General features: G+C 46.4%; 71 protein-coding genes and 3 tRNA genes (1 of these 74 only partly in view). 53 read left to right on the forward strand and 21 right to left on the reverse strand.

Annotation, left to right across the window (positions count from 1 at the left end):
• The 4 genes in view from cofG to GACE_RS10105 are tightly spaced (at most 35 nt apart) and all read left to right on the forward strand, a layout consistent with a single transcriptional unit that may run on beyond the window.
• Window positions 1-749: the 3' portion of a 7,8-didemethyl-8-hydroxy-5-deazariboflavin synthase subunit CofG gene (gene cofG / locus GACE_RS10090; protein WP_048093174.1), read on the forward strand. It extends 235 nt beyond the left edge of the window; 749 of the gene's 984 nt are visible here — the last part of the coding sequence; its start codon lies off the left edge, out of view; the stop codon is at window positions 747-749.
• Window positions 737-1,765: a 5-amino-6-(D-ribitylamino)uracil--L-tyrosine 4-hydroxyphenyl transferase CofH gene (gene cofH / locus GACE_RS10095; protein WP_048093176.1), complete on the forward strand. Its 1,029-nt coding sequence runs from the start codon at window positions 737-739 to the stop codon at window positions 1,763-1,765. Before cofG ends, cofH begins: the two co-directional genes overlap by 13 nt.
• A complete protein-coding gene (locus tag GACE_RS10100) occupies window positions 1,749-2,585 on the forward strand; it encodes a shikimate kinase (RefSeq protein ID WP_048093178.1) in 837 nt (278 codons plus the stop codon). The genes cofH and GACE_RS10100 overlap by 17 nt, the downstream gene beginning before the upstream one ends.
• Before the next feature lie 35 nt (window positions 2,586-2,620).
• Window positions 2,621-3,019, forward strand: coding sequence for a PspC domain-containing protein (locus tag GACE_RS10105; RefSeq protein ID WP_048093179.1), 399 nt, complete (start codon window positions 2,621-2,623; stop codon window positions 3,017-3,019).
• Here GACE_RS10105 and GACE_RS10110 read toward each other — a convergent pair whose 3' ends face one another.
• The 4 genes from GACE_RS10110 to GACE_RS10125 form a co-directional block, all read right to left on the reverse strand.
• Entirely contained in the window at window positions 3,020-4,135 is a 1,116-nt protein-coding gene (locus GACE_RS10110; protein WP_048093180.1) for an ABC transporter permease, read from the reverse strand.
• Window positions 4,113-4,799, reverse strand: coding sequence for an ATP-binding cassette domain-containing protein (locus GACE_RS10115; protein WP_048093181.1), 687 nt, complete (start codon window positions 4,797-4,799; stop codon window positions 4,113-4,115). Before GACE_RS10115 ends, GACE_RS10110 begins: the two co-directional genes overlap by 23 nt.
• Entirely contained in the window at window positions 4,796-6,049 is a 1,254-nt protein-coding gene (locus GACE_RS10120; RefSeq protein ID WP_048093183.1) for a COG1361 family protein, read from the reverse strand. The genes GACE_RS10115 and GACE_RS10120 overlap by 4 nt, the downstream gene beginning before the upstream one ends.
• Before the next feature lie 68 nt (window positions 6,050-6,117).
• A complete protein-coding gene (locus tag GACE_RS10125; RefSeq protein WP_048093185.1) occupies window positions 6,118-7,401 on the reverse strand; it encodes a bifunctional L-myo-inositol-1-phosphate cytidylyltransferase/CDP-L-myo-inositol myo-inositolphosphotransferase in 1,284 nt (427 codons plus the stop codon).
• Between the two features lie 104 nt (window positions 7,402-7,505).
• Here GACE_RS10125 and GACE_RS10130 point away from each other — a divergent pair, with 104 nt between their 5' ends.
• Window positions 7,506-7,859: a BlaI/MecI/CopY family transcriptional regulator gene (locus tag GACE_RS10130; RefSeq protein WP_048093187.1), complete on the forward strand. Its 354-nt coding sequence runs from the start codon at window positions 7,506-7,508 to the stop codon at window positions 7,857-7,859.
• Window positions 7,856-8,503 carry a M48 family metalloprotease gene (locus GACE_RS10135; protein ID WP_048093189.1) on the forward strand — a complete coding sequence of 216 codons (648 nt, stop codon included), beginning with the start codon at window positions 7,856-7,858 and terminating at the stop codon, window positions 8,501-8,503. The genes GACE_RS10130 and GACE_RS10135 overlap by 4 nt, the downstream gene beginning before the upstream one ends.
• On the opposite strand, the gene GACE_RS11290 is transcribed toward GACE_RS10135, so the two are convergent.
• From GACE_RS11290 to GACE_RS10155, 4 genes are read right to left on the reverse strand one after another with little or no spacing between them, the layout of a single operon-like run.
• Window positions 8,500-8,919 carry a cytochrome c-type biogenesis protein gene (locus GACE_RS11290; RefSeq protein WP_052400291.1) on the reverse strand — a complete coding sequence of 140 codons (420 nt, stop codon included), beginning with the start codon at window positions 8,917-8,919 and terminating at the stop codon, window positions 8,500-8,502. The two genes, GACE_RS10135 and GACE_RS11290, sit on opposite strands and share 4 nt — an antisense overlap.
• Complete coding sequence (locus tag GACE_RS10145) at window positions 8,916-10,871, reverse strand: heme lyase CcmF/NrfE family subunit (RefSeq protein WP_052400292.1); 1,956 nt, start codon at window positions 10,869-10,871, stop codon at window positions 8,916-8,918. Before GACE_RS10145 ends, GACE_RS11290 begins: the two co-directional genes overlap by 4 nt.
• Window positions 10,872-10,883: 12 nt before the next feature.
• Window positions 10,884-11,315 carry a cytochrome c-type biogenesis protein gene (locus tag GACE_RS10150; RefSeq protein ID WP_048093193.1) on the reverse strand — a complete coding sequence of 144 codons (432 nt, stop codon included), beginning with the start codon at window positions 11,313-11,315 and terminating at the stop codon, window positions 10,884-10,886.
• A 36-nt stretch (window positions 11,316-11,351) separates the two neighbouring features.
• The gene (locus tag GACE_RS10155; RefSeq protein ID WP_048093195.1) at window positions 11,352-11,741 is read right to left on the reverse strand and encodes a thrombospondin type 3 repeat-containing protein; all 390 of its coding nucleotides are present in this window, start codon (window positions 11,739-11,741) and stop codon (window positions 11,352-11,354) included.
• 136 nt (window positions 11,742-11,877) lie between these two features.
• On the opposite strand from GACE_RS10155, the gene GACE_RS10160 reads away from it, so the two are divergent.
• A complete protein-coding gene (locus GACE_RS10160; protein WP_048093197.1) occupies window positions 11,878-12,381 on the forward strand; it encodes a helix-turn-helix transcriptional regulator in 504 nt (167 codons plus the stop codon).
• Window positions 12,382-12,409: 28 nt separating this feature from the next.
• On the forward strand, window positions 12,410-12,922 hold the full coding sequence (locus tag GACE_RS10165) for a c-type cytochrome (protein ID WP_048093199.1): 513 nt from the start codon (window positions 12,410-12,412) through the stop codon (window positions 12,920-12,922).
• Window position 12,923: 1 nt separating this feature from the next.
• Here GACE_RS10165 and GACE_RS10170 read toward each other — a convergent pair whose 3' ends face one another.
• Entirely contained in the window at window positions 12,924-13,529 is a 606-nt protein-coding gene (locus tag GACE_RS10170) for a class I SAM-dependent methyltransferase (protein ID WP_048093202.1), read from the reverse strand.
• Window positions 13,530-13,581: 52 nt separating this feature from the next.
• On the opposite strand from GACE_RS10170, the gene GACE_RS10175 reads away from it, so the two are divergent.
• Window positions 13,582-14,055, forward strand: a complete 474-nt coding sequence (locus GACE_RS10175) for a DUF411 domain-containing protein (RefSeq protein WP_048093203.1) — start codon at window positions 13,582-13,584, stop codon at window positions 14,053-14,055.
• Between the two features lie 68 nt (window positions 14,056-14,123).
• Here GACE_RS10175 and GACE_RS10180 read toward each other — a convergent pair whose 3' ends face one another.
• A complete protein-coding gene (locus GACE_RS10180) occupies window positions 14,124-14,519 on the reverse strand; it encodes a rhodanese-like domain-containing protein (protein ID WP_052400293.1) in 396 nt (131 codons plus the stop codon).
• A gap of 251 nt (window positions 14,520-14,770) precedes the next feature.
• Between GACE_RS10180 and GACE_RS10185 the strand changes: the two genes are divergently transcribed.
• The 7 genes from GACE_RS10185 (at window position 14,771) to GACE_RS10215 (ending at window position 23,461) form a co-directional block, all read left to right on the forward strand.
• Window positions 14,771-15,094 (forward strand): SHOCT domain-containing protein, encoded by a 324-nt coding sequence (locus GACE_RS10185; RefSeq protein ID WP_048093204.1) that lies wholly within the window; start codon window positions 14,771-14,773, stop codon window positions 15,092-15,094.
• Window positions 15,095-15,111: 17 nt separating this feature from the next.
• Window positions 15,112-17,157: a heavy metal translocating P-type ATPase gene (locus GACE_RS10190; RefSeq protein WP_048093205.1), complete on the forward strand. Its 2,046-nt coding sequence runs from the start codon at window positions 15,112-15,114 to the stop codon at window positions 17,155-17,157.
• 80 nt (window positions 17,158-17,237) lie between these two features.
• A complete protein-coding gene (locus tag GACE_RS10195) occupies window positions 17,238-19,664 on the forward strand; it encodes a heavy metal translocating P-type ATPase (RefSeq protein ID WP_084063723.1) in 2,427 nt (808 codons plus the stop codon).
• Between the two features lie 77 nt (window positions 19,665-19,741).
• Complete coding sequence (locus GACE_RS10200; RefSeq protein ID WP_048093206.1) at window positions 19,742-21,181, forward strand: COG1361 S-layer family protein; 1,440 nt, start codon at window positions 19,742-19,744, stop codon at window positions 21,179-21,181.
• A 12-nt stretch (window positions 21,182-21,193) separates the two neighbouring features.
• Window positions 21,194-22,324: an ABC transporter permease gene (locus tag GACE_RS10205; protein WP_148305968.1), complete on the forward strand. Its 1,131-nt coding sequence runs from the start codon at window positions 21,194-21,196 to the stop codon at window positions 22,322-22,324.
• Window positions 22,325-22,335: 11 nt separating this feature from the next.
• Window positions 22,336-23,028 carry an ABC transporter ATP-binding protein gene (locus tag GACE_RS10210; protein WP_048093890.1) on the forward strand — a complete coding sequence of 231 codons (693 nt, stop codon included), beginning with the start codon at window positions 22,336-22,338 and terminating at the stop codon, window positions 23,026-23,028.
• Window positions 23,009-23,461: a hypothetical protein gene (locus tag GACE_RS10215; RefSeq protein WP_048093209.1), complete on the forward strand. Its 453-nt coding sequence runs from the start codon at window positions 23,009-23,011 to the stop codon at window positions 23,459-23,461. Before GACE_RS10210 ends, GACE_RS10215 begins: the two co-directional genes overlap by 20 nt.
• Window positions 23,462-23,546: 85 nt before the next feature.
• Here GACE_RS10215 and GACE_RS11295 read toward each other — a convergent pair whose 3' ends face one another.
• The 3 genes from GACE_RS11295 to GACE_RS11965 all read right to left on the reverse strand — a co-directional run bounded on the left by GACE_RS11295 (window position 23,547) and on the right by GACE_RS11965 (window position 24,271).
• On the reverse strand, window positions 23,547-23,687 hold the full coding sequence (locus GACE_RS11295) for a hypothetical protein (protein ID WP_318249213.1): 141 nt from the start codon (window positions 23,685-23,687) through the stop codon (window positions 23,547-23,549).
• 269 nt (window positions 23,688-23,956) lie between these two features.
• Window positions 23,957-24,039 (reverse strand) — tRNA-Leu (locus tag GACE_RS10220).
• Window positions 24,040-24,133: 94 nt separating this feature from the next.
• Window positions 24,134-24,271: a hypothetical protein gene (locus GACE_RS11965; protein ID WP_158413838.1), complete on the reverse strand. Its 138-nt coding sequence runs from the start codon at window positions 24,269-24,271 to the stop codon at window positions 24,134-24,136.
• A gap of 301 nt (window positions 24,272-24,572) precedes the next feature.
• Here GACE_RS11965 and GACE_RS10225 point away from each other — a divergent pair, with 301 nt between their 5' ends.
• Entirely contained in the window at window positions 24,573-25,574 is a 1,002-nt protein-coding gene (locus GACE_RS10225; protein ID WP_052400295.1) for a radical SAM protein, read from the forward strand.
• On the opposite strand, the gene GACE_RS10230 is transcribed toward GACE_RS10225, so the two are convergent.
• The gene (locus GACE_RS10230) at window positions 25,548-26,735 is read right to left on the reverse strand and encodes an MFS transporter (protein WP_158413839.1); all 1,188 of its coding nucleotides are present in this window, start codon (window positions 26,733-26,735) and stop codon (window positions 25,548-25,550) included. The genes GACE_RS10225 and GACE_RS10230 overlap by 27 nt on opposite strands.
• Before the next feature lie 82 nt (window positions 26,736-26,817).
• On the opposite strand from GACE_RS10230, the gene dnaG reads away from it, so the two are divergent.
• On the forward strand, window positions 26,818-28,056 hold the full coding sequence (dnaG, locus tag GACE_RS10235; RefSeq protein ID WP_084063769.1) for a DNA primase DnaG: 1,239 nt from the start codon (window positions 26,818-26,820) through the stop codon (window positions 28,054-28,056).
• 285 nt (window positions 28,057-28,341) lie between these two features.
• Here dnaG and GACE_RS10240 read toward each other — a convergent pair whose 3' ends face one another.
• Window positions 28,342-29,394, reverse strand: coding sequence for an SLC13 family permease (locus GACE_RS10240; protein WP_048093214.1), 1,053 nt, complete (start codon window positions 29,392-29,394; stop codon window positions 28,342-28,344).
• Between the two features lie 28 nt (window positions 29,395-29,422).
• Between GACE_RS10240 and GACE_RS10245 the strand changes: the two genes are divergently transcribed.
• The 13 genes from GACE_RS10245 (at window position 29,423) to GACE_RS10295 (ending at window position 36,744) form a co-directional block, all read left to right on the forward strand.
• Window positions 29,423-30,322, forward strand: coding sequence for an integrase (locus GACE_RS10245; RefSeq protein ID WP_048093216.1), 900 nt, complete (start codon window positions 29,423-29,425; stop codon window positions 30,320-30,322).
• Window positions 30,312-30,536, forward strand: a complete 225-nt coding sequence (locus tag GACE_RS10250) for a hypothetical protein (RefSeq protein ID WP_048093217.1) — start codon at window positions 30,312-30,314, stop codon at window positions 30,534-30,536. The genes GACE_RS10245 and GACE_RS10250 overlap by 11 nt, the downstream gene beginning before the upstream one ends.
• Window positions 30,537-30,706: 170 nt before the next feature.
• Window positions 30,707-31,006, forward strand: coding sequence for a hypothetical protein (locus tag GACE_RS10255; protein WP_048093218.1), 300 nt, complete (start codon window positions 30,707-30,709; stop codon window positions 31,004-31,006).
• Window positions 31,007-31,021: 15 nt separating this feature from the next.
• The gene (locus GACE_RS10260) at window positions 31,022-31,390 is read left to right on the forward strand and encodes a hypothetical protein (protein WP_048093219.1); all 369 of its coding nucleotides are present in this window, start codon (window positions 31,022-31,024) and stop codon (window positions 31,388-31,390) included.
• 4 nt (window positions 31,391-31,394) lie between these two features.
• On the forward strand, window positions 31,395-31,562 hold the full coding sequence (locus GACE_RS11745; RefSeq protein WP_158413840.1) for a hypothetical protein: 168 nt from the start codon (window positions 31,395-31,397) through the stop codon (window positions 31,560-31,562).
• Window positions 31,559-33,421 carry a DUF5658 family protein gene (locus GACE_RS10265; RefSeq protein WP_148305969.1) on the forward strand — a complete coding sequence of 621 codons (1,863 nt, stop codon included), beginning with the start codon at window positions 31,559-31,561 and terminating at the stop codon, window positions 33,419-33,421. The genes GACE_RS11745 and GACE_RS10265 overlap by 4 nt, the downstream gene beginning before the upstream one ends.
• A gap of 2 nt (window positions 33,422-33,423) precedes the next feature.
• A complete protein-coding gene (locus GACE_RS10270; RefSeq protein WP_048093225.1) occupies window positions 33,424-34,347 on the forward strand; it encodes a hypothetical protein in 924 nt (307 codons plus the stop codon).
• 113 nt (window positions 34,348-34,460) lie between these two features.
• A complete protein-coding gene (locus GACE_RS11970) occupies window positions 34,461-34,583 on the forward strand; it encodes a hypothetical protein (RefSeq protein WP_318249214.1) in 123 nt (40 codons plus the stop codon).
• Between the two features lies 1 nt (window position 34,584).
• Window positions 34,585-34,956 carry a hypothetical protein gene (locus tag GACE_RS10275; protein ID WP_148305970.1) on the forward strand — a complete coding sequence of 124 codons (372 nt, stop codon included), beginning with the start codon at window positions 34,585-34,587 and terminating at the stop codon, window positions 34,954-34,956.
• Between the two features lies 1 nt (window position 34,957).
• Window positions 34,958-35,356, forward strand: a complete 399-nt coding sequence (locus GACE_RS10280) for a hypothetical protein (protein ID WP_048093229.1) — start codon at window positions 34,958-34,960, stop codon at window positions 35,354-35,356.
• Entirely contained in the window at window positions 35,353-35,718 is a 366-nt protein-coding gene (locus GACE_RS10285; protein ID WP_048093230.1) for a hypothetical protein, read from the forward strand. The genes GACE_RS10280 and GACE_RS10285 overlap by 4 nt, the downstream gene beginning before the upstream one ends.
• Complete coding sequence (locus tag GACE_RS10290) at window positions 35,715-35,912, forward strand: hypothetical protein (protein ID WP_048093232.1); 198 nt, start codon at window positions 35,715-35,717, stop codon at window positions 35,910-35,912. The genes GACE_RS10285 and GACE_RS10290 overlap by 4 nt, the downstream gene beginning before the upstream one ends.
• A 19-nt stretch (window positions 35,913-35,931) precedes the next feature.
• The gene (locus GACE_RS10295; protein ID WP_048093234.1) at window positions 35,932-36,744 is read left to right on the forward strand and encodes a type IV secretory system conjugative DNA transfer family protein; all 813 of its coding nucleotides are present in this window, start codon (window positions 35,932-35,934) and stop codon (window positions 36,742-36,744) included.
• Window positions 36,745-36,763: 19 nt separating this feature from the next.
• Here GACE_RS10295 and GACE_RS10300 read toward each other — a convergent pair whose 3' ends face one another.
• The 3 genes from GACE_RS10300 to GACE_RS10310 are packed head-to-tail and all read right to left on the reverse strand — an operon-like array spanning window position 36,764 to window position 37,639.
• A complete protein-coding gene (locus GACE_RS10300; RefSeq protein WP_148305972.1) occupies window positions 36,764-37,126 on the reverse strand; it encodes a hypothetical protein in 363 nt (120 codons plus the stop codon).
• A 9-nt stretch (window positions 37,127-37,135) separates the two neighbouring features.
• Complete coding sequence (locus GACE_RS10305; RefSeq protein WP_048093238.1) at window positions 37,136-37,447, reverse strand: hypothetical protein; 312 nt, start codon at window positions 37,445-37,447, stop codon at window positions 37,136-37,138.
• A gap of 12 nt (window positions 37,448-37,459) precedes the next feature.
• Window positions 37,460-37,639, reverse strand: a complete 180-nt coding sequence (locus tag GACE_RS10310; protein WP_048093240.1) for a hypothetical protein — start codon at window positions 37,637-37,639, stop codon at window positions 37,460-37,462.
• A 113-nt stretch (window positions 37,640-37,752) separates the two neighbouring features.
• On the opposite strand from GACE_RS10310, the gene GACE_RS10315 reads away from it, so the two are divergent.
• From GACE_RS10315 to GACE_RS10355, 9 genes are all read left to right on the forward strand, one after another.
• On the forward strand, window positions 37,753-37,956 hold the full coding sequence (locus GACE_RS10315; protein ID WP_048093242.1) for a hypothetical protein: 204 nt from the start codon (window positions 37,753-37,755) through the stop codon (window positions 37,954-37,956).
• Window positions 37,956-38,261: a hypothetical protein gene (locus GACE_RS10320; protein ID WP_048093244.1), complete on the forward strand. Its 306-nt coding sequence runs from the start codon at window positions 37,956-37,958 to the stop codon at window positions 38,259-38,261. Before GACE_RS10315 ends, GACE_RS10320 begins: the two co-directional genes overlap by 1 nt.
• Window positions 38,261-38,461, forward strand: coding sequence for a hypothetical protein (locus GACE_RS10325; protein ID WP_048093246.1), 201 nt, complete (start codon window positions 38,261-38,263; stop codon window positions 38,459-38,461). The genes GACE_RS10320 and GACE_RS10325 overlap by 1 nt, the downstream gene beginning before the upstream one ends.
• Before the next feature lie 7 nt (window positions 38,462-38,468).
• Window positions 38,469-38,678 carry a hypothetical protein gene (locus tag GACE_RS10330; RefSeq protein ID WP_048093249.1) on the forward strand — a complete coding sequence of 70 codons (210 nt, stop codon included), beginning with the start codon at window positions 38,469-38,471 and terminating at the stop codon, window positions 38,676-38,678.
• Window positions 38,656-39,126, forward strand: coding sequence for a hypothetical protein (locus GACE_RS10335; protein WP_048093251.1), 471 nt, complete (start codon window positions 38,656-38,658; stop codon window positions 39,124-39,126). Before GACE_RS10330 ends, GACE_RS10335 begins: the two co-directional genes overlap by 23 nt.
• Window positions 39,127-39,130: 4 nt before the next feature.
• The gene (locus GACE_RS10340; protein WP_048093253.1) at window positions 39,131-39,310 is read left to right on the forward strand and encodes a hypothetical protein; all 180 of its coding nucleotides are present in this window, start codon (window positions 39,131-39,133) and stop codon (window positions 39,308-39,310) included.
• A complete protein-coding gene (locus tag GACE_RS10345; protein ID WP_048093255.1) occupies window positions 39,310-39,510 on the forward strand; it encodes a hypothetical protein in 201 nt (66 codons plus the stop codon). Before GACE_RS10340 ends, GACE_RS10345 begins: the two co-directional genes overlap by 1 nt.
• Window positions 39,511-39,717: 207 nt before the next feature.
• Entirely contained in the window at window positions 39,718-40,218 is a 501-nt protein-coding gene (locus tag GACE_RS10350) for a hypothetical protein (RefSeq protein WP_048093257.1), read from the forward strand.
• Window positions 40,215-40,502: a hypothetical protein gene (locus GACE_RS10355; protein ID WP_048093258.1), complete on the forward strand. Its 288-nt coding sequence runs from the start codon at window positions 40,215-40,217 to the stop codon at window positions 40,500-40,502. Before GACE_RS10350 ends, GACE_RS10355 begins: the two co-directional genes overlap by 4 nt.
• A gap of 228 nt (window positions 40,503-40,730) precedes the next feature.
• Here the strand turns inward: GACE_RS10355 and GACE_RS10360 are convergent.
• A tRNA-Glu gene (locus tag GACE_RS10360) sits at window positions 40,731-40,805 on the reverse strand.
• Window positions 40,806-40,937: 132 nt separating this feature from the next.
• Between GACE_RS10360 and GACE_RS10365 the strand changes: the two genes are divergently transcribed.
• The 13 genes from GACE_RS10365 (at window position 40,938) to GACE_RS11465 (ending at window position 52,045) form a co-directional block, all read left to right on the forward strand.
• Window positions 40,938-41,282 carry an SCP2 sterol-binding domain-containing protein gene (locus GACE_RS10365; protein WP_048093260.1) on the forward strand — a complete coding sequence of 115 codons (345 nt, stop codon included), beginning with the start codon at window positions 40,938-40,940 and terminating at the stop codon, window positions 41,280-41,282.
• Window positions 41,283-41,427: 145 nt separating this feature from the next.
• Window positions 41,428-42,621 (forward strand): acyl-CoA dehydrogenase family protein, encoded by a 1,194-nt coding sequence (locus GACE_RS10370; RefSeq protein ID WP_048093261.1) that lies wholly within the window; start codon window positions 41,428-41,430, stop codon window positions 42,619-42,621.
• Between the two features lie 215 nt (window positions 42,622-42,836).
• A complete protein-coding gene (sucC, locus tag GACE_RS10375; protein ID WP_048093262.1) occupies window positions 42,837-43,994 on the forward strand; it encodes an ADP-forming succinate--CoA ligase subunit beta in 1,158 nt (385 codons plus the stop codon).
• Window positions 43,995-43,996: 2 nt separating this feature from the next.
• Window positions 43,997-44,869 (forward strand): succinate--CoA ligase subunit alpha, encoded by an 873-nt coding sequence (gene sucD / locus GACE_RS10380; RefSeq protein ID WP_048093263.1) that lies wholly within the window; start codon window positions 43,997-43,999, stop codon window positions 44,867-44,869.
• A gap of 2 nt (window positions 44,870-44,871) precedes the next feature.
• Window positions 44,872-46,578 (forward strand): succinate dehydrogenase/fumarate reductase flavoprotein subunit, encoded by a 1,707-nt coding sequence (locus GACE_RS10385; RefSeq protein WP_048093264.1) that lies wholly within the window; start codon window positions 44,872-44,874, stop codon window positions 46,576-46,578.
• 9 nt (window positions 46,579-46,587) lie between these two features.
• Entirely contained in the window at window positions 46,588-47,304 is a 717-nt protein-coding gene (locus GACE_RS10390) for a succinate dehydrogenase iron-sulfur subunit (RefSeq protein ID WP_048093265.1), read from the forward strand.
• Between the two features lie 5 nt (window positions 47,305-47,309).
• Window positions 47,310-47,687 carry a succinate dehydrogenase gene (locus GACE_RS10395; protein WP_048093894.1) on the forward strand — a complete coding sequence of 126 codons (378 nt, stop codon included), beginning with the start codon at window positions 47,310-47,312 and terminating at the stop codon, window positions 47,685-47,687.
• A gap of 1 nt (window position 47,688) precedes the next feature.
• Window positions 47,689-48,039 (forward strand): succinate dehydrogenase, cytochrome b556 subunit, encoded by a 351-nt coding sequence (sdhC, locus tag GACE_RS10400; RefSeq protein WP_048093266.1) that lies wholly within the window; start codon window positions 47,689-47,691, stop codon window positions 48,037-48,039.
• Window positions 48,040-48,134: 95 nt separating this feature from the next.
• Window positions 48,135-48,959, forward strand: coding sequence for a radical SAM protein (locus tag GACE_RS10405; RefSeq protein WP_052400296.1), 825 nt, complete (start codon window positions 48,135-48,137; stop codon window positions 48,957-48,959).
• Window positions 48,956-49,414, forward strand: a complete 459-nt coding sequence (locus GACE_RS10410; RefSeq protein ID WP_148305973.1) for a hypothetical protein — start codon at window positions 48,956-48,958, stop codon at window positions 49,412-49,414. The genes GACE_RS10405 and GACE_RS10410 overlap by 4 nt, the downstream gene beginning before the upstream one ends.
• A gap of 29 nt (window positions 49,415-49,443) precedes the next feature.
• Entirely contained in the window at window positions 49,444-50,118 is a 675-nt protein-coding gene (gene sfsA / locus GACE_RS10415) for a DNA/RNA nuclease SfsA (protein ID WP_048093268.1), read from the forward strand.
• Window positions 50,119-50,173: 55 nt separating this feature from the next.
• A tRNA-Gln gene (locus GACE_RS10420) sits at window positions 50,174-50,246 on the forward strand.
• A 638-nt stretch (window positions 50,247-50,884) separates the two neighbouring features.
• Window positions 50,885-52,045: a 2'-5' RNA ligase family protein gene (locus GACE_RS11465; RefSeq protein WP_048093899.1), complete on the forward strand. Its 1,161-nt coding sequence runs from the start codon at window positions 50,885-50,887 to the stop codon at window positions 52,043-52,045.
• A gap of 70 nt (window positions 52,046-52,115) precedes the next feature.
• Here GACE_RS11465 and GACE_RS12030 read toward each other — a convergent pair whose 3' ends face one another.
• Both GACE_RS12030 and GACE_RS10435 read right to left on the reverse strand, forming a co-directional pair.
• Window positions 52,116-52,256, reverse strand: coding sequence for a DUF2283 domain-containing protein (locus tag GACE_RS12030; protein WP_084063727.1), 141 nt, complete (start codon window positions 52,254-52,256; stop codon window positions 52,116-52,118).
• 205 nt (window positions 52,257-52,461) lie between these two features.
• Window positions 52,462-53,505: a transposase gene (locus GACE_RS10435; RefSeq protein ID WP_084063728.1), complete on the reverse strand. Its 1,044-nt coding sequence runs from the start codon at window positions 53,503-53,505 to the stop codon at window positions 52,462-52,464.
• Window positions 53,506-53,583 lie beyond the last annotated feature (78 nt).

The following is a 53,583-nucleotide window of genomic DNA, read 5'->3' on the forward strand; positions in this document are numbered from 1 at the left end:
TTGCGGGCATGGTAGAGTATGTGACACATCTGAACAAACTTGCCGTCGAGCATGGACTCCTTCCACACACAAATGCTGGCGTTCTGAACAGAGAGGAGCTGAAAAAGCTGAAGGAATGGAATGCGAGCATGGGACTGATGCTTGAGCAGGCGGTCGAGCTTGAATGTCATGAGAAAAGTCCGGGAAAAAAGCCAGAAGTGCGGATTAAAACCATAAAGGAGGCAGGAAAGCTTGAAATTCCTTTTACCACCGGGATACTCATAGGAATTGGAGAGAGCAGAGAGGACAGGTACTACTCTCTCGAGGTTATAGCTGATCTGGCTGAGAACTACGATCACATTCAGGAGGTGATAATTCAGAACTTTTCACCCAAAAAAGGAACTCCCATGGAAGACTGGAAAACTCCGGACATTGCTGAGCTGCTGGATGCAATAGAATATGCGAAAAAAGTACTTCCAGATGATGTGGTTATTCAGGTTCCCCCCAATCTTGTTGAAAATCTGAAAGCCTGTCTTGATGCAGGTGCAAGGGACATAGGCGGAATATCTGAGGTTACTCCCGATTATATCAACCCCGAGCATCCATGGCCCAGTCTGAAAAAAATCGAAAAAAGCTTAAATGGTGAATACACCTTCAGAGAAAGATTGCCCATACATCCGAAGTACGTCAGGATGGGGTGGTTTAGTGAGAGAATTGCACATCTGATAAAGCATTATGCGGATAAAGAGGGATACAGATGCTCGAAATGAACGTAAAAGAGCTGATAAAAAACCCGTATCGCTCATTTGAGCTGGCCGACAGGCTTAGAGATGAACTTAAAGGAGATGTAGTCACCTTTGTGATAAACCGGAATATAAATTTTACAGACATCTGTGTCAACCGCTGTCTCTTCTGCTCATACAGGAATAGAAAAAAGTTCGTGCTGAGTGAGGAAGAGATAAAGAAAAAGGTAAAAGAGGCTGTGGATTACGGGTGCACTGAGGTAACGGTTCAGGGAGGTTTGCTCCCGGATGCCGGGCTGGACTTTTATGTTTCAATTCTGAGGGCGATAAGGGACGTCTCGAGGGACATCCATGTTCATGCCTTCTCCCCCATGGAGGTCTATCATGCTGCCAGAAATGAGGGTATCGACATTGAGGACGTTCTGCGTGAGCTGAAAAAGGCAGGTCTGAATTCTATACCCGGCACAGCAGCGGAAATACTCGTTGACAGGGTCAGGAAGGTTATATGTCCGGATAAGCTGACGACAGATGAGTGGAGGGAGGTGATCACCACCGCCCACGACCTCGGGATCTCCACGACGGCGACAATGATGTACGGGCACATTGAAACCTGGGAGGACAGGCTTGAGCATCTCAGGCTGATTAGGTCGATTCAGGAGGAGACAGGCGGATTTACAGAGTTCATCCCTCTGCCGTTTATGAACAAGAACAACAGGCTCGGGAAAATTGCAAAACCCTCTAATGGTTTTGAAGACCTGCTTGTGATTGCCATATCGAGGATATATCTGTATCCGCTTGTTGAAAACATTCAGGCCTCATGGGTTAAGCTCGGGAAGAAACTGGCTCAGGCTTCTCTCCATACCGGAGCGAACGATTTTGGCGGCACTCTGATGGAGGAAAATATATCCAGGTCAGCAGGCGCAACAAGCGGTGAATTCATGAGTCCTGAAGAGATAAGGGAAGCAATACAGTCTGCAAACAGAATTCCTGCCCAGAGAGATACTCTATACAGGATTTTGAGGACGTATGAAGGTCAAATCTAAAAGTTATGCCGCCGGGACGGTGATCAACGCCCTTGCCACATTTAAGGGAGTGGCATTTGGAATAGACCTTGAAACGAGAGTTGTCTTTTCCGAAACTGATGATAGGGGGTTTTACATATCCAGGAAAGGCAGGCTTGAGAGGAGTGCCATCGCCGAAAAGCTCATGCGCAGTTCGGAATTTGAAGGTGGAGTTTTCAGAGTGGAGAGCGAAATTCCGGAGCGAAGCGGTCTTGGCAGCAGCAGCGCATTTATGAATGCCCTTTTACTCGCATCTCTCAAAGCTAAGGAAAGGGAGCTTGATGCGGGAAAAATTCTCAGGCTGAATGCGCGAATGAGTCTTGAGTTCGGGATGAGCTATACCGGAGCCTTCGACGACGCTTCTGCTTCACTGCTTGGAGGTTTTGTTTTCTCGGATAACATGAGGATGAAACTTTACCGAAGGGTTGAGCTTGAGGGAGAGGTTCTCGTACTCCTTCCGGAGTGGCAGAGGGGCGATGTGAAACCGGACATGATGAAAGAAGGCACAGAGAACGTCGAGAGGGCGTTTAACCTTGCGATGGAGGGAAAATACAGGGAGGCGATGCTCCTCAACTCGATGCATTATTGTCCGAAACTGAATCTCCCCCTCGAACCGGTTTATGCGCTTCAGAGCCTGAACGTATCTGTCGGTCTTTCGGGCAATGGTCCGAGCTATGTTGCTTTTGGAGAGGATATTGATGCAGCAGAGGAGATATGGGGCAGTTTTGGGAAGGTGATGCGGAAGAGGATAGTTAATGAGCCTTCAGATAGAGTTGATATTCCTGAAAATCTGTTTTACTGAAAAAATATATCTACCTGAGTGTTTGAACAGATGCTATGGAAAAAAGGCTTTACAGAGTGAAGGAAGACAGGATACTTTTCGGGGTGCTTGCAGGCATTGCAAGATATCTGGAACTTGATCCAGCCATTGTGAGGATCGCCTTCATCCTTTTATGCCTTGTTCAGCCCGTTTTCGTTCTCGGATACTTTTTAATGGCCATTGCGATTCCTGAGAAAAAAGCCGAAAACATTCCCGGAGGTCTGGGTGATGCTGAAACGCCCGCCTCTGACTACACGCCGGATGACCAGAAGAACAGGAACTTCATAGGCATCGTGCTTGTTGCCATAGGGGCATACGTCCTCCTTGAGGAGTACGTCTTTTTCCCCTTCGGCATCAGGGAGCTGGCAGGGCTGCTGATGGTGGCGCTTGGTGTTTACGTTCTCATAAAGAAATAATCATTCGTACCTCAGGGCTTCAATCGGTTCAAGGTTGCTGGCCCTCCATGCAGGATACAGTCCGCTGATCACTGCTGTGAGTATGCCGAAAAAGAATCCTTCGAGAGAAAATATTACTGTTGTGAGGTTGAAGATTGTTGCAACGTCTCCCAGTATGAGCTTTGTTATCAGGTAGCCTCCGGCAATGCTCAGGACTGCCCCGACGAGACTTCCTGATACTCCCAGAATCGATGCCTCGAGCAGAAAGATTTTCATGATGACCTTTTTCCTCGCACCTATTGCACGCATTATGCCAATTTCCTTCGTTCTCTCGATGGTTGACATGAGCATGATGTTCAGTATACTAACACCGGCCACGAGCAGGGACACTCCAGCTATTGCCATCAGAAACAGGTTCATCTGTGCGAACGCCTCATCTATTCTGTTCAGTATGGACTTCATCTCGAGAAGCTCCACTTTCTCATCTTTCATGTTGATTGTCCTTGATATGTATTTCTTGAAGGGTTCAATGTCCTCAATGTCCTTGACCTTTACAATCACTGCTGAATACTCTGCGGGATGTTCCTTCGGAGAAATTATCACAGCATTGTTTGGATTTATGTCGAACCTTGCCCCCTCTTTTTCGAGAATTGCGGAAATTCTGTATATCTTTCCGTTCAGGGTTATCTTGTCTCCCAGCCTTATTTTGAGGTCCTCTGCGAGGGACTTCCCTATTATTGCTCTTCCTGCCTTCAGATTTATAACTCCGGATTCCACCTTGAAAAGGTCAGCCACATTCTGTTCATCAAGACCGTAGACTGTTACGACTCGCCTGTCCCCCCGGAATAAAAGCTCAAAGGCATCAGCTTTAACGGGAATTACCTGAGAAACAAACGGAGACTTTTGTATGGTTTCTATGTCTCTGTCGTCAATGAATCTGTACCCCTCTTTTGGATTCGGGGAGATGATGATCTCATTGGCTATATCTCCAAAACTCTGGAGGACTGCTTTTTTCAGGTTGTCCCCAAAAATCCCTATGGATGTTATTGCAGTAACGCCTATGATAATCCCGATTATTGCCAGAACGCTCCTCACTCTCGCTCTGCTCAGATTTCTAATTGCCAGCTGAAGATACATTTATGATCCTCCCGTCCCTCAGTCTAACCACTCTATCTGCATAACCTTTCAGCGACTCGTCGTGCGTAACGAGGACGACTGTAACTCCCTCTTCGTTGAGAACCCTGAGGATTTCCATAACCTGTTTCCCGGTTTTTGAGTCGAGGTTGCCTGTCGGTTCGTCGCAGAGCAGGATTTCGGGATTGTTGGCAAGGGCTCTTGCTATTGCAACCCTCTGCTGCTGCCCTCCACTCATCTCCACCGGTTTCCTTTCCGCTTCTTTTTCGATTCCCACCAGTTTCAAAAGCTCCATTGCTCTTTCACCCCTTTCCTGCTCGCTTATGCCCCTGAAAATCATGGGTAGCTCGACGTTCTCTCTGGCGGTCAGAGTTGGAATCAGATTGAACTGCTGAAATACAAAGCCTATGGTGTCCCTCCTCAGATCTGTAAGCTCATCATCACTGAGCCTGGATGTGGCGACGCCGTTTATGTAAATCTCCCCTTCAGTTGGCTTATCAAGGCAGCCAATCAGGTTAAGCATTGTGCTTTTTCCACTGCCAGACGGCCCCATGATTGTCAGAAACTCTCCCTTCTCGATTTCCAGGTTTATGCCGTCAAGTGCCTTTACCTCGTAAAATTCCGTCCTGTACACTTTTTTGACGTTGTCGAATACCACAACCTTCATTTTCTCCTGAATGCCAGAATTGCAAGCAACACTATTGCCACCGACACGATTGCGGAGGCGTAGAGGATTTCTCTTCCTCCTTCAGCGTTTTTCAGTTCCACTTTTTTCTCCTCAGCAAATGACGAGATCGTCAGCACGTTACCTGCCAGGTTTTTCCAGCTGACCTCGATCGTTCCATTGCCCTCTGCCTTGAACGAGAACACTTCGTAATCCTCAGGAAGAATCGAACCGACAAAATAGCTTTTACCTCCAAAGCGGACTATGACGTTTTTAACCTCGGTTGATCCGAGATTGCACACCTCTCCTGTAAGTGTGCTGTCATCGAATTCATATCCGCATATCTGGACCGCACTTTCGTTAATTGTGTTGAATTCGAGCTTTTTCGTCATCTCATGTTCCTTTCCAAGTTCATCCCTGTATTTCAGCGTAACATCGGCGCCTTTTTCTGGCTGAACGTAGAAACTCCCTTCCCAGGTCTCGTTTGGCTTCAGCTCCGGAATGAACCTCTCGTCCCCACCAATGGTTATGCTTAGGGAATTTATCGGCGATTTTTTGAGGTTGGCTACCTTGACAGAAACCTCAACAGCCTCATTTGCGTATGCGTTACGATTATATGTAACGGAAAGGGTAACCCCAGATGATGTGATCCACACTGGATTCACTTCCTTAATGACACTGTGGATGTTATTTCCGTTGCTGTATTCTATTTCAAAACGGAGTTTTTCCGGTTTTTCTGGTGTGAAAACAAATTCAAAGTCGTTCCCATAACTTTCTGAAGGGGAAGCGTTGAATAGTGGTTTAATTCTTACCGCAGAATCCCAGATGGCCGAGACAGAAATCACGTTCTTTTCTCCGAGATATATCTCGCCGGTCTTTAGAACCAGTTCCGGTTCAGCGCTTTCGACTGTGAAAGGTATGTATGTCCTTATGATCCCGTTGTATGTTTTCACACTCACCTCAACAATATGTGTCCCCTCTTTTTCGGCTTTGAAGATGAACGGGAGGCGATATTCTGAGTTGGGGGGTATCACTCCCACTTCAGAGAAGATTCTCGGTGAAATGAGGTCTGAAAAGAATACAATGCTTCGGAGATTCTCCGGGATTGGATTCGGGTTTTTTATTATCAGGAAACATTCCACCTCATCGCCCACGAGTATTCTATCCTGGCTGATCTCGTATGTTACTGACACCTGGGCGGCTGCAGGGGCAATCAATATGAGGAGACCAATAATGAAAATCAATTTTTTCATATTTGTGTGAAGTGGTGCAGTGAATTTAATCTTTTCTCCTGAACATCGTCACGGGCCGAGTAAAGGGCTTAAGTGGACTCTCTCCACACTAACAGCAGTGTGAGGGCGACCCTGGTGAGTGTCAGAGCGGCCAGCAATGCGAACAGCTCCAAAACTGCGTTGAACACCAGAAAGACCATTGTCAGGAATATTCTTTCATCTCTCTTTCCGGGAATTTTTCTCAAAACCGGATAATCCTGAAAAATACTCCTTCCAAACGCCCCTCTGTATCTTTCAGAGGTGTAGCTCACCATGTAGCTGCCAAACGCTGCAAGGGAGAAAAGAACCCATCCGGATGTGTTGAGGCCAGAAGTATATGCGAGGCCAAGCAGAAAAAGGAAATCGACGATTCTGTCCAGATTTGAATCTATCCAGCCGCCAAACGAACTGCCCATCATTCTCGCCCGTGCAATTTCCCCATCAATGCCATCCAAAATTGAACTCAGCTGAAAAAATATGCCTGCAACGGGTTTGGAGAAAAATATCAGAAAAAAGGACGTTATTCCTGCAAGGAAGCTTATTAAGGATGCCTGGTTTGGTGTAAGGCTATCAATGACCTTTTCTGTAACCCTGATCGATATCTTTCTGTTCAGGTGCCTTGAAATGAATCCATCCTCTCCAGACTTTATGCTCCTCCTTATAATCTCCCTGTTTGCCCTTTCAAGTTCTTCTTTGGTGTCAACATCCATCCAGAATTTGCTCGAAACCAGTGTGACCTCCACTCTTGCTCTTTCCATTATTTCGGAAAGAGACACCTCTTCCTTGTCTTTTACAATTTCTTCAGCGTGCCTGAAAATTTCAGGTGTCAGTACAAAAAATCCGGTGTCAATGCAGTCGAAATCTTTCAGGTTCTTTCCTATTCTCTCTACCCTGCCATTTTTCACCCTTACTTTCGTGGCCTCGCTGATATCCACGAATTCCGGTTCAGGATCTCCAACCAGACCCTTCGCTCTCACTGCCTCTTTTATAAACTCTTCTTCGTAAACGTGGTCGCCCATTATCAGGATGAACTCCTCGTCGATGAAGTCTTTTGCCAGGTAGAGGGAATAACCGTTACCTTTTTCCGGATGGGCATTGGTGACGTATCTGAATTTGAAACCCTCTTTTTCAAGAAACTCCATGATCTGGGGTCCGAATTTAGGATTGATGACGAGAATGAACTCGCGAACCCCGCAATCCTGGAGCATTTTGATGTTTCTCCAGATTATCTCCCTTCCTCCCACCTTCAGCAATGCTTTCGGGCGACCTCCCATCCGCGTCCCCAGACCGGCTGTGAGTATCACTGCCTTTCTGGGAACATTTTCGGGGGTCATGCGAAAATATTGGGGTTTTATGAATATAAATTAATCCATGGAAATGCTGCTTGCAAGACCTTTTCAGGAAAGTGTTATATAGCATTTGATGTAAAATTATATCAATGGTGAAAAAGGAAAGAATAGAATTTGATGAAAACATATCTCCTCTATCACCACTGGAAGAAAGGATTATGGACTTTCTCTGGACCAATGGTCCATCTCCCATTGGGGTTATTTCTGAAAGTTTGAACGTTACAATGTCGAGTGTCGCCGCAACTCTCGACAGGCTTGTGAAAAATGGAATTGTCGAAAGAAGACAGGAAAAAGTAGATGGCAGAAGAAAGTTTGTTTATTATCCTCTGCTATCCAAAGACGATATGGTCAAAATGTTTGTGGAGAACATACTGGACAGGCTTGTTGAGAATTTTGGAGATGTGGTGGTGGAGTACTTCCACAGGAGAGGCATTAGGCAATGAACACCCTGGAGTGCACGATTGTCTGCTTCAAACAGTCAGGAATGATGTTTCCGATTCTGGTGATCACCTCCGGTGTTCTCATTTCTCTGGCAGGCTATTTTGCTGTCAGAGATAATATTGAAAAACTCAGATTTTACTGGATGGCGAACGTACTCGCCCTGTTCAACGCTCCGGTTGTTTACTTTTCTATGGCATGTGACATGCTGTTTTTCCTTAAACTGTACATCACGTATGCTTTTCTGGTCCTGACCGGAATTTTCATTTCTCCACACCTTTACAGGTATTATCTGAAAAAGAAGTATGGTTACGAGAGAGATGGAGAGCTTGAGAGGCTTGCAGGCCTTGAGAGGGTGTATCTTCTAAATACTTCATTTCCAAGAGCTTTTACAATGGGGAGAGATGTTTTCATATCTGCGGGGATGCTTGAAATTCTGGACGAGTCCGAGCTGATGGCTGTGCTGTATCATGAAAAGTTCCATGTAATTGAGAACAAGACTCCTTTCCTCAACAAGCTGAAGTTTCTGACGTTTTTGCCGTTTTCACAGGAAAAAATCGAGAAAATGGCAGACGAGTATGCGATCAGGATGGTCGGTAGAGGTCCACTGGAAAGAGCAAAGAAAAAGTTGGAAGAGTTCTACGGTTAATGTTCGAGCTCCAGATCCTCGTAATCTTTGTTGATAATCTCGTCAGGATCTGCGTACCACTCTGACCTCCTTCTCTTCAGTATGGCGTACAGAACGATCAGACCTGCCGAGATGAGGACTACCGGATAGTACCAGAGTCCCGCAAAAACACCTTCTTTGGGAGGATTGGCCAGAATCTCCTTACCGTATGTTGACTGAAGTTCAGCTATAATCTCTTCCTTTGTCATACCCGAACCGATCATCTGGTTTATCTCTTCTCTAAGTTTGGCTGCAGTTCCGCACTCACAGCTTTTCAGTATCATGCCGCAACCGCATGTACAGAGCACGTCACTCTGAATGTCGTCGAGGGTTACTGCAAGAGCTTTGCCACCTGCGATTAAAAGTAAAAATAGGACAATCACTGCTTTCAATTTCATGAAACCACCTCTTCTTTTTTCTTTGTACCTTCGAACAGCCCTCTGACGAATCTCCTCGGTATCAGAGCAAACACTCCTCCAGCGGTCAAAATCCAGCTTCCAAGCCATATCAGGTTCACAGTAGGTTCGATTTTGACTGTCAGCAGAACCGAATTTTCATCTATTCCATTCAGGATGAGATAGAGATCTTTCGGGAATTCCGTATGGATGTACACCTTCCTTATCTGTTCTCCGTTGCCCGCTTTATACAGCTCTATTGCGGGTCTGGCTTCACCGAGCAGTCTTCCGTCTTTCCATATCTCGATCTTTGCCGCCCATGTTGTTTTTAGCGGAGTGTCTTCATAGTCCGGTGCGGAGTATATCAGGGTGTATTCTCCAAAGTTTGCTGGCTGGTGTATCTGGAGCCTTACGTTCTCGTATTCTTGGGCGTAAATTCCACCCGCAATGCCGATGAAAACCAGGAGCAGTCCCAGATGGGCAGTATAACCTCCGTATCTTCTTCTCCTCCTGAGGACGATCTTGATCAGACTCAGGTTGCCGTACTGTTCTCTGAAGCTGGTCGTATCCCAGATGTATTGCTGAAGGTGAGTGGTTATCGCAAACAGGAATGAGGAAATTGCTATCACCATCTCAAACCTGTGTCCTACTGCGATTGAGTATACAAGTCCTGCAATGAATGCGGCTGCAGGCAGTCTGAGTCTCTTCAGAAGTTCTTTACCAGAGGTCCGTCTCCACGGGAACGCTATGCACAGTCCAAGCAGGATTATGAGGAAGAACGCAAGAGGCGTGATCACCGTGTTGTAGAATGGCGGGCCGATTGTGACCTTGTATCCCGTGATACCCTCGCTTATCAGCGGGAATATTGTACCCCAGAATACTGTGAGTGCTGAGGTAACGAGTATCAGATTGTTGAACAGAAATGTGGCCTCTTTTGAAGCTGCAGCTTCGATTATGTCCTTGCTTTTTATGTAATCCTTACGCTCGTAGATTATGTACAGCGTTATTGCGAATACGGCAAAGAGCATGAATGTGAACGGGGGTGTGAGGTTGCTCTGCCCGAATGCGTGAACGCTGCTTATTACTCCGCTCCTCGTAATGTATGTCCCGAGGATGACGAATTCAAAGGTCATGAATGCCAGAATTATGTTCCAGAGCTTCATGCCTCGTCTGGCTTCCTGAATCATGACACTGTGCATCAGTGCAGAGAGAGTTAGCCACGGGAGGAGTGAGGAGTTTTCCACAGGATCCCATGCCCAGTAACCGCCCCAGCCGAGGACGTCATACGCCCAGAGCGCTCCCCAGAATATGCCCTGAGTAAGCCAGATCCACGTGAACACTATCCATTTTCTCCCCCTGTACACCCAGGTGTCGTTGGCTGTCATCACACCTGCAAGTGCCAAGGCATACACCAAAGCTGAGCCAGCGTATCCCAGGAACAGTGTTGGTGGATGAGCCGCCATTTCGGGGGTCTGGAGCAGAGGGTTAAGTCCGGCTCCATCTGAAGGCATAAATCCGAGGTCCCGGAACGGATTCTGGATTGAAATCAGCAGTGTGAGGAAGAACAGGGCAATGATGTTCACTATCATTAGTGTGTATGCAGAGAGAAGGTCTTTTTTCTCCATTCTCACATAAGCAACCGCGTAACCCATTATCAGAACTGTCCAGAGCAGAAGGGAACCTTCAGAACCGGCCCAGAACGCAGTTATCTTGTAAGCTGCAGGAAGTGCTATGTTTGAATGATATGCCACATACTCTATTCTGAAGTTATCTGTGAGGAAGTAATAAACCAGCAGTGCTGAGCTGACCAGTGTCGCTGCTGCAGATAGATAGATGGCTTTCTCTCCGTTTTTGAGGTATGATGCTCTCTTTTCCTTTATACCGAAGTAGTACGCTGCGGTGGAGTAAAGCGTACTGATGAATGCTATAAACAGAAAAATATATCCTATATCCACGATTTCACCTCCTCATAATTCCCAGTCGTTATCCTTTCCTGGCTTCTTTCCGCCTTTTCTGCCTTTATTCTTGGATCTGCTTCCGAGCTGATATGCGATTATTCCCGTTATAACAATTGCGGCCAGATAGAATGGTAACGGGTTCACATTGTTGTTTCTTGAGGCAGATTTTATCGCCTCCAGTTCAGCGTTTACGAGAATGGCGCTACCGTACTGATTTACAAATTTCTGGATGATCTCGTCCGGAGTCTTTCCTGACGTAAGCTCTCTCGAAATCTCTGTTTTTGCTGCGACTGCAGTTTCGCATTCACAGCTGTACAGAATCTCTCCACAACCGCATGGACAGTATATCTTTGTTTCAACGTCAAGCGGTGAGTATGCTGAACTTGCCACTCCAGAAAATATTATCAGGATCGCTACCAGTTTGACCAGTTTTTTCAACATCCTATCACCTACTTTACAGTCAGTGAAAAACAGTATTTAAATCTTTCTAACTATCAGCATTGCCAGGTATATGGCGAACAGAGCTGCCAGCACCTCCATTCCTGGAGCCTCTTTTCCCGGTTTGGAGTCGGGATCTCCCGGAAATGTGCCTGAACTGAGTTCCTGCTGGTTTGTGTATCCATCTCCATCACTGTCTTTGGTGAGGAGCCTTTCTCCCTTTCCAAGTTTGGCATAGTCTGCCCCAAAACTGTTCAATCCTCCATATCCAGAACTCTGGACATGACAGAGGGTGCACTTCTTAATGCTGTCGCTGTATTCTTTGAAATCCTTCATGTACTCTGGCCTTGCATCCACCGGTGCCAGGAGTAGAAGGGACACCAGCAGAATTACGGCCGTTACATTTCTCCAGCGTTTCCACACACTCATCTGCTCATCCTCCTGTTTACAGCAGGTGTAAATCGAGAAATATAAGTCTTTCCGGTGCCAGAATGTTAACAGGCATATTGGATTTTTAACATTCCGAGGAGGATAAGTTTTATTTTCAGCAGGTGGAAGTTGCTTTATGAAAAATGAACATCTCATTTCGATCATTGCGGGCCTCGTAATGCTTGTACTCTCATACACTCTCGTTCCGCAGGCGACCCCTCACATGATGATGTACTCCCCATACTACAGCACTCTGCCATCCATACTTGCTGTTGCGGGAATATTGCTCGTGGTCATACCTATCATCTTTGCCGTTCAGTCAGAGCGCTGTGAGGATCCGGAAGGCGGGAAAGATTTGAAGAATCATGAAATAGCACCTGAAAAAGAAACTCCTGAAGCCAAAAACTGCGTTGAAACACTCGCAGTTGCGGAAAAACTCCTCGAAGAGGACGAAAAGAAGGTGCTGAAAATCATTGCGGAAAATGAGGGCATAACTCAGGACAGTCTGCATTTCAGAACAGGCTTCTCCACATCGAAGGTATCCATGATTGTTAAAAAGCTCGAGGAAAAGGACTTGATCTACCGTGAGAGGTTTGGAAAGACATACAGGCTCTATCTTAGTGACTGGGTGAAAAGTTAAATATCTATACGTTTGTATTATGTAATGTATGGAGAGAAAAGAAATTGTATTTTTGCTGATGGGGTTTGCCATCGGTCTGGTGGCAGGGGCATTCATTGCCGGTCTGACATACAGCACCTATCCCGGCTGGATGCCTGGAATGCAGTACATGCCCGGGATGCAGTACACCCCAACGCCATACTCGGCTGAGTACAAGACCAATGGCGAAAGGATATTCCTTACCGGAGTGAATGAGAATGGTGAGAGGATCCCCTTTGTTGGGGGACCGCAATGGCTATACATGCACGGAGGTGGCTGTGCCAGCTGTCACGGTGCCGACGGCAGAGGCGGGATCTATCCCATGATGTGCGGGGTGAAAACACCCGACATCAGGTACTCGACCCTGACTGAGAAGCACGGTATGAGCGAGGAGAATATAATTAAAGCGATAACCCAGGGTGTTGATGACGAAGGAGATGAACTGGACTACTGCATGCCGAGGTGGCAGATGAGCGAGGACGACCTGAACGACCTGATCGCATATCTCAAAGAACTTGGCTGACTTACTTTTCAGCAATGATAATTCTGAAAACCGATGTCCTTAGATATTTTTCTTCAAGAATTTTGAAACCCGTTTTTCTTATATTTTCTGCGGTTTTCCTGTTTATTTCCGGGCCTATCGCCCTGAAAATCGGATTGATGAAATCCATGAATTTGCCTGCAAAATCGTTTTCGCACCTCATGTGTTCGAGGAAATAGGCCTTTCCGCCTTTTTTAAGGACCCTGTGTAGTTCTCTCAATCCAGCGAGAGGATTTTCAACAGAGCAGAAAACGAATGTAGATATTATTCCATCAAATGATTCATCTTTAAATGGAAGAGTTTCCACATCTGCCACCACCAGGTCTATTTCTCTCCCAATGCGTCTTGACTTTATGGCTGCTTTTTCGAGCATTTTCCTGCTGATGTCCACTCCGACGACCCTCCAGTCTCTGTAATGCTGAATGTTTTTGCCGGTCCCGATTCCCACTTCCAGGATGTTTCTGCCCTCAACGATTTCCATGAGCTCCTCTCTCCATCTGGAAAGGGCAAAAACCTCCATGGGAGATTCCATGAGATCATATACTCTCGCTATTCGGTCATACTTCTTTTTATCTGTGCCTTTCTTCATTAGCTTTACATTTGATGCAAAACTTTAAATAGTTTTCACCCTGATACCTGGTATGAGGAAATCATTCTATTTGATTGCAGGAATTATGGTTCTTTTAGCTGTCATTGCAATTAATGTTTTTAATCAGAACTCTGCCCCTGAAAGCTCAGAGAGTGACTGGAACCGTGCTATTACTCTTTACAAGACGCAGTACTGTGGTTGCTGCGAGCAGTACATAGCCTATCTGCGTGAAAATGGCTATAATGTCGAGGTTGTTAATGTCGATGATCTGCCGGCTCTTTTCGATAAATACCGGGTTCCGGACGATATGCGCAGCTGTCACATCTCTGATCTGGGAGGATACTTTGCGGTGGGGCACATACCAACAGAGGCAATCGAAAAATTGATGGAAGAGCATCCGGCGGTTGATGGCATATCTCTCCCGGGAATGCCTTCCGGTTCTCCGGGAATGCCTGGTAGCAAGGAAGAACCCTTTGTGGTCTATGCGCTGAAAGACGGGAATGCTGAGGTCTTCATGACTCTTTGATGTGTAAAAACTGGGAAATATTTACCCATTTATTTTTCTGCAGTCTGGTGTATGGCATGGTATCGGTATTATATCCTGTATCCCGCTTGTTTCCAGGCGTTAACTCCTCCATCAAGCTCATATACGTTTTTATAACCCATTTCTGTTAGCTTGGATGCAGCAATTTTGCTCATAAATCCACTTCTGCAGTATACCAGTATCTTTGTGGACTTGTCTTTCGGTAGCAGGTCTTCTGAGCTTTCTATTCTGTTGTAGGGTATCCAGGCATCGGTCCCGGGGATGTGCTTCTGCTCAGGCACATGCACATCTATCACAAAAACGTCTTCGTTCTGCATCATGCGGTGAAACTCTTCGGGTGATACAGAATGATACTCCTTTTCCCCGGTGAAGGGAATGAGAACATTGTAGATTACGAATCCTGATACAATGGCAATTCCCGCAGCAACCAGAATCTTTGAGTTCATGGTATCACTTCACGTGAATCTGGCGTTTCGTTGATTTTTTTATATGTCATGAGTTATATTCTATGCTTCGATGGATAATAATCTTTTGTTGTCGTTCAAATTTTTCCGGCATTCTTGAACTGTTTTTTTTCGGCGGTGAAGATTTGTGGCTGTGGATGGTACAACATTTGAACGATTGTTCATCCGTTTTTTCAAAAAGCTTGGGCGGGCAGATAAAAATATATATGCGACATAATGTAAAAATTAATTTCATGAACGGATTTGGGATGACCCCCTTCGGGTTTGGATTCTTTGGTTTTGGTATGCTCTTCTGGTGGATCCTCTGGGTTGTCATAGCCTACCTTGTCTACCAGGACGCAGAGAAGAGGGGAATGAACGGACTGCTGTGGTTCATCCTCGTTTTGATACCGATGGTCGGAATAGTTGCACTGATAATCTATCTGATTGTGCGAGAGACTCAGCCCCAGGTAAAGGAGGAAACGAAGTCCTCCCTCGAAATACTGAAGGAGAGGTATGCGAAGGGTGAGATAAGCCATGAGGAATACGAGAGAATGAAAAAAGAACTTCAGGAATAGAACGAGGGGGGTCATAAATGGAGAAGATGGATCACGGTGGTGAACACAGCCACGGGATGCATGAGGAAAAGCAAGATACGGACACGCATGGGGAGCACGAGGGTCACGGGGGCAAGGGCAAGCCCCGCGTTCATGACCACCACAAAATGATGATGGAGGACTTCAAGAAGAGATTCTACATCTCCACTGCCCTCACCATACCCATACTTCTGCTGTCTCCTTTAATACAGCGCCTCCTCGGGATATCCATAGCATTCCCCGGGGACGACCTGGTTTTATTCGCCCTTTCGTCGTTTGTTTACTTCTACGGCGGTTATCCATTTTTCAAGGGATTCTTCGAAGAGCTGACAAAGACCCGCCCCGGAATGATGACTTTAATCTCGGTTGCCATTTCGGCGGCATACATTTACAGCTCGGCGGTGGTGTTCGGGCTTGAAGGCAAGTACTTCTTCTGGGAGCTTGCAACTCTGATAGACATCATGCTGCTCGGACACTACATAGAGATGAAGTCTGTTCTCGGAGCCTCAAGGGCACTGGAGGAGCTCGTCAAGATAATGCCCTCCACCGCTCACCGGATCAGGAACGGAGAGGTCGAGGAGGTTCCGGTTGAGCAGCTCAACCCCGGAGATGTGGTGCTCATAAGGCCGGGTGAGAAGATACCTGTAGACGGCATCGTCGTCGAGGGAGAGAGCTACGTGGACGAGTCAATGCTTACTGGAGAGAGCAGACCCGTAACGAAAAAACCCGGAGACGAAGTCATTGGTGGATCTGTGAACATGGAAGGTTCTCTGAAAGTCGAGGTCAAGAAGACCGGGAAGGAAACATACCTCAGCCAGATTATCGAGCTTGTGAGGCAGGCTCAGGAGAGCAAGTCGAGAACTCAGGATCTGGCGAACAAGGCTGCATTCTACCTGACCATCATCGCCCTCAGCGCCGGAACAATCACGTTTGCGACATGGATCTTCCTGGGCAAGGATCTTGCGTTTGCGGTTGAGAGGGCGGTTACGGTGATGGTCATTTCATGCCCGCATGCTCTGGGACTTGCGGTTCCACTGGTCGTTGCCGTCTCAACATCTCTCGCAGCCCAGAATGGTTTGCTGATAAGAAACAGACAGGCGTTTGAAAGGACAAAGGAGCTGCAGGCAGTCGTGTTTGACAAAACCGGAACGCTGACGGAAGGAAAATTCGGTGTTACTGACATAATAGCCTTCACAGGCAGTGAGGATGAGGTGCTGAGGATTGCTGCGAGCATGGAAATGCATTCAGAACATCCGATTGCAAGGAGCATCGTTGAGGAGGCTGAAAGGAGGGGTCTGAAGCTTGAAGAAGTCGAGAGCTTCAGGGCAATCCCCGGAAAGGGCATCGAGGCGCAGATTGGTGGGACGACGTACATGGTGGTCAGCCCGGGATATCTCAGGGAGAAGGGCATTGAGGCTGGAGAGGAGGCCGAGAAACTTGCGGCTCAGGGCAAGACTGTGGTTTATCTGCTGAAAGATTCAGAGCTTGCAGGAGTGATTGCTCTTGCCGACAGAATAAAATCCGAGTCAAGAGAAGCTGTGGAAAAGCTGAAGAAGATGGGTATAAAATGCATGATGCTCACTGGAGACAACGAGCTTGTGGCAAAATGGGTGGCTGAAGAACTTGGTCTCGATGAGTACTTTGCTGAAGTTCTGCCCCATGAAAAGGCAGAGATGGTGGCGAAGGTTCAGGAGAAGTACGTAACTGCCATGGTTGGAGATGGCATAAACGATGCCCCAGCTTTGGCTCAGGCCGATGTTGGTATAGCGATAGGTGCAGGGACAGATGTGGCCATTGAAACTGCAGACATAATTCTTGTCAGAAGTGATCCGAGGGATGTTGTCAAAATCGTTGAACTTTCGAAGAAAACATACGCCAAGATGATCCAGAATCTGATCTGGGCGACAGGTTACAACAGTGTGGCGATACCTCTCGCGGCTGGTGTAGCCTACGGCATTGGAATTCTTCTGACTCCAGCCATAGGTGCTGCTCTGATGTCCCTCAGCACGGTGATAGTTGCAATAAATGCGAGATTGCTGAAATAACTTTCCGTTATTTTTTCAATCCAATTTTTTTACGGGGCGTCAGGAGTTAATGCTATATTTTATGTTGACAATGTAAGTATGTGAGCAAAAAAATTAAGCTTAAGGTAGAGGGGATGACCTGTGCATCCTGTGCAAGGACGGTCGAGACAGCAGCGATGCAGGTAGATGGAGTCAGAAAAGCAAGTGTCAATCTGGCCACGGAATCTCTTCAGCTTGAACTGGACCCTGAAAAGGCAAAAATAGAGGAGATAAAAAAGGCAATCGAAGAAGTGGGTTACAGAATTCCTGAGGATGAGAAAGCAGTTGTTGTAAAAATAGGTGGGATGACCTGTGCTTCATGCGCCAAGACCATTGAAATCGCAGTTGGCAGTCTTGATGGGGTAAAGAGCATTGCCGTCAACCTCGCAACCGAAAGTGCCAGGATAGTTTACAATCCCTCCGTTACCGGAATTGAGGACATCAGAAAGGCCATAGAGGAAGTTGGTTATCAATTTCTGGGTATTGAAGGTGAGGAGCTGAAAGAAGAGGCTAAGGGGGATCACGTCAGAGATATGAAGAAAAAGCTCGCGTTTGCGTCGGTATTCGGTGCAGTTCTTCTCGTCATGCAGTATGGAAAGTATGTCGGTCTTCCCGAAATACCCTACAACAGCGTAATTCAGTTCATTCTCGCAACACCCGTTATGTTCTATTCGGGCAGAGAGATGTTCCTTGCCGCCGTGAGGGCTCTCAGACACAGAATGCTCAACATGGACGTGATGTACTCAATGGGTGTCGGCTCGGCATACACTGCAAGCGTACTGTCCACAATAGGGCTTCTGCCAGAAGATTATCTTTTCTACGAAACCGCAGTTCTGCTTCTCGCCTTCCTGCTCCTCGGCAGGACACTCGAAGCGATAGCCAAAGGAAGGACGAGCGAGGCGATAAAGAAGCTGATCGGGTTACAGGCAAAAACGGCCACTGTCGTCAGAGATGGTAAGGAGATCGAAGTACCGGTGGAGGAAGTCAGAGTTGGTGACATTGTAATAGTGAAGCCGGGTGAAAAGATACCGGTTGATGGTGTTGTAATCGAGGGCGAGAGCTACGTGGACGAGTCAATGATTACCGGAGAACCAATCCCGAATCTCAAGAAAGTTGGGGATGAGGTTGTTGGAGCGACTATAAACAAAAACGGCGTGCTGAAAGTCAAAGCCACGAGGGTTGGCAGTGATACACTGCTTGCCCAGATAATAAGGCTCGTTGAGGAGGCAATGGGGAGCAGGCCACCGATTCAGAAGCTGGCTGATAAAATCGTCGCCTACTTCATACCTGTGGTTCTGACCATAGCAGTAACTTCGTTCATATACTGGTATTTCATAGCAGGGGTGCCTGAAATCTTCGCCTTCACGACTCTCGTTGCTGTGCTTGTGATTGCTTGCCCCTGTGCTTTTGGACTTGCGACACCAACTGCGCTGACAGTGGGAATGGGCAAGGGTGCGGAGCTTGGAATACTCATTAAAAACGGAGAAGCTCTTGAGATTGCACGGAGAGTAACAACTGTCGTGTTTGACAAAACAGGAACACTGACGAAGGGTAAACCGGAGGTTACTGACATTGTTGCCTTTGAAGGCGATGAAACTGAAGTGTTGAGAGTTGCTGCCATAGCAGAAAAGAGGAGCGAACATCCTCTGGCCGAGGCGGTTGTGAGGAAGGCAGAGGAGATAGGAGTGCAGGTTGACGAGCCTGAGAAATTTGAAGTCATTACCGGGAAGGGAGTTGTTGCTTCATTCAATGGGGAGAAGATACTGGTTGGAAGCAGGAAGCTGATGACGGAAAATGGAATGGAAGTGAGCAGCGAGATTGAGAATACTCTTCAGAGACTTGAGAGTGAGGCGAAGACAGCCGTACTCGTGTCCCACAAGGGCAGGATCATAGGTGCGATAGGCATCGCAGACAACATAAAGCCCTCTGCGAAGGAAGCCATCGAGGAGCTTCACAGGATTGGCAAGAAAGTTGCAATGATTACTGGAGACAACAGAAGAACAGCAGAGGCGATTGCCAGAAGGCTTGGCATCGACACGGTTCTGGCTGAGGTACTCCCACACCAGAAGGCTGAGGAGGTAAGGAGGCTTCAGGAGAAAGGAGAGGTGGTGGCGTTCGTAGGAGATGGCATAAACGATGCCCCAGCTTTAGCTCAGGCCGACCTCGGCATTGCCATGGGAAGTGGTACAGATGTTGCACTGGAGAGCGGAGAGATCGTGCTTATGAGGGATGATTTGCGCGATGTTGTCGCAGCAATACAGCTCAGCGAAAAGACATTGAACAAGATAAAGCAGAACCTGTTCTGGGCCATGATCTACAACACCATACTTATTCCGGTGGCTGCAGGGGTTCTTTATCCCTTCTTCGGCATAGTCTTCAGGCCGGAATGGGCTGGACTGGCAATGGCAATGAGCAGTGTGAGCGTTGTCACAAACTCGCTGCTGATGAAGAACTACGTTCCGCCGGTTAAGCGGGAGCAGAAAACGTAATTCAACAACATTCAAATTTTTTTTGAAATCCACAGATTTATAAATTAGTTCTTCAACATTCTATTGGGGGTGTATTGATGATGAAAATGAAAGGTGCCGGACTGATGGGACTGGCTTTACTGATGCTATTCACTCTAATAGCGCCCGCAATTGCTTCAAATCCGCTTACGGTGGAATATTCCATAATTCCTTCCGTTGTAAAACCCGGTGTTGAAGGATATATTGAAATAATGCTCTCCAATACTGGAATTACGCCCATAAAGGACATATACGTTTTCAGAGTAGATGCTGATGAGCCGTTGGTTATCAAGGACTACCGGAAGGATGTTGGCGACCTGTCTCCCGGAACGTCGAGAACCCTGATAGTGAGGTTTGCGGTTCCCGAAACTGCGGAAGCAGGATACTATCTTGTTAAAGTGGATCTCAGGATGAGAGCTGCAGGCTCATCGGAAAGATACGTGTTTGAAATACCTGTTGAAGTTCGGGAAGAGAGCCTTGTGGGCCTCAGCATATCTCCCGAAAAGATAGAGGCGAACACGCCCGTCAATCTCACGCTCAGGGTTGAAAATGCTGCTGGGGAGATCAGAAACCTCAGGATATCCTGGTCGGGCGATGGGCTGATCCCGCTGTCAGAAAGTTCACCGCTGCTAATTCCTTCAATGACTCAGGGTGATACTGAGGAGTTCAGCCTCAGGGTGAAGGCTCTGAAACAGGGGACTGCTGTTCTGGTTTTCAACATCACGTACTCTGATGTTACCGGTAACGTTGTCCGTGAGGTCAGAACCTTAGCCCTGGATGTTGCGGCGAAAAAGGAGAGCTTTCTGAATGTCTCTCTCACGCCCGGCGTACTTGAGGTTGGAAATGGTGGAAAGCTCACATTCAATCTTGCTGCTGAGGGAACTGATGAGCTGAAAAACATACTGTTCAGCTGGAGAAGTGATGCGATTATGCCATCGTCTTCAAATTCCCGGTTCATTGATGCACTTCAGCCGGGAGAACGGAAGGTCGTTACATTTGATGTTTTCGTCAATGAAAACGTTCAGCCCGGCTACTATCCGGTTGAGGTAATGGTGGAATATGATTATTCCGGGATGAACGTTAAGTCGGAAGAGTCATTTTCGGTCATGGTTACAGGGGATATCTCGCTAACAGCAACGCTCTTCAGGGCTGAGAATGACAAGGTGTTCATCTCGGTTGCCAACACAGGAAATGCCCCTGCCAAGAATTTAGTCGTCTATGCGAGCTCTAAATACGGAAAGGGCGAGGTGTTCATTGGTGACATGGCGCCGGGTGATGAGGAGATCATTGAGGTGGACCAGAAAAATGCTGACACATCCAAGCCCTATAACATCACGCTGAAACTTGAGTACAGGGATGTTTTCGGTGAAAGGTATTCAGAGATCAGGGAAGTTAACGTTCACCACTTCAGAGAGAGCTTTTCATCGGCTTACCTTCTGGGTGGAGCCTCACTTCTGGTACTTGCCCTTGCAGTTATCTGGTTCATCAGGAAAAAGTAGCGGGGAGTGAAAATGGTTTCCATAGCCAGAAAAAATCTGTTTCATGAAAAAGGACGGCTGGTGATAAGCATAGGGGGTGTTGCGTTCTCAACTATGCTGATAATGGTCCTGATGGGTGTGTATTATGGAATATTCACCGAAAGCACGATGTATCTGAGGAAAACAAACGCAGACCTCTGGGTGGGGCAGGAAGGCATACACGATACCTGGCATACGTATTCTCTGCTGCCGAGAGGACTTGACGATGAGATACGAAAGGTTGGGGGAGTGAAGGATGTTCACGAGTTTATAGGAAGGGCTGTGAGGGCGAAAGTATCAAAGGTGGTGGACAAGGAGGAGACGATATACATCATCGGCTTTGACACAAAAACCGGTGTTGGAGGACCGTGGGAGATTGTCAAGGGAAAGAAGATTCCCCGGGATGGGCAGGTGATAGTGGACAGGGTTTTCGCCACGAGAAATGGCATCGATATCGGAGACAAGATTGAGGTTGGTGGGGTCGAGCTTACTGTGGTTGGCATTTCAAAGGATACCTTTGTTCTCGTCTATTCCTATGCTTTCGTCACCAAGGAGGATGCGGAGAAGATATTTGGGGCGGAGGACTTCCTGAATTACTACATGGTGGAGGTTGATAACCCGTTCTTTGCCGAAAAGATAGCGGACAACATCAAGAGCAGGCTCGAAAGTCTGGGTGTTAAGGTGGACGTTCTCACCAAAAAGAAATTCATAGACAATCACAAGGAGGTGATAGATGAAAGCTTCAGCGCAATACTCCTTCCTCTGGTTTTCATAGGATTCTTCATAGGTGTCACGGTTATAGGGTTAACGCTGTACACTGCGACTCTCGAAAAGATGAAGGAATATGCGATTCTGAAGGCTATCGGGGCAGATGAGACCTTCATGATGCGGATAGTACTGGAACAGGCTTTCACGATCGCTCTGCTTGGATTTGCTGCGGGTTCAATTCTGTCGTTTCTGGCGGCAAATCTAATCCCAAACGTCGCTCCCGAATTCTATGTGGAAATAAACCTGCAGAATGTGGCCATGACATTCGGTTCCATCGTGGTCATGAGCTTGGTTGCCGCTCTCATACCAATAAGGAGGCTTGAGAGGATAGAGCCAGCAACAGTGTTCCAGGCGTGAGGGTGATTCACGTGGATGAAGGGATTCTGGAAGTCAGAAACGTGACTAAAATATACGGTTCTGGAAGAACTGCCGTAAAGGCCGTTGATAATGTCTCCTTTTCTATCAGCAGGGGCGAGCTCGTTCTGCTCATGGGGCCGTCTGGCTCTGGCAAAACCACCCTGCTCACGCTAATAAGCGGTCTTCTGAAGCCAACTTCAGGGAGCGTGAAAATTGAGGGGATAGAGATAACCGAGCTGAGCCAGAAGGAACTTGCGAGGATAAGGCTCGAAAAGATAGGCTTCATATTCCAGCACTTCAACCTGCTCTCTGCATTGACTGCCCTTGAGAATGTGATGATCCCGCTGATAATCCGGGGTGTGGGAGAGAGGGAGGCGAGGAAAAGAGCCGAGAAGATACTTTCGGATTTTGGACTGAAGGACAGAATGCACCACAAGCCTGAAGACCTTTCTGGAGGGGAGCAGCAGAGGGTGGCGATAGCGAGAGCGGTGATAAGCGATCCGGATCTGATCATTGCTGACGAGCCCACGGCCAACCTGGATTCCAGGAAGGGCAGGGAAGTTATGGAACTCATACACTCGATGGTGAGGAAGGGAAAGGCGGCGATAATTGCGAGCCACGATCCGAGGGTTGAAGATTTTGCAGACCGTGTTTTGAGAATGGAAGACGGGAGGTTGAAAAGCGATGAGCGCAAAGATACTTGAAAAAAGACGAGTAAGGTCCTGGCACGGTCTTGAGTTTGAAATCGTGGTGTGGAGCAACTGGTGGGCAAAAATCGGGTTCATGCTTCACCCTCAGGTGGCCAACTTCATGATGAGGTACAGCCTTCCGGAGGATGTCAGAGGTAAAATGGAAGTCCTTCACGAATTCGGTCATGTGCAGATGTTTCCTCTTGTCCTGATTTACTATCTGCCATTTTTGTTTCTCGGAATCGCTGGGTGGTGGGAATTCGTCATCATCACTGCCGGAATGCTCCTTTTCTGGGAGGTTCTTGCCGAGGCCTATGTGGCTATGAAGTTTGATGGATACTTTGAGGTTTACAGACAGAACCTTCACCCGGTTACGGCCATCTACTGGGTTTTGATCGTTACTGCAGTTTTGTTACCTGCGTTTGCTGTAATTGGCAGAATGCTGTAAATAAGATATCTATGTATGGAGTGCTGTCTGAGCTTTGAAGCTGAGAGATCGATGAACGGAAACGGAACGAGAACGACCTTTCCTTTCATCTGTATCTGACCTTCGCATCTTTTATCGAATAAATATCCGGCTCATCATCGAGAAAATCCTTTAAGCTAACTTCTGACAGCTTCATCATGGCTGTAATTTCCTTTTCTTCAAGTAACTCATCAAGCTTTCTGGACATTTCGCTGAGGATCCTCTTTATATCTGCTAACTCAGCTTCTATGCCTATAATGTTCAGTACACTCCCTTCATTTAAATACTTTACACGAATGTGCCGTCACTGATCTAAAGACTGCATCAGAATAATGATTTTTTCCACGTTTAACCCTATTCAGTCCTGCCAAAAACCCATGAATTTAATTAGCAAGCGAAAAACCCATATTAACAAATTTTCACCGTGAATTTCCACCAAACCAGACCGTAACAACCTACATTACCGAAATAATGCCATGCGGGGGGTGGGATTCGAACCCACGAAGGCCTGCGCCACTGGACCCTAAATCCAGCGCCTTTGACCGCTCGGCAACCCCCGCAAGCCGTCCTGCGAGATATGGCCAGGAGGATATTAAGTTTTGCGGTAACGTGAACCTGCGAGCGCTTGAAACACATCACAGGTTTTTTCAGGAATTATGGCAGAGGTTTTCTGAAGAAGTCGAAGAAGTTCCGGTTCTCCTTAACCTCGGCAATTAGTCCTCTTTCATAGAAGAAAGAGTGCAGCTCGTTTCTGAGCTCTTCCCATCCCCGAACTTTATTTTCGTTCTCCACGGTGAGTTCTATAGTCAGGGTGAATCCGTTTTACTTCCTGTCTGAACGGGTCTATTTCAGCGGCACGCCAGCAGTGGCTTAATCCAGGGGTGGTGTTCAACCACGTCCTTTTCGCTCAGGCTGAATTTGCCTTTCAGCCTTACTGTGTGTTTCATAATGGTTTATGCTGGACAGCTCTGAAAAAATTTACCGTCTGAAGCTGATGACGGGACTTTTATGGATGGAGGATCAGGCATACATTCATTAAATTTCAGACCTGGATTGGGGCAATTTATTTTACCGTCAGCAAACAAATGTAATTGTGGCAGGAGGGCTTGAAAGATATGCTGAGATAAATGCAGGGAATCTGCCTGCAAAGTTTCAGATAGCAAAGAGGATTCAGGCTGATAAAACTGACAGTCTGTACGATGCCCACAGAGATCTGAAAAAAGAATTTCTGAAAGCATGGCATAATGAAGATACGGCAATTCTTGAAGAAAAACCTGCAGATTATTCTTTTCTGCATCTGAAAGTGGATCTGCTGAAGGAGATACTCAAAGAATGCGTCTTCTGTCAGAGGAAGTGCAGGGTAAACCGGTATGAAAGGAGAGGATACTGCAAAACCGGTGCTGAAAGTTACTACAGCAGCGAATTCCTTCATTTTGGTGAAGAGCCTGAGCTTGTTCCATCGCACACGATCTTCTTCAACAGATGCACTTTCTCCTGTGTGTTCTGTCAGAACTGGGATATTGTCTGCAGGGACGATATACCTGTGAACCCAAAAGAGCTTGCATATCTGATCGATATCAGAAGGAGACAGGGTAGCAGAAACGTGAATTTTGTAGGCGGGAATCCTGATCAGCACGCTCACACGATTCTCGAGATACTCCTTCATGTGGACTCGAGCCTGCCGGTGGTCTGGAACTCGAACATGTATCACAGTGTCGAGCTGGCCGAGATTATTGAGGACGTCATCGACCTTTGGCTGGGAGATTTCAAATACGGGAACGATGATTGTGCGGCAAAATATTCGAATGCCGGAAACTATTTCGAGACCGTAACCGGGAACTTTCTGAGGGCAAAGAAGCACGGCGAGTTGTTAATACGACACCTTGTCATGCCCGGACACGTTGAATGCTGTACAGAAAGGATTGTGAAATGGGTTTCGAAGAACCTCGGGAGAGATACGAGATTCAACCTGATGTTCCAGTACTGGCCTGCATACAGGGCGAACGAGTATCCCGAGATCTCAAGAAGGCTCGACAGGGGGGAAATTAAAAAAGCGATAAAGGTGACTTCAATCCATCTCGATAACCTGGTGTGATTCTCTGACCCCTGCCCAGAAAAGCATGCCTGCAATCACCGTTGCTATTGCTGAGGCGGTGAAAACTGCAGCTATTCCACTGAGTCCCTGGCCGCCGAGATCGTAAAACACACCCGCCAGCATGGGCCCTATCGCCCTTCCGAGGCTCTTGGATGCGGAGAAATAACCCATCAACCCTCCAAGATTTCCTGTTTTTTTACCCTCCACTGCGACAAGTCCGCTAACTGCCGGAAGAGAAAGAGAGCTTGAAATGCCGAGGAATGCAGAAAGAACAAGGAGGATGTGAAATGTGGTGTACCGTATGATTGAGACGTAAATTACAGCTGAGAGAATCGTTGACAGCATGACCGGAAAAATGAAACCCCGCCTGTCTGAAAAAGCTCCACCGTACGGTTGTATAATTCCTGAAACGAAGAGGTTTGTGAAGACGAGCATGCCGATTTCCGTGTAGCTCAGACCGATGAGATATCCATATATCGGAAGAAAGGACATCATGCTCCCTCTGCCAATGGAGTTCAGTATTCTGAAAATCAGGACCGAGATAATCCTTCTGCTGAACTCTTTTCCACCGTTTTCGCTTTTCTGCTGAGGTTTAATCTCAGGAAGAGTCAGGATTGCAATTATGAGGGTTATCAGGCTCATCAGCGCCATGGCAAAGAACGCCATTTTCTCGCTGTGAAAGTCTGAGAGAACTCCCCCAATGAGTGGGCCGAAAGACATTCCGAGGAATATTGAGCGATTTGCGAAGCCCATGTATTTTCCTTCCTTCCCTTCCGGGGCTATCTGGGCTATCATGGCGAGAATGACCGGCATCACCATTGCCGAGGACATGCCGTGAAACAGCCGGATTACTATCAGTTCCTCCGGATTTCTGGCAAGTGCGTAGAGCAGGGCAAGCAGCGTGTACAGAGACAGACCAGCAGTTATAAGTGGCCTTCTCCCGTATCTGTCAGAAAGTCTCCCGAACATGGGTAGGAATACCAGTCTCGAGATCGAAAATGCTGAGAATATGAGACCTATCACCACACCTCCCGCGCCCATGTTTTTCGCGATAATTGGTAGGATTGGGGAGATGATTCCGACGCCTATTGTGAGTGTGAAAAGGACAAGCGACGAAGTAAAAAGCGTATATTTCGCTTTTTCGCCCATCTCTCTCTCCATCGTTTCTCCCATCAACAAAGTATTTATAAGGTTTCCATACAAAGTAGTTTGCCAGAAACAGTGGCTACAAGAGGTGATGTCAATGAAAGCACCAAGCGATACAACAAAGTATCTCATTCACGCAGAAATAGTTGCAGAAGGTGTTGTTGAGCGGCCAGACGTCGTAGGGGCCATCTTTGGGCAGACAGAGGGCCTTCTTGGCGATGACCTCGATCTCAGAGAGCTTCAGAAAACCGGAAGGATAGGCAGGATCGAGGTCAAAATCGAGAGCAAGAGTGGCAAGAGTTTTGGGGAAATAAGGGTTCCGAGCAGCCTTGACAAGATAGAGACAGCGATACTTGCAGCAGCTCTTGAGACCATAGAGAGAGTTGGGCCATGTGCTGCAAAAATCAAGGTAATAAAGATTGAGGATGTAAGGGCAAGCAAGAGGAAAAAGATTGTCGAAAGGGCAAAGGACATTCTGAGGGAGCTGTTTGAGGAACCAGAGATCGAAAGCGAAAAGATTGCGGATCTTGTAAGACAGGCAATCAGGACAGAGGAGATCATAGAGTATGGAGAGGACAGGCTTCCGGCAGGACCGGCCATAGACGAAAGCGATGCGATAATTGTCGTCGAAGGACGGGCAGATGTGCTTAACCTGCTTAAACACGGGATAAAGAATATTATAGCTGTTGAAGGTACGAATATTCCGAAAACGATTGTTGATCTGAGCAAGAGAAAAACAGTTACTGCATTTCTTGATGGAGACAGGGGCGGGGATCTGATACTCAAAGAACTGCTTCAGGTTGCTGATATTGACTACGTGGCGAGGGCACCGGAAGGCAAGGGAGTTGAGGACCTTACCCAGAAGGAGATTGTTAAATCTCTGAGAAATAAGATTCCGGTTGAGCAGGTTCACGTGCTGAAACACAAGGATGAGAAAAAGGAGGAGAGGAAGGACGTCAGGGAGACCAAGGTTGAACAGAAGGAAGAGTCGGAGGCTGCGGAAAAACCAAAGGAGGAGAAGAAAGAAGATGCAAGGGACAGGGCAAATGTAATCGAAATGCTCAGGAAGCACAAACAGGAAATTGAAGGAAATCTGAAGGCAAGACTTATTGACAGCAACTTCGAAGTGGTCAGAGAGATCCCGGTCAGAGACCTGGTCAAGCTTCTGAAGTCAAACAACGTCAAGGCTCATGGAATCGTATTTGATGGAGTTATAACTCAGAGAGTTGTCGATCTGGCCGCGAAGAGGAACATAAACTTGCTGGTCGGCGTCAAGGTTGGAAGTGTTGTGAAAGTCCCCTCAAATGTCAATATCATGACATTTGACCAGATTTAATTTTTTGTTATTTTTTAATTTTTAAGCCTGAGTGCAGCAAAGAATCGCCCTGAATTTTCCCATAAAAGTTATGGGTGTTGCAAAAAAGAGGGCTGAGTTTTCATTTGGTGAATTTTCTTGAAACAGCAAAAAATGAAAAAGGAGCATGGGGAATATTCAATTGGACAGCGACATGGGGAAAATTAGAGTTTAAAAGCCCTTCGGAGGAGAGAAAAAAGCAGGACTACTAAAATTATTGCCCTGACCTGTGGAAATTATTTGAGTTAACCGTCTCACGACGGAATTTCAGAAGAACAGCCACAAGACGAGCACAACGCACATCAGGAGATATGCAAACGAAAAAAGATGGTATTCTCGCAGGAACTTGCTATCCCTGACGATTCCGTATGCAATAAGATTGGCAAAAGAGGCAGTGAGGAGGCCATTACCACCAATGTTAACTCCGGCTGCGATTGCGGGATAGTTGTTGCTGACTTCTGTCATAATCAGTGCGGCAGGAACGTTGTTGATGATTTGCGATGTGACAATGGATGCGAGAAACACATTCGACCCTGTAAAATTTACAGTGTGGATGAAAACGGATGCAATCGTTCGAAAATCGACAAACATCAGAGCAAAAATCGCAACAAGCTGCCAGTTGGCATTCGTAACCACCCTTCTAAAAAAGATGAGGTAAATTGAAATGACCACAATGACAAACCAGTGTGCCCCGAGGTCGAGTGCAATCACAAGGAGCATGAGAAGGGCCAGAGACAGTGTCTTCAGGAATTTATCCACCTCAAAGCTCTTGCTGTCAGCCGATACGACCCTGTTCTCAACAAGGAACAGCAGAGTGAAAAGGACTGCGAGCTGTACAAGAACAAACTTTGCCATGGCCGCTGCGAATTCTACAAAAGAGATGCCCCAGACGTGCCATATGAGCAGGTTCTGGGGATTTCCAATCGGTGTGAGGGTGGAGCCAGCATTTGCCGAAATGACTTCAAGCGCTACCACTTTTCTGACATCGATGTGATCCTTAAGGCTCATGGTGAGCGGAACTACAACCATGACTGCGGCATCGTTTGTTATGATTGCGCCGAGGATTGCTGACAGCATGCAAAGCCTGAACACAAGTGTGCGTTCAGTTTTTGATGCTCTTGCAATCGAATATGCGAGATTGGAAAGATATCCACTTTCTCTGGCTCCTTCCGACACAAGAAGCAATCCTGCCAGGGAGAGAATGGCTCTCCAGTCAACGTAATCACTAAAGTTTTCCGCTTCATCAGGGAAGACTGCTGCCAGAACTGCAAGCATGACCAGAAGAATGAGAAGCGTTAGCGTCTCGAATGTGTATTTCACTCCCAGCCTCCTCCAAAATAAGGGGTTAATGCTCCGGCCGGGATTTGAACCCGGGTCGCCGGCTCGAAAGGCTTGGATATCTGATGATTTCATCGTAATTGACTATCAGAGGCACAGAAATGAGTTTATTGAGTGGCTGCAAAAGAAGAGCAAAAAGACAACATGGCAGAACTACGTAACACTACTTGACAGAAAGCTGTCAGGAGTTAAAATATTCGACAAAGACCAGCTTGCTGAGATTTATGATGAGCTTGAAAGGAATAAGGCGAACTTTGCCAAAGGCGTCAGAAACTTCCTGAATTTCCTTGTAGAAAAGAAGGGCTTCCCTATTGCAGTTGCTGAAGAATTTAAATCAGTGCTTAAAATACCACGTTCTGGGACAGATAAACAGATACCAAGCGACACAGACATAATTGAAGCACATGAATATTTCAGAAGTAAGTTAACTCCAGAGCTGCTCAATGTGTTTTATCTGCTGATTTTCAGTGGCCTCAGACTTGAACACATTTTGCAGATGCTCAGAAACTTCAACCCTGCAAGACTGGAGATCCTTGACAGTTTTGCACGTTATGATATGTCTGGTATCGGCTCTGAAAACAAGGATGCTTATGAATGCTACATGCCTGTCTGGCTTGCTAAGCGATTGAGTCAGGTTGATCTTGACTATCGCTTTGCTAAAGACAGTATAAACTATAAGGCTAAGAGTGGTAAAACTATTTCGGCAAAATACATCAGAAAATGGACGAACAACTTCTTAAAGAAGCAGGGAGTCCCGAAGGATGAAAGAAACTTCATTCTTGGCAGACACTCTGAGATCTCAAAAAGCGTTGAGAACTTCAATTATCTCGATCTGAGAGATGATGCCGACATGTGGTATGCAAGAGTTGTTGACAAATTCCCGATCAAGGAGGTGGAACATGCAGATTGAACTGCCTGAAAACCTTTCCTTGACTTTTTACCTCATGGCAAGTGGCAAAAAGAACAGGAAACAGACATCAGTCTGGATCGAGAAGATATACCTTGACAAGCTCAAGGAGGATGGCGTTTGCCTCTCTGACCTCGTTAATTTTCTCCTCGAACAATACCTAAGGCAGAAAGGCAAGTTAGACGTCAAAGAAATAATAGAATCAATAAAGAAGTAATAATAATCTACTATTTTTTGATTGTCTGCTTTTTGCGGCGGCTCTGCAACTGCACGGGCTTAACGTTGTGGGTAATTACTAACTATGTGGCGTTTCTATGGATACTTTGTCAGTTCTTTTCCAGTTCTGTTTAACAAAATGTTATATTTTTCCATGCAGACTTTGACAACATGAGGTTTGGTAGCCGGGAGAAGGGGAGGAAGGGCAGGCCATACAGGAAGGCCTTTGTTGTCTTTATGGTCTTTGGCCTGCTTTTGATGTGGCCTGCAAGTGCTGCGAATGGCACAGCAACCATCAACTGGACACAGATCTCGGACATAATTACTGGGGTCTCAGGACTGTTCCCAAGCTTTGTGACTCTCGTGAGCAATGCACTGCCGATACTGATCTTCCTTGGAGTCATCGGCTTCGTGCTGAGGTTCTTTGACAGTATAATCGACATGATCGCAAGTCTGGCAAGGTTCAGATAAAAACGGAGGTGCAGCATGAACTCAAAGCTTGCGAAAGCTTTGATAATTCTATTTTTTGTAATCTCAGCTATCTCAGTTGCCTCGGCAGTTAATGTTACTGTTACATTCAGCGATCTTAATCTGCAGAAGGGGTTGAAGGTTCTGGTTTACGATTATCAGGGCAAGCTGATCGGAGAGTTCAACACAACTGACACGCTGATCCTGAACACTCTGAACGCTACAAGCTACATTTTCGTTCTCAAGCCAACTGAACAGAGCTGGTTCAGTGATCCGTTTAAGGCAGTTGAACTGCTGAAAGTCTCTGCTCCTGTAGTTCTGAGCTATGCCCTGTATGGTGGAGTTGTTGTTGGACTTGCGTATCTCATGAGTCGCTTTTTCAGGTGATATTATGGGCAGAAAAATCAAGAGAATGAATTTCAGGAGCAAGAAGGCTTACAGAAGGTGGCTCGCTTATGGTCATGCTACTGGCGTTTTTGAAAGAACACCCGGCAATGTGAAGGTGTATATTCGTGGCAGGCCTCACAGGGTTAAGCATTCAAGGAGGAGAAGGACATGAAGGGCAAAACAACGATTTTAAGCATGATTCTCATTTTCATGATTCTGAATGTCCTCGACTTAGCTTTAACTGTTTCAGCAGTTGAAAATGGAAAAGGAGTTGAAGGAAACCCAGTCATGGCTTATCTGCTCGAAAACAGCTCTGTTGCATTCACAGCAGTTAAAATCGTTGCAGGATTCGCAATCGCATTTTTACTGTTCAAGCTGTCCACAAAGAACAAAAAAGCTGCGAGAATTACTGCGATGCTGATTGTTGCTGCGTATGTACTTGTTGCTTTAAATAATGCTGTTGTCAACGCAGAAGAGATAACTTACAGCAAAACTGTTACGGGGACGATCTACGGCGGAGTTTACAGTTATAACAAAACAGGTTCTTCAAGCGGTTTGGCAAGTTATGATAACTACGAAAAAATAGGTTATTTACTATGGAATTATGATAAATTACCAATTATTCAGAACATGTATTTTTACGTTTATGGTGCAGATATACGAATAAACTTCAATAATGGAACAAGGGCAAGCATAGGTGTTGGTCAAACTTATCAAGTATCTGCTACGCTCAGTGGAGACCCAAATAAGAGAATTACAATCGCAGTTACGAGGTTTTCTGACAAATACTTGATTTATGTTGAAGCCATCGACGAAATAACTGGAAGTGGTAATGTTTTGCATACAATAAGTTATGACAACTGGTATTTTGAGTATAGGTATGGCTCAGGAAGCTATATATCTAAAACATTTTACTCTGTTGCTGTAAGCGATTTTGGAGTCGGTTACAACAATGGAGGAATATTATATATTAAGGGGATGTCATCAGGCTTAAAAATAGAAGTTTGGGCAAACGGAAGAAGCAAAAGCGTAACTAACTACTTCGAATACCGCTATTCAAACGGTGTAAGCGAGATAAACATAACAAAGAACGGGCAGGAAACTAAATGGGAGATAACTTACTACAACCTGCAAACCCAACAAATAGACACGTGGACTGAGGCAGGATTAAGCGACATAGATTTGAATGGAATTGTTCTGAACGGCTATGTCCTGTCAGCGAGAATGTATTATCCTGCAATTGGTGGTTTGGATTATGTTCAACTCACAGACATACCACGACCTTCAACAACTACGACAACCACATCTGTTAAGTTCTACTTCTTAGACGCAGAGACTGGTTCGCTGCTCGACAACGTGAATTTCACACTTCAGGAAAGCTTTATCGGCAACTCTGAAGTGATTAACGGGACTTATGACTACTCTGTTACGGTGAACAACCTTAACGACTTGGAGGTTTACACCTACACGGCAAGCAGAACAGGCTATGAGGTTGCGACAGGGAACGTTTACTATCCCCCGGCAGGAAAGGAAACGACTGTTTACGTTTATTTGACTCCAATAAAGACGCCGAGCAGCTCGAACAATTCAATTATAACCTTCAGAGTTGTTTCTGACTTTGCAGGCTATCAGATTGCAGTTGTTGATGCTGCCGTAATCCTTAACGGACAGACAAAGCTGACAAATGCACAGGGCTATGTGAGCTTTGAAGTTCCTAAGAATCAGACATACAGCTACCTCGTCAGCAAGGATGGTTACTTCAGCAAGGCAGGAGAGATCACGGCAACTCAGGACTATCATTCTGTTGTTGTTCAGCTTGAAGCGATAACTCCTGCCACAACTCCGACACCGACTGCAACTGCTACACCAACGCCTTCAACGGGAACAGGGGGAACAACAACAATCGGGGGAGGTGGAAGGGGATCTCTGGACAACGGAATTAACCTGCTCTACCAGAACGCTGAGGGACTCATCGGTATGGCGATTCTGGTTACTTTCGTCAGCTTGGTTAAGATGATGGGGAGGAGATAGCAATGAGGAAAATAATCGCATTTCTCATCATTTCTCTGATTGCTGTGATGCCTGTAAATGCCGAATACAGTAAAAAAGTTTACAGTCAGACAAATCAGGTTAATTTTCAGGTTCAGGATGGATACGTAATTCACAGCATTTATGCCAATGACATCCTGTTCAGCTCAAACTGGCAGATTCACGAGTTTTACCTTGATGCTTTCGGGCAAGTATATCATTTGACAATAAAAGCCAGATCTGAAGGGACTGGCGGCGCTTGGAAACATTTCTACATAAATCTGACTTATCCCAACGGGACGACGGTAAGCAAGGAGCTGAAAACCCTCAGGCTGCTGAGCTTGAATGACTACGACATAAAGATCCAGTATTACCCGGTTGAAGCAGACACACCTTTTGACCTCGACGTTTATGTTTACATGAATCCCCTTGATGCCGTGTTCGAATCGCAGTCAGCGAGTTTCACATTGTCAGACTACATCGTTTTCAACAGCGTTGTTTTTGCCTCGACCTCTCCTGCTAATGTCGAGATATTTTACTCACCATATTCCGAATGGGTAAACACATCACAGTCATACAGTATTGGAGACATAGCAGGAATTATCGGAGACATTGGACAGCAGGTAAGAAACATCATAGAAAAAGTCCCTTATGCAGGGGAGCTGCTGGACATATTCGACACGCTTTATGTGATCACTTCAGGGCTCCTGTACTACTTTAAACTGATCTTCATAGATAACGGATTGCTTACATTTGCGCTTTTCGAGGCATTCGTTCTCGCATGGTCGGCCGGAACAAGCAGGAACATCTGGAGTTTTTACAGGAAATACATAAGAGTCCACAGAGAACTGTTCGAATTCCTTCTCGGATTTGTCAGGGGAATTATCGGGATTTTTGCCGAAATTGTCAATGCTCTGAAACCAACATAGGGGGTGTTTTGCTTGCAGATTCGAATTAAGCCGATAAGGCTGGAGGACAGGGTAGAGGTTCTGGAAAGGAGAGTTGAGAGGCTCGAAAAGATTTGCTGTGGAGGTGAAGGGCGTTGTTCAAAATCGTGCTGATCGAGCAGGGGACGGGGACTGTTTACAGGGTTAAGGGCAGCAATCCGGTTAAGCTTGCTTTTTCGGTTGTGAGGTTCGTCAGACAGAAATACGGAGGTGATTGAATTGTTCAGGAAGAGTAAGAAGGCGATCCTGATTGATGAAAGCGGTTTTGACTGGCAGGAGGTCAAGCTGAAGAGGATAGGCAATACCTATGTTGACACTTTGACAGGTAAGACCTTCCCGCTGAACGGGAAGCCTATCCGGTTCAACGGAAAGCTTACATACCTGCTCGACGCCGAAAAGGGCGTTGTTCTCGAACCGCAGAAGAGCAAAGAGGTTCTGAACCTCAAAACGAACCCTGAGCTGCTCAGCACGATCATAGAGCCTGAAATTCTGCACAGGGCTTTCAAGTTCAGGCCTGCGATGAAGACCATCATAGCTGCGTTTTTCGTCGGGCTTGCCGCAGGTGCCCTGTTCTTTGCACCGGTGATCTGAGATGGCGGATAAGCAGATTCTCAAAGAAAAGCTGAGTCTGGAAGTTCCGGAGATGCGAAAGACACGGATGATGGAACAATTATTCAGCGACGAGCTTAACGAGAACTTTACCGATCTGGATTTCGACGAGATAAGGGCAATAGCGTTCTACAATTCCGTTCATGAGAACATTATCGAACTTCCAGCAGTTAAGGCATTACTCGACAAGCACATGAGCCTTAAGAGAAGCCTTGACAGAAAAGGCAGGCAGGAGGCCGTTGCTATCCTGAAAAGGCCGGTTCAGTATGTGCCGCAATATCCTTATCCCGGAGCTGAGCAGCAGACATCTGGCGGAAGGCTGTCAAAGCTCAAAAGCATTTTCGGCAGGAAAAAGAGAATGGAGGAGGTTGATGAACGTTGAAGGGCAGCAGCTACATTCTCTCAGCTGCTTTTATTCATCTCATAAGGAATCCTGACTATTCGATTTATGCAAGGCTTAACCTGCTCTGCTACATTTTCGACTGGATAAAGGCAAGGTTCTATTTCGAAAACAACAAGGAGCTTAAGAAAGAGCTTGAAGAGATTGAGAAGGAGCTGATAGAACTCAGGGATGCTTACGAGCCTTTACTCGACGATGACGTCGAGTTTTCAGCGTTGAAGAGAGCAGAATTCGAGAAGGCGATGGACAGAGTGAGGTTCAGGATTGTAAACATCGTTGAGAACTTCGAGCTGCTTGACGCTGGTATGATTTCTGAATTCTACATCGGAGGTGGCAAGAGGTGATTAACGAAACGCTAATTTTTAACACCACGTTAAACAACACGGTGATGAACTTCAGCATGCTGTTAAACGATCCGAATGTGGTCGTAACGACGTGGACGATGCTGAACAAGTTCGCTGCATTTTGTTTTAGTCTGGGAATGGTGGTGGGGTATGGAATCGCTTATCTCAAGTTTGCCAAGACTTCAAAGAGTTAAATCATGGGAAAAGGCCTTCATGGATCAGTTCGTAAAGAGTCCCGGCCAGCACATGCTGGTTGTGGGGATCACAGGTTCAGGAAAAACCCAGACTCTTTACTGGCTTGCAGACCTGATTAGCCACAACACCGACGAAACAATCGTCTGGTTCGACATCGGCAAGAACGATGAGGCTTTCAAGCTCGGAGAAATCTGCGAAAGGCCGATGAAGGTAATCGTTCCGGCAGGGTGCAGAGTCGAGTCTGAGGATTATGACTTTGAGCTGATATGGGTGGATCCGATGAACATTTCTGAGGTCTGGGATCATGTCGAGGAGGGCTTTGTGAACATCATCAGCATCTATCGTTTTATCCTCGATCCTCATGTTTTCACTCAGACGATAGCAGAGATCTTCAAGAGCCTGATAATGAAAGCTCATAACTATCAGATTAGAACGCCTATGACGATCTTTGCCGATGAGTTCCACAACGTGGCTCCGAGTCGAAACGATGCACTCGATTACAAGCAATATCTGACTGGAGCATGGATTCAGGTGAACGTCGAGAAGCTGAGGAGTCTGGGGATCAGGCTTATAGCAACAACTCACGGCTGGAGGAAGATCAGAGCTGGAATCAGAAGCAGCTTTAACTGGCTGATTTTCAAGAGGATCAGCGATGACGTGGGCAGGGATCAGAAGAAGCTGAACAAGTTCACACCATTGATCCAGACTCTGAGAAATGATCAGTGCATAATCGTTTTTCCGAATAAACGCTTTACTGACAAGGCGATAACGCCGTTTTACGGGGATGCGAACAAGAAGGTGTTTTACTATGGGATTTATGGAGGTGATTAATGGTTGAGTGAAATTAGTTTTACTTAAAATCGACGTGCGCCACTTGCACTTTATAATAAAATCTGGAATAAAGAGCTTCTATGGGAATTTGTATTTTGATTTTTTTAAGTTCATAACCCTTAATGTGGACATATTCTTGCTTTATTGCAACGGGATTGATGGTTGGGCTTGTTGGTTTCTTATCATAAAAATAGACCATTACAACAATATCACCAGAGAAAGGAGATTTATTCTTAACCCAAACAGAGATCGTCCTAAATGATTCTTGCTCTGTTCCTATTATCTCCGGATCTGGTTCAAAATAATCCATCTGAATTAAAACGAAAATGGCAAATAAACTAAGTGTTAATAATACGACTGCAATGCTTTTCTTTTGCGACATAGACATACCTCAGGCCTCATAAATCACTCCATTCTGTTCATACAATCCAAGATCAATCTTTAGTCTTTCGAGGATATCATTTGCAAGAGCAAACGAACAGTTGAAGGTATCCTTTATCTTCCTGAGCAAGATTTGCTTGCTCACAGGAAAATCGCTCAGCTCTGTTATAAAATGTCTATATTTGCTGAAAAAGATATCAAAGTTTACTGTTTCCTGAATTTTTATATCTTCAAGAGCTATATATGAGCTGATGCCAACATCAACGCTCAAAGAAACAACATTCTGAGCCCCGCATTCTACGCATTCAACTCCTATCCACATTCATCAACCCTCCTACTCAAGAGTTGCGATTTTACGCTCCTTTTTTGCCTTCCACTCATAGGCGAGCTTGATGACTGCCTCAGAAACGAAATCTGATTCTGATGCGAAATCGCCAGAATCAATAGCCTCTCTGATGATGGATTTGACATTTGGCGAGACGAATCCAGTCACTCTTTCTTTCTTTGTTGCCATATGTTTAACTTTTGTTTAACACTATTTAACAATTTTTACAAATATGCTTTAAACATACGTTAATTATGCGTAAAACTTAAATATAACAAGTGTTAAATATATGTTACACATACGTGGAGGTGGTTGAAGAGATGGAGGCGGTAATAAAGAGGTTCGCAAGCGGAACACCATACATAACCTTTCCGAAGAAAATCTTTGACGAATTTTTCAGCAAGGACGAGGAGACTCCCGTTGAGGTCTCTTTTGAAAATGGGAAGATTGTGATAGAGAGAATAAGAGAACAGAGCAAGGAACTCCCGGCGGAGGTGACGGCGTGATGCAGTTCGACAGATGGAAGTACTATCTGATCTATATCGAGGAGTTCCTTGAGGAATACTGGGAGACAGTCGATTACTCGGAATACAGCAGAGACGAACCGAGATACGAGTGGAAGAGCTTCATAAAGGTGGAGGAATGTAGGTATGTGGAGGACGCTTTCGAGATAGCGTGGGATCTTCTTAATTCAATAGACTATGACCATCGAATAACATTCATTGGTATTTTCAAGGGAGATAAGATGCTCTACGATTCAAAAGACGTCGTCAGAATCGCCAATGAGGTTCATCAGGAGGTGACAGCCTGATGGCAGAGATTCAGATCATAATTCTGAGAGATGGCGAAGAGATATACAAGGCCAAGTTCGAAGGTGAGGTCAGGGCTGAAAATCCGATTCTGAGCTATGACGAGGACAGCTATGAAGAGCTGGTGTTTTCTGAGGATCTTCCGATTTCAGCGATACATAGTGTGCTGGAGACGTTTGCTGATTTCTTAATAGAGAGGTGACCGCCTGATGATCCTCGATTACGAATACAAGAGAGACTGCAGACTTGCAGAGATTGAGCAGAGACTCGAGGAAGAGGAGGAGCTGAGGAGGAAGCTGGAGGAGATGAAAGAGAGGCTGGACAGAGAGATTCAGGAGGCGTTCAGAACTGCTTACGAGATGTATTTCGAATATCAGAGGAAGGAGCTGGGCATGTATGACGCTGACTCAGAGAACTAAGAGGATCCGGGAGAACTCAGAGCTTTTCAAATCTTTTTCTGAGATGGTCATCGGCAGCATTGGGGAGCTTGTGAAGGGCATAGAGATCAGTTATTTCCTTGACGTCGCAAAGAAGGAGCATAACATAAGACAGGGCATATTTACAACGAACATTGACAAGCTGATCAGGGCTGGAGATGAGTTCAAGGCGATTTTTGAGATCAAGCATGCTCCGAACCACTCTGACACTTTCATCAAATACAATCAGTTTAGAAGTCTGAAGCTGCTCGCTGAGAGGCTCAGGACTGACTGTTACCTCGTTGTCAGGAATCACAGGTTCTGGTATGTCAGGAAGCTTGACGACTCTCTGAGGTTCAGGAACAACGTTGCAAGGATTGAGCTTGACGACATGGAGCTTTATGACGATTACAGCTTTGTCGATTTTCTCGCTGAGGTTCTGCAGAGGTGATACAATGCTCATGCTGAGGCTCTATGCCTGCGATGGCTGTCCCGGAAATCCGTGCATAGTCGTCAAGCATTCTCCAGACAAACCGAATCAGTGCATCTACGCTTCAGAAGGTGCCGACTGGTCGAGGTGGAGGGCAGTCAGACTCTCAAAGTTCTTTGAGATGGTGTTCAGGGGGGAGATCTGATGGACTTTCAGGAGGAGCTTAAGAAGGCTCTCGACAGGATTGATGAGCTTTCAGTTCTCCTCAACACCCTTAACAGAGTTGTCGGGAAACAGGACTGGGCTGCAGCATACACAATCTCCAGACAGATCGGAATGAAGGCAACGACGATCATGGATTGCTTTTCGAACATTAACTTTATCATGAAGGAGGAGGGGAGATGATAACCCACCTTTGTTTCCAGTGGAGTTCACGAAAGACTATCCAGACTGCAAAGTTATTAATTAATAAGCGGTTATTTAAGTTATTAATAACCCCTTCAGAATTCATAGCAGCAACATGTGGATATTCTCGAGCGGAGATTCCCGGGTTATTAAGTGAGGTTATTAAGCTTAATAAGTGCATTCAGCGGTTTTCATGGGGGGTTTTCTATGGCTAAAGTTTACTCTTTTAGCGTTCCTGACAGCGAAACTCAGCTTATTTCAATTCTCGATGAGCTGAAGGCAAGAAAGGCACTCAGTCATGAAGTTGTAAGAATCCTGAAGGTGTTTTATCAAGGCTCTAATCACAACAGGGAGCTAATCTCAAAGGAGCTGATGACACTCCTTGAAATCAAGAACAAGCTCGAAGAATTCATGAAGTGGAAAGAAGAAATAGAGCCAAAAATCTTAGAGATGGAAGAGAAGCTGAAGGAAAAACAGGAGAAAGAGGAAATAGAAAAGAATCTGCCACTCATCAGAAAGCTCAGAGAAGTTGTTTTCGACGACATTCACGAAATCATGAACAACGGCAAAATAGTCAGTCCGGAGCAGGCGATAAAGGCAAGGCTCACGACTTTCGCAACAGAGCATAAGCTGAACTATCCTGATGCTCGTGATCTTTTCTTTAAGGCTTTCCCTGAGTTAAAAGGAGAATTGGGGGGTAGGCTATGAGCTGGAGAATAGATATCTGGCCTGATGTATGCAATTATAAGAAAATAGGCAAGACATTAATTCTTTTCCAGAAACCAAGAATGACAAGACTAATTGGAGAGAACATTTACATCTACGCAGTAAGCAAAAAAGGCAGGACAATCTCTATCAGGCTAACACTTGATGAGGCTAAGAGACTGGCAAGAGAATTAAACGAGCAGCTTGAAACAAGAAAAAGAGTCGATTCTGTTATCGCATTAATGAATTTTAGAGACATGTTTTGTGAGAAGGAGGCTGATGACTGATGTTAACAGATATATATTTTGAGGCCGCTAAGCGTGTTATGGATAAAGATGTCCATAAACGGATAAGTGTGGACGAAAAAGGCCGAAAGTGGACAACGAGGCACATAAAGATACGGGAAGATCTGTGGCTGAAATGTGAAGAACTTGGATTTAACAGGTCTAAATTAATAAACGAGCTACTTGAAGAATTCTTAACGCTATACGAAGGATTTAAGCATAATAAAATTATGCTCCGGCCGGGATTTGAACCCGGGTCGCCGGCTCGAAAGGCCGGAATGATTGGCCGGGCTACACCACCGGAGCCCAATCTAAGCAACTTTGGATTCAGTTTATAATATTTTTGCCCTGCAGATTATAGGAGTATGGTTGACAGTGGCATTTCTTGAAAACTGTAAGATTTTTAAGGGTTGAGGATCAGTTTTATGTGGTGATAGTGTGAGCGAGGCAAAAGACCTTGTTTTGAAGATGTGTGAGCTCCAGAACAGCTCGGAGGATATAAAGAAAGAGCTCGCTGGCTGGAGCGGAGTGGTGCAGTACAGACTCGGAGATGAGGAATTCTATGTTGTTTACAACGCAGATGGGTCATGCGAGTTTGAAGAGGGCGTTCATGAGTCTCCGAATTTTACCATTATTGCATCGCCGGAATACTGGGCATCTGTTGTTAAGGGTCAGGAAGACCCAATTATGGGGTTCATGATGCAGAAATACAGGATTGAGGGCAACATAATGGAGGCTCAGAGGCTGGCGGGGATTCTGAAAAAGTTTGCCGGAAAATTATAACTATTTTTTTGAATCAATACATAATGATTGATAGTTTTGAATTAAAAAAACGCTTATAATGGTTTCTATAGGGAAACAAAGCTGCTTGAATAGGATTCATCAGAAAAACCGAAAGGTTTATACATTTTTTAGACTAAAATCAAATATGCTGGCAGAAAATCTTTTGAGTGATGAACAGAAGGCAATTAAGGAAGCGGCGAGAGAATTTGCCGAGAAAGAGTTTCCGAATTATTCTGAGGAATGTGACAGGGAGGAGAAGTTCCCGTTTGAGCTGTGGAAGAAGGCTGCCGAGCTTGGGTTCATCGGCATGAGCATTCCCGAGGAATATGGCGGACAGGGAATGGGGATCCTGGACACCTGTCTCGTCGTGGAGGAGTTCTGGAGGGTTGACGGCGGGCTTGGAATGATAATGGCCTCCACGTTTGGCTCGGAGCAGATTCTTATGTTCGGCAGTGAGGAGCAGAAGAAGAAGTTTCTGCCACCAATTGCTCAGGGCAAGGCGATTTGTGCAGCCTGTTACACCGAACCCGTAGCAGGTAGCGATGTCGCTGGAATAAAGACGAGGGCTGACAGGGATGGGGACGAGTACGTGATAAACGGAACCAAGATGTTCATCACAAACGGTACCATCGCCGACTACTACATAGTCCTCGCCAGAACAGACCCAAACCTGCCGAAGAGGCACCTTGGCATGAGCGTTTTCCTCGTGGAGAGGGACACTCCGGGAGTTGAGGCGAAGAAGCTCACCAACAAGCTCGGAATAAGGGCGAGTGATACTGCGGAGGTTGTGTTCAAGAATGTGAGAGTGCCAAAGGAGAATCTCATCGGCCAGGAAGGTCAGGGCTTTTACCAGACCATGATGTTCTTCAACGTCACAAGGATACCGGTTGCATTTCAGGCTGTGGGTCTTGCAACCGGAGCTTTTGAGCTCGCTTTCAACTACGCAAAGAACAGGGAACTCTTCGAGAGGAAGCTGATGGACTTCCAGGCAACACAGGAGAAGCTTGCCAGGATGAGAACCGAGCTTGAAGCGGCAAGACTGCTGGCCTATCAGGCTGCATACTTCCAGGACAAGGTGGGCATGCCCGATCCGGGGCTGACGGCGATGGCGAAGTATTATACTGCGAGAGTTGCCCAGGACATTGTTCACGAAGCTCTGCAGATTTACGGTGGTTACGGTTTCATGGGTGAACAGGCAATATCGAGAATGTTCAGGGATGCGAGAATCCTTGAAATCTATGAGGGAACGAGAGAAGTTGAGCTGGAAGTCATCGCAAGGTCTCTGAACGGAAAGGTTCCATCTGTGCTTGGAAACGTGAGAAAGCACCCGTTCATGTAATCCCTTCCAATTTTTTGTCTTTTTTGGGCTGATAACAATCAGTCACGCACGGTCGAGAACTCTGCAATGTTCAAATTCCTCTGCACCACCTCTTTTTCAGTAACACTTGGTAATAACATTTCATAAGGCTGAATAAGGCAATTGCGAGAAAAAGCGGAAACTTTTTTATCAATAATAATGAGCGTTGGAAAAAACATTTTACGGAAGGTGGTAGATTGAGAATGCACGAGTATCAGGCTAAACAGATTTTCAGACAGCACGGAATTCCAACGGCCAGAGGAGAACTTGCCCTGAGTCCAGAACAGGTTAAGGAAATCGCAGAAAAGCTCGGAGGAAAGGTCGTTCTCAAGTCCCAGGTTCTCGTGGGCGGGAGAGGAAAGGCTGGTGGTATAAAGCTGGCAAACAGCCCTGAAGAGGCTTACGAACTTGCCAAGCAGATGTTCGGGATGGTCATTAAAGGGCACAGAGTTGAGAAGCTGTACGTGGAGGAGCAGCTTGAGATTGAAAGGGAGATGTATGTGGGCTTCACAATAGACAGGGCGAGCAAGGGCTTTGCTCTGATTGTGAGCAGCGTGGGCGGGATGGATATAGAGGAGATCGCCGCAAAGCACCCTGACAGAATCGCGAGAGTCACGGTCAACCCAATCTACGGGCTGTGGGACTACCAGATAAGGGAGGTCCTTTACAAATCCCGCATGCCGAGGGAGTACCACAGGGAGGTGACGAGGATAATAAAGGCACTCTACAGCATCCTCGTTCACAATGAAGCAGAACTGACCGAGATCAACCCGCTTGTTATCACGAAAGATGGAAAGATTATAGCTGCGGATGCAAGGCTGAACATAGATGACAACGCACTCTACAGGCATCCAGAGCTGAAGGAGCTGAAGGATTATACTGAAGTGGATCAGACTGAAAGGATCGCTGAAGAAAAGGGCCTGAACTTCGTCAAGCTTGATGGCAACATTGGCGTGATAGCGAATGGTGCGGGTATGAGCATGGCGACGATGGATCTGATCTACCTGGAGGGCGGAAAACCGGCAAACTTTCTGGATGTTGGAGGTGGAGCGAGCAGTGAGGTTGTGAAAGAAGCGATGAGCATCATTCTGATGGATGAGAACGTGAAGGTCATCTTCATGAACATTTTTGGTGGAATCACAAGGTGCGACGAGGTTGCAAAGGGTCTGATCACGGCATTCTCTGAGATGGAGATTCCTGTGCCCGTCGTTCTCAGGCTTGCTGGCACCAACGAGGAGGAGGGCAGGAAGCTCATAGAGGAGTTCATAAGGGAGAAGGGCGTCGAGAGCATCTACCCCGTGGAGACAATGGAGGAAGGAGCCAGGAAGGCGGTTGAGCTTGCAAAGGGGGTGTGAATATGGCGATAATTATTGATGAAAACACGAAGGCGATAGTTCAGGGCATTACCGGCTCTCAGGGCAGGTTTCATGCGGAGAGGATGATTGCCTACGGAACAAAAATCGTTGGTGGTGTTACTCCCGGCAAGGGTGGAGGCGAAGTCCTCGGAGTTCCGGTCTTCGACACGGTTAAGGAGGCGGTTGAGGAGACCGGAGCGAATGCGAGTGTAATCTTCGTTCCAGCAGCATTTGCAGGAGATGCGGTAATGGAGGCGGTTGATGCTGGAGTTGAGGTTATTGTTGCCATAACTGAGGGAATTCCCGTTTACGATGAGCTGAAGGTTTACAGGAAGGTTAAAGCAGAAGGCAGGATTCTGATAGGGCCGAACTGTCCGGGCGTGATGAGCGTCGGGAAATCTCACCTCGGCATAATGCCTCCCCAGATATTCAGCGAGGGCAACGTTGGAATAGTCTCGAGAAGCGGGACCCTGACTTACCAGGTCGCGTACAACCTTACGAAGCTTGGAATAGGTCAGTCAACGGTCGTTGGCATTGGAGGGGACAGGATAATCGGCACAAGCTTCGTCGAAGTGCTTGAGATGTTCGAGGACGATGATCAGACGGATCTTGTTGTGCTCATTGGGGAGATTGGAGGTACGGATGAGGAAGAGGCTGCAAAGTTCATCGAAAAGCGCATGTCCAAGCCAGTTGTTGGCTACATAGCGGGCATAACTGCCCCTCCGGGCAAGAGGATGGGTCATGCTGGAGCGATAATTGAAGGTGGCAGGGGAACCGCAGAGTCGAAGATTAAAGCGTTAAACGAGGTTGGAGTGGAGGTTGGCAGAACGCCAATGGAGGTTGCCGAAATCGTGAAAAGAACGCTGAAGGGATGATTATGGAGGTAATCAAACACGATATAGTTATAATCGGTGCAGGTCTTGCCGGCCTCAGGGCAGCGATTGCTGCGGCTGAGAAGAGCAGAGAGGTCAGCATAGCCCTGATCTCCAAAACCTACCCGATAAGGTGCCACTCTGTCTGCGCTGAGGGTGGGACTGCAGCAGTCCTGAGAGAGGATGAGGGAGATAGCTTCGACCTGCATGGCTGGGATACCGTTAAGGGAGCAGACTTCCTGGCTGATCAGGATGCAGTCGAGTTCTTCGTCAGGGAGATTCCAAAGGAAATCCTCAGGCTGGACAACTGGGGCTGCCCCTGGAGCAGGAGGGAGGATGGGAAGATAGCCCAGAGAGCATTTGGAGGACAGAGCTTCAACAGGACTGTTTTTGCTGCAGACAGAACGGGCTTTCATGAGGTGCACACCCTATATGAGCGAAGCCTGATGTATCCTAACATCACCCGTTACGATGAATACTTCGTCACCAATCTGTTTATTGAGGATAACGCAGTCAAGGGCGTTTCGGCCATCCACCTCAAGACGGGCGAGCTGGCGTTCTTCAACGCGAAGGCCGTGATTCTCGCAACGGGTGGTGCGGGAAGGCTCTACGGCTTCACGACCTACAGCCACCAGGTCACCGGAGACGGGCTTGCCATTGCATACAGGGCAGGAGTTCCCCTGAAGGACATGGAATTCGTGCAATTCCATCCAACCGGACTGATTCCGTCCGGAATATTGATGACTGAGGCGTGCAGAGGTGAGGGAGGTTACCTGAGGAACAGGAACGGCGAGAGGTTCATGGAAAAATACGCGCCGGAGAGAATGGAGCTCGCCCCAAGGGATGTTGTCGCAAGGGCGATGTGGACGGAAATCATAGAGGGGAGAGGTTTTGAGGGACCCTACGGCCCTTACATTGCCTTAGATTTAACTCACCTCGGCGAGGAGAAGATCGAGGAGCGGTTGCCTTTGATACGAGACGCTGCAAGGAAGTTTGCCGGAATTGATCCGGTGGAGGAGCCCATTCCAGTCAAGCCTGTCGCCCACTACACGATGGGTGGTGTGCATACGAACATGTGGACTGAAACGCCCGTCAGAGGACTTTACGCGGCGGGAGAGGTCGCTGCGGTGAGCATTCACGGCGCCAACAGACTTGGCAGCAACTCGACGGCAGAATGCTTGGTTTTCGGCAGGGTCGCAGGGGAGAAGGCGGTGGAATTCGTGCAGGGGAAGAGGTTCTCGGAGATAACGAGAGATGAGATGCTCGCAGAGGAAAAGAGACTGTTCGACGAGTTCCTTGGCAGGAGCGGAGACGAAAATCCATACGAGATCAAAAAGGAGCTGAACGAGGTAATGGACAGGCACTTCTGGATATTCAGGACTGGCGAGGAAATGAAGGAGGGGATAAAGAAGATTCAGGAGCTGAAGAGGAGGTATGGGAATATCGAGATTGTGGACAAGAAGAGAGGGTTCAACACCGACCTCATGCAGGCCATGGAGATCGGCTTCATGCTTGATCTGGCTGAGACTGTTGCTGTTGGAGCCTACGCAAGAACTGAGAGCAGGGGAGCGCACTACAGGCTCGACTATCCGAAGAGGGATGATGAGAACTGGCTGAAGCACACACTTGCATACTACACTCCGGAAGGACCTAAACTGGAGTACATTCCCGTGACGATAACCAAGTGGCAGCCCGTTGAGAGGAAGTACTGAGGTGAGGGCATGGAGAGGGAGGTGCTCTTCAGGATCAGGAGGTTTGATGGAGATAAGAGCTACTGGCAGGATTTCCGCTTCACAGCCAAAAGGGGAATGACTGTGCTGGATGGACTTTACTACATAAAGGAGAACCTCGACGGCTCCTTGGCTTTCAGAGCCTCGTGCAGAATGGGTGTATGCGGGAGCTGTGCGGTCAAGATCAACGGCAAACCGAGGCTTGCATGCGAGACGCAGATATTGGATATTGGCAGCACCCTCGAGATAGAGCCGCTCGACAACATGCCCGTCCTGAAGGACCTGATCGTGGACATGGATGACTTTTTCAGGAAGCATGAAGCTGTTAAGCCCTACCTGATGAGAGAAGATGACGACTACGAGAATCCGAAGGAGCTGCTTCAGACTCCGAAGGAGCTGCACGCTTACTACGACTTTACGCTCTGCATAAAATGCGGAGCGTGCTACTCAGCCTGTCCTGCAAGCGCGACGAGGAGCGACTATCTCGGGCCAGCTGCCATAACCGCCGCTTACAGATTCTGTGCAGACAGCAGGGATGAGGGCAAGGAGGAGAGGCTCAGCCTCGTCTCAGGCTCTGAGGGCGTGTGGAGGTGCCATTTCAACGCTGAATGCAGCGAGGTGTGTCCGAAAAGCATAGAGCCGGCAAAAGCTGTGCAGAAGATGAGGCTGATGAGCGCGATCCACATGATTAAGAGCATCTTCAGGTGATTGAAATGAAAGGAGTTTTGGGATGGTTTACGCTGAAGGGAAAATCGCTGAACAGCCTGGCCTACTCATTTCACAGGCTCACAGGCATAGTTCTCCTGCTTTACCTGATCGCCCACCTCAGCTTCCTGACGAGCCTCAGGATTGGAGAAGAGACATACACGGCATTCATCTCCACGACCGTGAAGCTGGAAACTCTGCCCTTAGATTCGCTGCTGTTTCTGGCCACATTCTACCACGCTTTCAACGGCCTGAGAGTCGTGCTGAACGAGTTCGGTCTGCTGTATGAAGCAAGAAGGGCGCTGGTATATCTGATGACCCTGCTTGCGCTGGTATTCTGGCTGTACAGCACGTACGTGATGTATTTGTTCCTCACGGGGTGGTAAAATGAGCGAATCACACACGAGAAAGGTTCTGGAGCCGTTTGGCTGGGTATTTCAGATGATAACCGGGCTTTTGCTCTTCGCCTTCGTCATCTTCCACCTGTACATAACCCACCTGACATCCCACGACGCTTTAGAGTACGCGAAGGTTGTTCAAAGGCTGTCCAACCCGGCAATAAAGGCATTCTACTGGCTCTTCTTAGCCTCAGCCTCATTCCACGCATTCAACGGGCTAAGGGCGATCTTGCTGGACACGGACTTTGGAGGAAGGAACGAGAGGGCAGTTAACACTCTGACGATGGCGCTGTTCGTTGTGGCAGTGGTTTACGGCGGGCTGTTATTGATTACCTTTTAATGCACCCTTTTTTTATTGGGAGTTTGCCCAGAATTTGCGAGTCAGGCATTCAGTAACCAGCAACCATTTTAAACCCCTCATTTTAACACCGTTTTATGTTTCCCGCGACGCACTGCACGCACTGTCAGGGAAGTGACGAGAGCATAGAAAATCCGGTGCATCACCCGACTTACGAGATCACGCCAAAGTGCAACCTGAACTGCATCTACTGCTACTCCAACGTGGCGTTGAAGAAGGGTAAAGCTCCGATGCCAGGTTATTACGGTGACACGGAGGATGTGAGATCGATAACCCTCTCCCAGTATGGCGAACCGCTTGTTGCAGGGATAGATGAGGTGGAGAGGGTTGCGAGAGAGTTAAAAGACATGTTCCCGCAGGCGAGGCTCGATTTGCAGACCAACGGCATTCTGCTGAACGAGAAGGCGATAAAAAGGCTCGAGAAATACTTTGAGCTTGCCATGGTTAGCCTGGACGTCTCTTCTAAGGAGAAGTACGCCAGAATAACGGGCTTCGATGGATTTGACATTCTGATGGACAACCTCAAAGCACTGAGCAGCTCGTCCATCAGGGGAGTTATCAGGACGATTTACATGCCCGGAATTAACGATAAGGACGTTTTCGAGCTTGCAGAGCTTGCGAACAGGCTCAACATGGAGGTATTCCTTCAGCCCCTTTCGGTTTATGATAAGGAGCTGATGGAGAGTCACGGGCTCGACATGGAGAGGACTGAGGACATTGTGGAGTTTCTCGATGTGACGGAAAGACTCAGGGAAATAGCTGATGTCAGAATCCCCGGATGCTTTATAGTCAATGTGAGAAGAATAGAGAGAGACTTCGGGAGGGAGTACCTGAAGCTCATCAGGAGAAACGCGCTCGCAGAGGTTCCGGAGATGAAAAGGGAAAGGAAGTTCGTTCTGTGATGGCCGAGGTTCTGTTTTTCTCATACACGGGGACTTCAAAAAAGGTCGCTGAATCCGTAGCAGGAAGGCTCAACCTCGAAACCCGTGAGATAAGCCCGAAATTTCAGCTTCCCTATCCGGCATGGCTCCTTCTCTCCTTCATACCGAACCTCGGCGTCCCCGTAAAGAATGTTGAGGTCGCATGCGAAAGGGTCATCCTCTGCTTCCCGAAGTGGACATTCAACTGTCCACCCGTGACGGCCATCATAAGGGCAGGGTTGCTGAAAGGCAGGAGGGTATTTCTGATCATCACCTACGGCGGGTGGAGAGGTGAGCAGTACCTGAATGGTTACGTGAAAATGCTGGAGAGGAATGGAGCGAAGGTTGAGGGGACGAGGCTGGTGAGACGGTCTGAGGTTCAGGCGGTCCTGTCAGATGACAGGTTTTTCGGGGAGCTTGAGAGGTTTTTAGGGTAAAGGGTTAAGTAACTCTCAGCAAAAATCTGATGGTGGAGATCTGCAATCTGGTTGAGGGCAGACTCGTAAGGAGAGCCAACAGGTTCGTTCTCGAGATTGAGGTTGCCGGTAAAGTCGAGAGGGCCCATCTGAGGGACTCGGGAAGGCTGACGGAGCTGATGAAACCCGGAAACAGGGTGCTCGCGAGGCCGAAAAAGCGGGAGAAGACGAGCTACGAGGTGTTCGTGATCTTCGATGAATATGTCCCTGTTGTCGTAAACTCATCCATTCACACGGATATTGCGGTCGAGATTCTTGAAGGCGAGGGCTACAGAATCGAAGGCAGAGAGGTAAAGGCTGGAAGGAGCCGTATAGACCTTCTGGTGAGCAGAGATGGTGTTTCGAGGCTCGTGGAGGTCAAGGGGTGCACGCTCGTTAGACAGGGCGTTGCTCTCTTTCCAGATGCTCCGACGGAGAGGGGGGTGAAGCACGTCAGGGAGATAATGGAAAGGAGAGGAATGATTTTCTTTCTTGTGATGAGGAACGACGCAAGGGTTTTTATGCCAAATCAGGAAACACATCCGGAATTTGCGAGGGTTCTCATGGAAGCCCGCGAGAACGGAGTTGATGTGAGGGCCGCGCTGCTCCGTCCGGAACTGCAGGAAGATTGCCTGACGATAAAGTTCGAGCGTTACCTGCCTGTGGAGTTTCCGGAGGAGCTTTGAGGGCTGCAGTCCAGTACCGCAACCTTCATAAATCGAATGTTAAAATGAGCCATGAAGCCCCGTAGGGTAGTGGTCAATCCTGCGGGACTCTGGATCCCGCGACCCCGGTTCGAATCCGGGCGGGGCTATACCCCTCTAAAGGTTCACTTTGTTTTGCAGAAACCCGGAGAGACAGGCATTTCGGGCAATATCCTTATCATCTTTTTCTGGCAATTTTCTGCCATAAGATTCAGGAGGAAGTCATTGGAGAGGAATCAGAGAACGTCAAAGAGGTAGTTATCGGCTGTATCGAGTCTATGTCCGGGGAGGGGAGAAAACGGCTCAGGGAGAAGGGAAGGGTTGCCGAAGTTGTTGTATGGTTCGCAAAACTTCATAGCACCACCGATTGAGGATGCAGTTAAAGAGTTCTTTAACAGGTTGTTGTTCAGCGGTTCATTGATTCCGCACAGAGCTGGTTGGAAAGTTTTGCTGGGATTTATAACTTGGAGCGATAGCAAAGTTGACTGACCTCCTTTTTCGGGAATTTATTAAGAGGATGGGCAATTTAAATCACGATTTTACAAATTTGGTAAGTGTGGGGAATTCAAGTGCTTAAAGTAGATAAGTTAAAGTCGTTAGCAGAGTTATTTAAGATCTGGATAAAAATATATAGCTCACAAGAGCATAATTTTAACCGATGGGTGTACTAACTAAGCTGAAAAATCTCTTCCTTAGAGAATCTTCGGAGGGTCATCGGCAATACTCACATTTTATCGAAATTAGACCTATGATAGAGAAATACAGAATCAAGAGGAAGATACAAGAGTTTAAAAAAGTATATAGAATCAGATACTGGCATAAAGTGCCTCATATCACCCTCGTATATAATTTTAGCCCTAAGGAAGGCGTTAAAAATTGGGAGTTGGCCAACATAATCAAAAAAGTAGCTTCCAAATATAATTTAAGGGATTTGTGGTTCTATTATGACGGATTCGAATTCAATAAAGGTAGAAATGGTTATGTTTTAGCATTTAGGATTGAACCCAGCCAAAAGTTAAGGAGATTGAGAGCAGAGCTATATAATAGTTTAAAACCGCATATTCTTGAAAGACCAGATGTAGTGAAATTTAATGGTGCCAACGAGGATGAATTTTGGTTTCATGCAACTATTGGCTATCGTTTATCAGAGAGGGATCGTGAACTTTTATCAAACTACCTTAAAACCATAGAGGACGAATATTTTATGTCGTATCCTCTTAGAATATCTCTGCTGCGGAATAGTAAGATCGCTTATGAATACGATACAGCCACTGGCAAAATTCTTAGCAGGCAAAAGGCACTTTCTAAAAAAACATATTCGGAAATGATTAAAGAGTATAGAAAAATTTTTGACATAGAATCTAATCCACCTAATTCAAATAGTGGTATTTGGTTAATCTCTGACACTCATTTTGATCATGAAAACATAATTAAATACTGTGCCCGCCCTTTTGCAGATGTGCGCGAAATGAACAGAATTATTCTAAGAAATTGGAATAACACAATACAGAGTAGCGATACCGTATATTTTCTGGGAGATATGAGCTTTGGCAGACGCTCGAAAAATCCTTTGTACTGGTTACAAAAATTGAATGGACGGGTGAAATACATTTACGGAAACCATGATAGCATTCAGCTGGGGAAAAATCAAGAAGTTGTTGTGTATAGGGGATATAAATTTTTATTAGTACATGATCCAAAAAATATGGGAAATATGAAAAAATTTGATGGGTGGATAATTCATGGTCATGTGCACAATAATGAGTTAAGAAAATATCCATTTATTGACACCAAAAAAAGAACAATCAATGTATGTGTGGAAGTAATCAATTATAAGCCAATATCTTTAGACGAAATAGTAACATTAATTCAACGAAATGAGGGGGGACTGATCTATAGACCTTGTTGAAGATCAAGCTCCAATCCATTTAAAAAACATATGACGAATGCGTTACTACCTGTTTGGAGACTTTATTATGCTAACTCTCGGCCAAGCTCGGCAAGATTTGGCAGAAGGACGCTATTCCCACAACATCTCCATTCTCGTCCAGATCCAAGATAACGTTGTTTGCTAACGGCTCCGACTCTGCCGCTTTCCCCTTTTTGAACCTTGTGAACATGGCATATTAACCTCAAACTCCACCGAAAACCATATCTTCCTGAAACCTCATTTTCTTCCGATCAATCTTAGAGCCACATCAACCGTAATGGCCGAATTCTCCTCGATCTTATTCAACGCAGCCCTCAAAGCATTATCTCCAGTAACCAGGTATGTGGATTGACCCTCTTTACGCAGTATTAAGGTGTATTAGGGTCTTCTTCATCTCACCACTCTGATAATTTTTGAATAACCTTCTTTTCCCTGAAACCCAGCTTAAACGTCATCCCTATTAACAGGACGGAAAGAGAACACCGCTTTATAACAGAATCGAAAGAATAGCAGTGCAATTGCCTTAAACTGTAAGCTTCTTTCCCCAATTTGATTACATCCTCTATTATAGACCTCAAACTCTTCAGATTTCCCTTCAATCCATCAATCAACCTCCTTACGAGCCTTCTATATCTCTTCTTCTCCTTCTCAACGTTTTTAGAATTAAAGACAGTTAGAGGATAACTCAGCATCCCCTTAAGCTTCTTCAAGCTGAAATTCTTTTTAGGGATTGTCAAAGGAACTACACCGTACCTTACCCCGATCAGATAGTTCTTATACCCGTAAAACCCTTTATCCATGATTGTAGCATCTCCAAACCTGATTAAACCTCTTCTCTTAAGCATTTCGAGAATTAGAGGGTAAATCCTGCTTTCGTGAACGTTAGCAGGATAGACGTGGAAGAATAGAGGTGCTAGAGTTCTGTAGTCGATCAAAATCATCATTTTCATTCCAAGAAAGAATCCTTTAGTTGAATAACCCCATTTATAGGGCTTGTTCTTTAAGTCTCTCTTTCTGAAAGGATTCAGATCAAGGCTTATATCAGTCCAGTCCAATATTAAAAGAGAGGGTTTCCTTCTCTTTCTCTTTGAACTTACGTTTAAAACGGAGAAAACGAAGTTTAAAAATTGCTCTGCTTCGAATTTTGACATGAACTTGTAGACAGATTTAAGATTTACCTCCTCATTTAACCTCAAAAATTTTCTCAGCTCTAACCGTTTATTTACCTCGCTAACAGCATAAGATATCTCCAATTCGAAGAACATTGCCAGAATTATGATCTTCAGGATTTTTACCCCCTTGTTTACTGATATTATCCCATTCCTCGCTAAAGCTTTCTTAACTTCCCTCGTTTCAAGCTTATCAATGATTTTTGACAGAATCTCCCATTTTTCGTCTCCTTTCACAGGATAAACAGTTAATCTCACTTTGATAACCAAGAAAAGCAATAATATAAGAGATTAATTAATTTTATGGTTTACAATCGTTCTATTTTTTTATTTCAAGTAAATTGGTAG

It is taken from the genome of Geoglobus acetivorans, assembly GCF_000789255.1.
Classification (GTDB): Archaea; Halobacteriota; Archaeoglobi; order Archaeoglobales; family Archaeoglobaceae; genus Geoglobus; species Geoglobus acetivorans_B.

Excerpts from the sequence above, each read along its gene's own strand:
- cofH (WP_048093176.1), top strand. The coding sequence starts at position 737 with ATGCTCGAAATGAACGTAAAAGAGCTGATAAAAAACCCGTATCGCTCA.
- GACE_RS10100 (WP_048093178.1), top strand. The coding sequence starts at position 1,749 with ATGAAGGTCAAATCTAAAAGTTATGCCGCCGGGACGGTGATCAACGCC.
- GACE_RS10105 (WP_048093179.1), top strand. The coding sequence starts at position 2,621 with ATGGAAAAAAGGCTTTACAGAGTGAAGGAAGACAGGATACTTTTCGGG.
- GACE_RS10110 (WP_048093180.1), bottom strand. The coding sequence starts at position 4,135 with ATGTATCTTCAGCTGGCAATTAGAAATCTGAGCAGAGCGAGAGTGAGG.
- GACE_RS10115 (WP_048093181.1), bottom strand. The coding sequence starts at position 4,799 with ATGAAGGTTGTGGTATTCGACAACGTCAAAAAAGTGTACAGGACGGAA.
- GACE_RS10120 (WP_048093183.1), bottom strand. The coding sequence starts at position 6,049 with ATGAAAAAATTGATTTTCATTATTGGTCTCCTCATATTGATTGCCCCT.
- GACE_RS10125 (WP_048093185.1), bottom strand. The coding sequence starts at position 7,401 with ATGACCCCCGAAAATGTTCCCAGAAAGGCAGTGATACTCACAGCCGGT.
- GACE_RS10130 (WP_048093187.1), top strand. The coding sequence starts at position 7,506 with ATGGTGAAAAAGGAAAGAATAGAATTTGATGAAAACATATCTCCTCTA.
- GACE_RS10135 (WP_048093189.1), top strand. The coding sequence starts at position 7,856 with ATGAACACCCTGGAGTGCACGATTGTCTGCTTCAAACAGTCAGGAATG.
- GACE_RS11290 (WP_052400291.1), bottom strand. The coding sequence starts at position 8,919 with ATGAAATTGAAAGCAGTGATTGTCCTATTTTTACTTTTAATCGCAGGT.
- GACE_RS10150 (WP_048093193.1), bottom strand. The coding sequence starts at position 11,315 with ATGTTGAAAAAACTGGTCAAACTGGTAGCGATCCTGATAATATTTTCT.
- GACE_RS10155 (WP_048093195.1), bottom strand. The coding sequence starts at position 11,741 with ATGAGTGTGTGGAAACGCTGGAGAAATGTAACGGCCGTAATTCTGCTG.
- GACE_RS10160 (WP_048093197.1), top strand. The coding sequence starts at position 11,878 with ATGAAAAATGAACATCTCATTTCGATCATTGCGGGCCTCGTAATGCTT.
- GACE_RS10165 (WP_048093199.1), top strand. The coding sequence starts at position 12,410 with ATGGAGAGAAAAGAAATTGTATTTTTGCTGATGGGGTTTGCCATCGGT.
- GACE_RS10170 (WP_048093202.1), bottom strand. The coding sequence starts at position 13,529 with ATGAAGAAAGGCACAGATAAAAAGAAGTATGACCGAATAGCGAGAGTA.
- GACE_RS10175 (WP_048093203.1), top strand. The coding sequence starts at position 13,582 with ATGAGGAAATCATTCTATTTGATTGCAGGAATTATGGTTCTTTTAGCT.
- GACE_RS10180 (WP_052400293.1), bottom strand. The coding sequence starts at position 14,519 with ATGAACTCAAAGATTCTGGTTGCTGCGGGAATTGCCATTGTATCAGGA.
- GACE_RS10185 (WP_048093204.1), top strand. The coding sequence starts at position 14,771 with ATGAACGGATTTGGGATGACCCCCTTCGGGTTTGGATTCTTTGGTTTT.
- GACE_RS10190 (WP_048093205.1), top strand. The coding sequence starts at position 15,112 with ATGGAGAAGATGGATCACGGTGGTGAACACAGCCACGGGATGCATGAG.
- GACE_RS10200 (WP_048093206.1), top strand. The coding sequence starts at position 19,742 with ATGATGAAAATGAAAGGTGCCGGACTGATGGGACTGGCTTTACTGATG.
- GACE_RS10205 (WP_148305968.1), top strand. The coding sequence starts at position 21,194 with ATGGTTTCCATAGCCAGAAAAAATCTGTTTCATGAAAAAGGACGGCTG.
- GACE_RS10215 (WP_048093209.1), top strand. The coding sequence starts at position 23,009 with ATGAGCGCAAAGATACTTGAAAAAAGACGAGTAAGGTCCTGGCACGGT.
- GACE_RS11295 (WP_318249213.1), bottom strand. The coding sequence starts at position 23,687 with ATGTCCAGAAAGCTTGATGAGTTACTTGAAGAAAAGGAAATTACAGCC.
- GACE_RS10230 (WP_158413839.1), bottom strand. The coding sequence starts at position 26,735 with ATGGAGAGAGAGATGGGCGAAAAAGCGAAATATACGCTTTTTACTTCG.
- dnaG (WP_084063769.1), top strand. The coding sequence starts at position 26,818 with ATGAAAGCACCAAGCGATACAACAAAGTATCTCATTCACGCAGAAATA.
- GACE_RS10245 (WP_048093216.1), top strand. The coding sequence starts at position 29,423 with ATGCTCCGGCCGGGATTTGAACCCGGGTCGCCGGCTCGAAAGGCTTGG.
- GACE_RS10250 (WP_048093217.1), top strand. The coding sequence starts at position 30,312 with ATGCAGATTGAACTGCCTGAAAACCTTTCCTTGACTTTTTACCTCATG.
- GACE_RS10255 (WP_048093218.1), top strand. The coding sequence starts at position 30,707 with ATGAGGTTTGGTAGCCGGGAGAAGGGGAGGAAGGGCAGGCCATACAGG.
- GACE_RS10260 (WP_048093219.1), top strand. The coding sequence starts at position 31,022 with ATGAACTCAAAGCTTGCGAAAGCTTTGATAATTCTATTTTTTGTAATC.
- GACE_RS11745 (WP_158413840.1), top strand. The coding sequence starts at position 31,395 with ATGGGCAGAAAAATCAAGAGAATGAATTTCAGGAGCAAGAAGGCTTAC.
- GACE_RS10265 (WP_148305969.1), top strand. The coding sequence starts at position 31,559 with ATGAAGGGCAAAACAACGATTTTAAGCATGATTCTCATTTTCATGATT.
- GACE_RS10270 (WP_048093225.1), top strand. The coding sequence starts at position 33,424 with ATGAGGAAAATAATCGCATTTCTCATCATTTCTCTGATTGCTGTGATG.
- GACE_RS10280 (WP_048093229.1), top strand. The coding sequence starts at position 34,958 with ATGGCGGATAAGCAGATTCTCAAAGAAAAGCTGAGTCTGGAAGTTCCG.
- GACE_RS10295 (WP_048093234.1), top strand. The coding sequence starts at position 35,932 with ATGGATCAGTTCGTAAAGAGTCCCGGCCAGCACATGCTGGTTGTGGGG.
- GACE_RS10300 (WP_148305972.1), bottom strand. The coding sequence starts at position 37,126 with ATGTCGCAAAAGAAAAGCATTGCAGTCGTATTATTAACACTTAGTTTA.
- GACE_RS10305 (WP_048093238.1), bottom strand. The coding sequence starts at position 37,447 with ATGTGGATAGGAGTTGAATGCGTAGAATGCGGGGCTCAGAATGTTGTT.
- GACE_RS10310 (WP_048093240.1), bottom strand. The coding sequence starts at position 37,639 with ATGGCAACAAAGAAAGAAAGAGTGACTGGATTCGTCTCGCCAAATGTC.
- GACE_RS10320 (WP_048093244.1), top strand. The coding sequence starts at position 37,956 with ATGCAGTTCGACAGATGGAAGTACTATCTGATCTATATCGAGGAGTTC.
- GACE_RS10325 (WP_048093246.1), top strand. The coding sequence starts at position 38,261 with ATGGCAGAGATTCAGATCATAATTCTGAGAGATGGCGAAGAGATATAC.
- GACE_RS10330 (WP_048093249.1), top strand. The coding sequence starts at position 38,469 with ATGATCCTCGATTACGAATACAAGAGAGACTGCAGACTTGCAGAGATT.
- GACE_RS10335 (WP_048093251.1), top strand. The coding sequence starts at position 38,656 with ATGACGCTGACTCAGAGAACTAAGAGGATCCGGGAGAACTCAGAGCTT.
- GACE_RS10340 (WP_048093253.1), top strand. The coding sequence starts at position 39,131 with ATGCTCATGCTGAGGCTCTATGCCTGCGATGGCTGTCCCGGAAATCCG.
- GACE_RS10345 (WP_048093255.1), top strand. The coding sequence starts at position 39,310 with ATGGACTTTCAGGAGGAGCTTAAGAAGGCTCTCGACAGGATTGATGAG.
- GACE_RS10350 (WP_048093257.1), top strand. The coding sequence starts at position 39,718 with ATGGCTAAAGTTTACTCTTTTAGCGTTCCTGACAGCGAAACTCAGCTT.
- GACE_RS10355 (WP_048093258.1), top strand. The coding sequence starts at position 40,215 with ATGAGCTGGAGAATAGATATCTGGCCTGATGTATGCAATTATAAGAAA.
- GACE_RS10370 (WP_048093261.1), top strand. The coding sequence starts at position 41,428 with ATGCTGGCAGAAAATCTTTTGAGTGATGAACAGAAGGCAATTAAGGAA.
- sucD (WP_048093263.1), top strand. The coding sequence starts at position 43,997 with ATGGCGATAATTATTGATGAAAACACGAAGGCGATAGTTCAGGGCATT.
- GACE_RS10385 (WP_048093264.1), top strand. The coding sequence starts at position 44,872 with ATGGAGGTAATCAAACACGATATAGTTATAATCGGTGCAGGTCTTGCC.
- GACE_RS10390 (WP_048093265.1), top strand. The coding sequence starts at position 46,588 with ATGGAGAGGGAGGTGCTCTTCAGGATCAGGAGGTTTGATGGAGATAAG.
- GACE_RS10395 (WP_048093894.1), top strand. The coding sequence starts at position 47,310 with ATGAAAGGAGTTTTGGGATGGTTTACGCTGAAGGGAAAATCGCTGAAC.
- sdhC (WP_048093266.1), top strand. The coding sequence starts at position 47,689 with ATGAGCGAATCACACACGAGAAAGGTTCTGGAGCCGTTTGGCTGGGTA.
- GACE_RS10405 (WP_052400296.1), top strand. The coding sequence starts at position 48,135 with ATGTTTCCCGCGACGCACTGCACGCACTGTCAGGGAAGTGACGAGAGC.
- sfsA (WP_048093268.1), top strand. The coding sequence starts at position 49,444 with ATGGTGGAGATCTGCAATCTGGTTGAGGGCAGACTCGTAAGGAGAGCC.
- GACE_RS11465 (WP_048093899.1), top strand. The coding sequence starts at position 50,885 with ATGATAGAGAAATACAGAATCAAGAGGAAGATACAAGAGTTTAAAAAA.
- GACE_RS12030 (WP_084063727.1), bottom strand. The coding sequence starts at position 52,256 with ATGTTCACAAGGTTCAAAAAGGGGAAAGCGGCAGAGTCGGAGCCGTTA.